Below are 55982 nucleotides of genomic sequence, written 5' to 3'. Positions count from 1 at the left end.
TCGCGCTTCCGTCGATCAGGGACGACCTGGGCACGTCACAGGCGGGCCTCGCCTGGGTGGTCAACGGCTATCTGCTGGCTGCCGGCGGTCTGCTCCTGCTGGGCGGACGCGTGGCCGACATGGTCGGCCGCAAACGGCTCTTCGTGATCGGCACGACGATTTTCGCCCTCGCTTCGCTGACCAGCGGACTGGCGTGGAACTCCGGCACCCTCATCGTCAGCCGTTTCGCCCAGGGGCTCGGCGAGGCACTGGCCTCTCCTGCCGCCCTGTCGCTGATCGTCCTGATGTTCACCGACAGCAAGGAACGCGCGAAGGCCCTGGGCATCTGGGGAGGCCTGGCCGGCATGGGAGCGACCGTGGGCGTCCTGCTGTCCGGGGTGCTGGTCGACCTGGCCGGCTGGCGCTGGGTGTTCCTGATCAATCTCCCCATCGCCGCCGTGGCACTGCTCCTCGCGGCACGCGACGTGCGCGACGCACCGGTGACGACGTCCCGGCAGCGGCTCGACGTCTGGGGCGGCCTGTTCATCACCGCCGGCCTCGTCGCCGTCGTCAACGGATTCCTCCAGGCGGCGGAGCACCCGTGGGGCAGCCCCCGCGTATGGGTGTCCCTGGCCGGGGGCCTCGTGCTGGTCCTGCTGTTCGCGGCCGTGGAATCCCGGGTGCAGGACCCGATGATGCCCCTGAGGTTCTTCACCGAACGCACCCGGATCACGGCCAACGTGGCCACGGTGTTCCTGACCAGCGCCATGGCGGCGATGTTCTTCATCGTCACCCTGTACGTGCAGCAGGTCCTCGGCTACTCGCCGCTCCAGTCGGGTCTCGCCTACCTGCCGTTCTGCGCCGCGTTCGTGCCCGGCATGATCCTCTCCACCCAACTGGTCACGAAGGCCGGCGCCAAGAACGCGATCATCGTCGGCTTCCTGGTCAGCGCGGCCGGCATGCTGCTGCTGGCCCGCATCGACGCCGACGGTTCGTTCTGGGGCCAACTGGTACCGGCGACGGTGGTGCTGTCGTTCGGCCTGGCGATCGGGCTTCCGGCCTTGCAGAACGCGGCACTGCACCGGCTGTCCGGCGCGGACGCCGGACTGGGCTCCGGTGTTCAGACAGCGGTCCAGCAACTGGGCAGCTCGCTGGGGCTCGCCGTGCTGACGACCCTCGCGGTCATGCACTCCCGCGACGTCGCCGGCTCCGGTCAGGTCACCGGACAGGCCATGGTCGACGGCTATCGGTTCGCCTTCGTCACAGCGGCCGTCGTTCTCGCGGCCGGTGCGGTCCTGGTGGCCGTGGTCATGCGGTCCGTCCGTCAGCCGCAGCGGACGGCGGACGAGCCGGTCTCCCCGGGCAGTCCGGCCCCGGCCGACAGCCGGTCCTGACCATCCCCTCGGCCGAGCGGCCATCCGGGCCCGCGCATCCCTCGTAGCGGCCACGGACGGCCGCTCCTGCCGACGCCGGCCGTCGGGTGAGTGCGCCTCCAGGGCCAGTGCCCCGGCCGGCCTGTCGGCCCGCTGTACGACGCCGCGGTGGGCCTCTTGGACGGGGCTGCCGGGGGCCAGGGGCGCCGGGGGAAGGCCGGTCAGCTCCCTCGACCAGTACCGGGCCTGGCCGAGCACCAGGCATCCACGCCGTCTTCGACGAGGCACCCGTCCCCGCCAGGCTCGGGACGTCTGCGCAGTACTCGGCCACGCTCCCCGAGGGGGTGGCGGAATGCCGCCCAGAGGCATGGGGAGCCGCTCAGCGGCCCCGCGCCAAGCGGATGTTCTGCGTCCAGGCGTTCGTCCCACCCCTCGGCGCGGTCTTGCAGGCGGTGGCATAGCAGCGCCAGACCCAGGTGCCATTCCGCCTGCGGCGGATCTCGATCTCCGCTCCGTTGCAGCGCCCGCAGCGGGGCGGAGCCGCGAAGGCTGCCGCGTGTTCGTGTTCCAGCAGCTTCCGGGCGAAGTAAGCGCCTCGCATCGTCAGCATGACCTCACGGGTCCAGCTCTGGGAGAGCACGTTGAGGCTGCCGAGCATGACCGTCCGTTCGTCGATGACCGCGATCTTCTGATGCATGACGTTCATCGGTACGACCACATGCGCAACGGTTCGCAGGTCGGTGATGAGTTTCTGGTTGGCCGGCTTCTTCTGGAGCTGGTCGGTGTCGTCTCGGATGAAGACACTGATCCGCACCCCGCGGTCGGCCGCCGTGCGTAGCTCAGGCAGCAGGGAACTGACCCGCTTCGCCACCCAGGGTGCCCAGAGCCACAGAGAATGTCGTGCGTGGCGGATCTCCTCAGTGAACGTGCGGTAGAAGTCGCGTTCATCGTCGATCTCCGTTACCTCAACGTGCCGACTCAGCACCTCGGCAAGCGCGGTGCCGAACTCGCCACGGAACGCGGGCGGCGCGGTCGGTGGGGTGATCAAGGTCTTGGCCTGGAGGACCCGTACGCCACGCCGGGTGCCAATGAGCGCCGCGAGATGCGCCAGGGCCGTTCCCGGTTTCGCGTTCTTGACGCGCTCGCCGCCGGCGATGACGTACAGAAGAGTCTTGACGCGGGTGACCGCCACATCGAAGAGGCGGACGCCGTCCCGGGGCCAGTTGCCGGCCGCCGGCTGAAGGTGGGCACAGGCCATCCACAGCTCGCGACTGCCCACTCCGCCCTCCACCGTGTCGAAGACGACGATGTCGAACTCCCGGCCCTGGAACTTGTGCGCGGTGCCGACCTCTGCCAGCACGCCCCCTCCCGTGCCCTCGACGTCTCGCAGGGCCTCCAGGGTGGCATCGGACTGGACGCGGTACGGCGTGACGATGCCCGTCTCCTCACCCAGCTCGCGGTGCAGTTCCACCAGTGCCGCGCGATCAGTGAACCCGCCGGCCACCAGCCACTGCGGCTTCCGGTCAAGTGCGCCCTGGCCAGCTCGTGCAGCCCGTCCGTATCGATCAGCACGATCTCGGGGTCATCGTCCGGGCGTGCCGCTTGTGTCTGGCTGCCTCCGCCAAGTACCCCGCCGTACGCGAGTTCGTTGGCCAACCGCATCACGGCGGGGCCGAACCGGTGCTGTTGGGTGAGGGTGACGCAGGCCGGGTGAGCCTGGGCATCGGACGGTTCCGCAATCCCGCAGTGCTGGAAGACATCCGGGAGCAGCCAGCGTCTGATATCCGTGCGACCGTTCCCCTTGAGCTCGGGCGGGATGACCGCGCCCAACTGCGTAAAGTCCCCGAGAAGAACCGCGGTCCGACCGGCCTTGCCCGTTGCAAGCAGAACTTCGGGCAAGGTGGCTGCGCCTGCCTCGTCCACAAGGACGACGTCGTACGGACCCTCGAAGACCGCCCGGTTCGTGCGGAACCGGGCCAGAGTCGTGGCGACCAGCTTGGCACCCTTGATGATCTCGCTCTGGGCGTCACGGGCAAGACGCTCGTACTCCTCCTGGGCTTTCTGATATTGCGCCTCCAGGTCAGGCTGCCGGGTCGCGTCAGCGGCTACGGCCGGGCGTAGTCGGCGGGCCAGGTCGAACCGGGCCGGCCAGCCCTGCTGCTCGGCCTGCTCCGCCAGGTCTTCGGCCTGCCGGGCCCGCTCCGCAGCCTCCTCCGCCCGGACCTTGTCCTCCTTACAGCTGTCGTAGTGGCGTCCAGCCTGCTGTTCTGCCGCCAACCGAGCTTCGACGTCGGCCGCCAGGCCGGCGGACTGTTCCCGAGTGAGCGCGATCGTGTCGACCAAGGCTGTGATCTGAGCGCTGAGGGCCGCGATATGGGTGGTCGCCGTGGCGCGGGCCTCAGTCGCCGACTGCTTGGCGGACGCGGCAGCATGCTCGGCGTCCGCCAGCTGCCGCTGGAGCTCGCCGGCCTTTTCGCGCAGGCGCCACTTCTTCACAGCGCTCTTGCCCTCTATTTCCTTCCCTCTCGACTCGGGCGAGAATGAGCCACAGAGCCCCCTCAGCAGCGAATCCGGAACGCCGCTGCCGCCTCACATCAGCTGGCCGGATGAGCTCAGCGCCCACCATCAACTTCACAGTCCGGCCCCACATCAAAATCCGGACCATTCACGGTCCAACATCCGCCTCTGCCTCTGAGGCATTGCCGGGCACCCAGGCCAGCACTCGTATCGCGGCTGTACTACCAGTAGGCGAAGAACTTGCTGGTGAGCTACTCGCCGAAAAAGCTCGGATTCTTCTGGAGGTCAAAAGACGACTCATGCAGATAAGCCGTCAAGTCGTGGGGTGTTCGCCGCCACACCGCGCCCGCAGAACCTTGGCCCAGCCGCCGGCTTCCGGGACCGGATCCTCCAGGTGCGGCACCGGGCAGGGAGCCGTCTCGATCAAGTGCACGAGCGTCCAGGCGATGAACATCGTTACAGCAGGCACTGACAACGGAGGTCAGGCAAGCCACCGCCGTACCCTTGCGGCGGTCCTCGGGACGCCCAACACAGCTACGGGGTGTCGGGAGCGCTGAGTTCGGCCTCTCGCTCATGGTCCGGCGCTCGACCGACCGCCCCCCGCACCTCCCTCTCCCCCGAGAGCGGCCAGGACCTGCGTCTGACGTCCGAGCGTGGCCAGGGACGAGGCCGGCCGTTCACCCTGGATCAGCCCTCAGGCCCCGCACGAGCGACCACCGGGTTCGCTCAACGGCGTGGGCGATCGTTGAGGCCACGAGATGCGCGGACTCGGCAAGCGACGCATGTTCGGCGAGGCACCCTCGCCTGCGTCCACCAAGACCGGACCACGGGCCCGACCGGCGTCGAGCTGAGCCAATCTCTGTCGCGACCCCGCCAGTTGTTGCTCCCGGCTCCACCCGTCGAGAGCCGGCCAGTAACCTGTACGACATGTCGCAGCAGGGTGAATATCCGTACGGTCCTTGAGAAGCACGATCAGTCTCCGGTGATCAGGTATCCCCCTACGGAAAGGGCTCACCGGTCAAACCGTCGACGGATATGGGAGCTCGTTCCCTACCTGTACCTGGTGGGCGCCTCTCCCGCTCAGCGAACAGGCGACACCCGCGCGAGGATAGAACACGCCTCTCCTGAATTGGCGTCAACTACCCCTGCTCCACTAGAATTTAAGCACGTACCAGCACAAGGAGGGGCGCCATCCATGGGCACCAAATTCATTGAGGTAGACGAATCCCACAAGGGTCAGCCCGATGTGGAAGAAGGAGTAAAGACGATCGAGGTCGGCGGGCAGACGATCACGACGCCGATTTACGTCCAGCGGATCGACTTCGACGACCTCGCCCCCGAGGTGACCGACAATCTGACCACGGTCAAGTTCGCCGTGACGGTGGCCGAGGAGATGGAGGACCTGACGGGGGAGGTGGACGAGGACGGTTCCCCGGTGACGGAGATCAAGGAAATCCAGGTGCCCAAGTGGCTTGAGGTCGACCTGGGGCCGGAATCCCTGAAGCAGTACGAGGAGGTCATGGCGCCCTTCTTCTCCGCTGCCCGCGAAACGGAGGCGCCGACCGTGCCCGCGCCGCGCAAGCGCCGGAAGAAGTGATGTGGTGCCCCTCTCCTGCTGACAGGAGAGGGGCTTCCGTGTGTCAGGCCTCGTTCGTGGTGAGCTCGGTCCGACGGGTCGTGGCGGGGGTCTCGTTCGCCTTGCGCTCAGGTGCGGTGAGGAGGGCGATGCCCACCACGACGGCGGCGAGAACGGCGGCGGCCGGGGCGATCCAGGGGGCGCCCCCGACGGACAGCACGGCACCGCCGACGCCCGCTCCGACGGCCGTACCGACGTAGTTCATGGACCCGTTGAGGCTCAGGGCGATGGGGGCCACGTCTCCGCCCGCGACGAACACCCGGGTCTGCTGGGGGATGAACAATGAGGACCCCATGAGGCCCAGGACGAACAGGGCCACCAGGGTGGGGACGAACCAGTGCTGGACCGCGGCCAGCAGGGCCGACCCGGCGATGACGACGACCATGCCGGCGGTGAGCACGGTCAGCGGGGAGAACCGGTCCGCGAACCTGCCGACCAGCCGGTTGCCGAGGAAGAAGCCGGCTCCGTAGACCAGCAGGGCCACCAGGATCGCGTTGTCGTCGTCCGGTGCGCTCACTCCGACGACGGCCGCGGAGTAGGAAGTGATGAGGAACAGCGGCGCGAGCACCAGGGCGCTCACCGCGAGCAGGACGAGGATGCGCGGGTTCACCAGTACCCCGAGCCTCTCCCGCATCGTCGTCGCGGGCAGTGTCATCGACGGCACTCCGACGCCCGCGAGCACGGCGGCCACCGCGGCCAGCACGACGATGGTCCACAGGGTGCCGCGCCAGCCCCAGAGCTGGCCGATCAGCAGCCCGAAGGGCACACCGAGGACCGCGGCGAGGCTCGACCCCGCGCCGATCACCGCGAAGGCCCGCGACCGTTTCCCGGGCGGCGCCAGCACCCCGGCCACGGCGAAGGCGTTGGCCTGGAACGCCGCCGCGCCCAGCGCCGCGACGACCCGGCCCACCAGCACGATCTCGTAGGTCGGCCCCGCGGCCTGCAGCACCATCCCGACGAGGAAGGCGATCATGCCCACGCCGATGACGACGCGTCGGTCCATCCGGCCCGTCACGGTGGCGATGACCGGCGACCCGACGGCGTACGCGACGGCGAAGGCGGTGGTGAGCTGACCCGCGGTGGTCGTGCTCACCGACAGGTCCGAGGAGATCTCGGGCAGCAGCCCCGGCAGCACGAATCCGTCGACCCCGAGCACGAACGTGCCCATGGCCAGGATGATCAGTCTCCAGGTCAGCGCTTTATTCGATGATTGTGGAATCGTCACACGACGGAGGCTAGACTATGATTCGATGACGGTCAAAGCATCAAAGGATCAGAGAGCCACAGAACCGAGAGGAGCCCGCGGTGCCCCGCACGCTGCCCGAACCGTCCGTCGACTCGTTCGATCTCACGGTCATCCTGAGCGCGCTCGCCGACCCGGGGAGGCGCACGCTGATGAGCGCGCTCTACCGGGCCGTCGAGCCGATCGACTGCGCGGTCCTGGTGGAGCAGGTGGACCTGGGCCTGAGCAACCCGACCATCTCCCACCACTACCGGGTGCTGCGCGAGGCGGGCCTGACGAGGACCTTCGTCGACGGCCGCAAGCGGGTGGTCCGGGTTCGCCGCGACGAGATGGAGGGCCGCTTCCCCGGCCTCCTGGAAGCGATCCTCGGCGCCCCCGACCGGGCCGGGACTCCCGCCGGGTGACGCCACGGATGCCGTGACACGGCTTTTGACACTCGCCCCTGGACGGAAGGACTCTCGCGGCGCGCCGTCCGCCCCTGACGGGCCGTCAGGCCGGTCCCGGCCGCCCATGCGCCGCGCGCGGCCCGGTGAAGTAGTCCGCGTCCTTGGGGCGGGCCGCGTCGCGGCCGGCGGGGCGAGGGGCCGGCTCCAGGTGGGGGATGTACTTGGAGCAGTGGATGTACGCCTCCTCGACGGTGAGGTGGACCCACAGCTCCGGACTCCGCCCGGGCGTGACGTCGGTGGGCAGGCCGGGGTGGGCGCCGCGCAGGTCCGCGTCGTGGCGGAGGTGGGCCACGCCGTTGACATGGAGGCCCACGTGGTGGTGGGTGAAGTCGACGAAGAGCATGCCCAGGTGGGGGTTCTCGACCATGTTGCCGGCGCTTGCCATGACACCGTTCCCGCGGAACTCGGGGTAGGCGAGGGTGCGTTCGTCGATCACGTGGACGAACCCCGGCGGCCCGGCCCGGAAGCTGGAGTCGCACTCCCCGCGCGAGTCGGCGGTGGCCAGGAAGACCATGGCCTGGCGGCCGATGAAGTCCCGCATCTCGGCGGTGAGATGAGGACGCACCTGCCGGTCGTAGAACCGGGCGGCGCGGTCGGCGGTGCCCAGGCGCTGCTGCAGCCGGTGTTCGCCTGCTGATCCGAAGGGCGGTGGGGGCGAGGTCACGAGGGGTTCTCCTGGCGGGATGGAACAACCGGTGCGACGGCTTCAGCGGGTGAACAGGACGGGGGTCTCGAACGGGTCGTGGTGGATGCGGTGGGACGGGGTGCCGTGGAGGGTGAGCGTGTCCCTGGCGGAGACGACCATCCGGGCCGGGCCGCTGAGGAAGACGTCGTGCTGGTACCACGGTCCGTACTCGGCCAGCACGTCCGGCAGGGATCCCCGGGCGCCGGGGACGTATTCGTCGGAGACCGCGCCCCTGACGGTCAGCCAGTGGTGCCGCTGCGCCATCCGCAGCATGTCGTCGACCCCGTACAACTCGGCTCCCGTTCGGGCGCCGAGGAACAGTTCCACGTGATGGCGTCCGCCTCGGCGGGCGACCTCCTCGACGAGCGCGCGGATCGGGGCGAGACCGGTGCCGCCGGCCACGAAGAGCAGTTCGCCGCTGCCGGCCGCGTCCAGGACCATGTCGCCCATCGGCGGCCCCAGCCGCACCACGTCACCCACCGCCGCCCGGTGCACCAGGGCGTCGCTGACCGAGCCGCCGGCCACCGCGCGCACGTGCAGGGTGAGGGTGCCGTCCGCGCGGGGCGCGTTGGCGACGGAGTAGTAGCGCCACCGCTTCGGCCACCACGGGGTCTCGACGCTCACGTACTGGCCCGCGGCGTACGCGTAGGCGAGATGCGGGCGCACCGTGATCTCGGCGATGCCGTGGCCTCGGGAGACACGGTGCACCACCGTGGCGGGCCAGACGGCGGGCCGTACCGCCTCGTCCTCCTCGGCCGCACTGATCATGACCTGGGTGATCACGCCGTACGCCTTCGTCCAGGCGGCGGCGATGTCCGGCGTCCACGCGGGGCCGGCGTACCGGGCCAGGGCGTCGAGCAGGCACTCGCCCACGGCCGGGAAGTGGTCGGCGAGGGTGCCGAACTTGCGGTGGTCGCGGCCGAGATGCCCGCAGAAGCGGACGAGGCTTTCGGGGTCGTCGACCAGGTCCACGATGCGCAGCAGCGCGCGCAGGAGGCGGTCGCGCTGGGCGTCCATCCCGTGCGGGAACATCGGGCGGACGCCGGGGTGGCGGGCGAACAGGATGGCGTAGAAGTAGACCGTCAGCTCCCCGGCGAAGGGCTCGACCACCGCCAGGGACTTCCTGATGAGTTCCGTCTCGTGGGCCGACAGGGGCGCCTCGACGGGCGCCGGTTCTTCGGTGTCCACGGATTCTTCGGTGTCCACGGTCCGGACGGATACCGGTTCCCGCGGGAACGAGGGTGCGGGTGTGCTGCTGGGGCGGCCGATCCGGAATCTCAAGGGGACAGCGCTCCCCCGGCCGCCACGCGGGCGACTTCGGTCACGGCACCGGTCACGGAATCGGTTACGGCATCCCGTCGTCGAGGTGCGCGGAAGGCGGGGCCTTTACCGATTTCCGGTCCGAGAGGAGCGGCATGGGAGTTGAACGGAGCCAACACGGGTCCTCGTCGGAGTCGGGAGTCAATGAAACGGATGGAGCGTTTCCGGATGACACATGATCCTCAACGAGGGCCACGGAGCGAGATAGGGACGTATCCACTAGAACTCGGGGCGGATTCTTGTGGAACCGCCCTGACCGAACCCGGCCGATGTGCCGACTTGGGGCACATATCGACCGGCAGATCCCCACCCGAAGCGGAGGCAGGCTTTTTCCAAACACACGGAAAAGGCGCCTGACATGGGCTTTCACCCGTCAGACGCCCCTTTGTCCCCTCCCGGTCCGGGAAAGGTACGGATCAGCGCGAGTCAGCGCCCTGGAGTTCGGCCTCGGCCTCTGCCTCCATACGGGCACGGAGCAGCTCGTCCCCATGACTGGCGACCCACTTGCACCACATTTCCCTGGGTTCTCGCAACGAGCGCCCGAGCTCGGTCAGTTCGTATTCGACGCGCGGCGGCATTCCGGCGTACGCGTACCGCTTGACCAGCCCGTCCCGCTCCATGGCCCGCAGCGATTCCGCGAGCACCTTGGGAGTGATCCCCTTCAAAGGGACCTGGAGCTCCGAGAATCGCCGTCGGCCGCCCTCCAGGCAGAGGAAGATTCTGCCCGCCCACTTGTTGTGGAACCTCATGGGCAGAGGAATGTCCCTGCACCCGGCGAACATATCGGGATCAAGCGGTTCGGTCACCCGGTCACCGTACCTCGGTATCGTTGCGGTAACCAGGGACCCCACCTCTAACGTCCGTGCCATGACCGGCGGCTGAGCCGGTCACGACCGTTCGAACGGAGGGATCGACGATGAGCAGGATTGTGGTCTTCGGCGCCGGGGGCAGGGCGGGGCGACGAGCAGTCACCGAGGCACTGTCCAGGGGGCACGAGGTCACGGCGGTGGTACGCGACCCCGCCAAGTACCGGGACCTGGCGGACAAGGGAGTGACGGTCGTCGAGGGCGATGTGCTGGACCCCGCCGCCACAGCCGAGCTGGCCGCCGGGCACGACGCCGTCGTACAGGCCTCCTACCAGCAGGACCTGCCCGTCGACGAGTTCTTCCCCCGGGCCGCCCGGGCGCTGCTCCAGGGACTGGGGCAGGCCGGAGTCCGCCGCCTGGTCGCGGTCGGCGTCGGCACCACCCTGGAGGCCGCGCCCGGTCTCCTGGTCCACGACACACCCGGCTTCCCCGAGGCCCACAGGACGTTCTCCCTCGGTCACCTGGCGGAGCTCGACGCTCTGCGCGCCGCGGACACCGAGGTGGACTGGGTCGTCGTCGCCCCGCCGCCGGTCTTCCTGGACGTCGAGGCCGAGCGCACCGGCCGGTACCGGACCGGCGGCGCCCGACTGCTGCCCCGGAGCGAGGAGCCCGCCGCCTTCTCCTACGCCGACCTCGCCGTCGCCCTGATCGACGAGATCGAATCTCCTCGGCACCACAGGGAGCTCGTGGCCGTCGGCTGACAGTGCCCGTCGGCTGACGCCTGGCCATCGGCTGCCGACGCCGGATCGCGGATGACCCTCGAAGCCGGGGGACGGCCGCCGGGAGGAGGGGGAACGAACCCACTCCTTCGGCGACTTGACGGGGCGGAACCGACCGCTCCCCCGGCTCCCGGGCTCGCCCGACCGGCGGGCGGCCGGACGCCGGGACACGCCGCGACACGCCGGGGCCCCGCCCCACCCCCCTCCGGAACCCTCCGAGGCCCCATATTCAGCCCCGATCCGGCGTGTCCCTCCCCCGCTCGGAGCAGCTCCGTCACCGAATGGAGCAATACGGCTACCCTCCGGATGCCGCCACCAGGGTGCCGGGTGAACCTCGGATCAAGGAGGTACACCCAATGAAGTCAATTCGTACCGCTCTCTGCGGCACTCTGACCGCTGTCGCCGTCTGTGCGGCACCCGCCGCCGCCTATGCCCTCGAAGCCCCCTCGGCTTCGACCGGTCAGGTCGTCAAGCACGGCGACCACGATCACGACCGCGGTCATGGTGACCGCGACCGTGACAACGGCCGGGACCACGACGGTCGGGACGACGACCACGGCCGTGACAACCACGACGGCCGGGACGACGACCACGGTCGCGACAACCACGACGGCCGCGACGACGACCACGGTCGCGACAACGACCACGGCCGTGACAACGACCACGGTCGCGACGACGACCACGGCCGTGACAACCACGACGGCCGCGACGACGACCACGGCCGTGACAACGACCACGGGCGGGACGACGACCACGGTCGCGACCACGACCACGGCCGTGACAACGACCACGGTCGTAAGCACCACGAGGGCCGTCACGACCACGACCGGAACGACCACCACGGCCGTCCGCACGGTCCGTCGCACGCCGGTGGCGGTGCCACCGCGACCGCGCCGGTGGCCGCCGCGGAGTCGTCGTCCGTGGACACCCCCGTGCTCATCCTCGCGGGTGCCACGGCGGGTATCGCCGGTGGGCTGATCTGGTCCCGTCGCCGTGCCAACACGGTCAAGCGGTGACAGGAAGCGGATCGGAATCATGTCAGAAAAGCGCACAGGTGGTTTCGGCCGCCTGCTGACAGGGGCGGCCTGGGTAGCACTTCTGCTGGCCCTGTGGCTATGGGGCCATGACATCGCCGAGGAGCCGATATCCACGGCTCCGGTGACCGGTGACGTCAAACCCTCCAGCCGCCCTCCCGCGCATGGCCTGCCCCCGGCGCACTCACCGCTGCCGGGGGCCGGCCCCCAGACCCTGACCATCAGGTCCATGGGTCTGCGGGCCCCCGTCGAGGGGCACGGCCTCGACCCCCAGGGCGGGGTCGAGGCCCCCCCGTACGACCGGCCCAACACCGTGGCCTGGTACAAGGACGGACCGGAACCCGGCACCGCCGGAGCCGCCGTGCTCGTCGGCCACGTGGACACCAAGACCTCGCGGGGCGTGTTCTACGAACTCAGCACCGCCAGGCCCGGCCTGAAGGTCAACGTCGTCCGGAAGGACGGCACCACGGCCGAGTTCACCGTCGAGGACGTCGCGGTGGTCCCCAGGGACAACTTCGACGCGAACAAGGCGTACGGCCCCCGGGACCCCAAGCGCGCCGAACTGCGCCTGGTCACCTGCGGCGGCGAGTACGACCGCGAGCGCCACGAGTACACCGCCAACGTGGTGGTGTCCGCGTACCTGACGGGCACGGGCCGCGCGCCCGCCGATCCGGTGAAGCCGTCGAAGCCCGCGCCCCCGAAGCAGCCGGCCGAGAAGGCCGAGACGGCCGAGACGTCGGGGAGCGGCGAGGAGTCGGACGAGTCCGACGACTCATGAGCCGCCGTGCCCGGGGCCGCGGAGCCTCGCCCGCAGCGCGAACATGTGCGGCACCCGGGGTTCCGCGTCCGGCAGCCGCCACCAGCCGCTCGGGTCCCGGACCATGGTGTCCAGCCGCGGCCAGGGCAACAGGTCGGTCTCGCGCAGCACTTCGACGTCCAGCCCGGCGCCGATGACGGCACCGACCGTCGCCCCGAGCCCGTGCCGCCACTCGTAACTGGTCACGGCCTCCCGGAGCGGCGGGCCGTCCGTGTACGTCCGGGGGTTGTCGCGGCGGACCGGACCCCGGCCCTCCAGGTAGTCGTGGCGGAGCAGCAGCTCCTCGGCCCCGGGGGCCGGAACCGGTCCCAGGGCGTTGAGCAGCGGATGGAACTCCACCAGGTAGAGGATCCCGCCCGGGCGCAGCAGCCGTCGGACCACGTCGGCCCAGGCCGTCAGGTCGGGGAGGTAGCACAGCGCCCCCTTCCCGGTGTAGACGACGTCGAACCGCCGCCCGCCGAGCGCCTCCACGGCCCGGTGGACGTCGGCCCGGACGAACTCGACGGCGCGTCCGCGCTCCGCCGCCAGCGTCCGGGCCCGTTCGACGGCGGCCGCGGAGAAGTCCAGGCCGACGGTGTGCGCGGCGCCCCGGTCGGCGAACGCGTGGGTCTCGGTGCCGAGGTGGCACTGGAGGTGCAGGACGTCGCGGCCTCCCAGCTCGCCGAGATCGTCCCATTCGAAGGGGGCGAACCAGTCCTCGGCGGTCCGGGAGCCGTCCAGTCCGTAGAACGCGCTCGCGGCGTGGACGGGCGTACGGGCGTCCCAGTTCCGCTCGTTGGCCCGCAGCATCTCCTCGGTACTGATGTCGTCTGACGTCATGGGGACTTCCTACCACCGTCGGGCGCCCCGATCAGCCCCCGCGCGGCGGTCGGGAAGGCCAGGGCGGCGGCCCGTCTCCAGCGGTTGCCGGGCAGTGCGGGGCGCAGGGCCGCGAGGGCGCCGCAGTACTTGGTGAAGACGGCGGGCCGCACCCCGTGGGCGTGCAGCACGCGGTCGGCGTCGGTGAGGTGGCCGGCGCTCTTGGTCTCGACGAGGACGAGGCCGTCGGAGCACCGGACCGTCGCGCCCGTGCGCAGGTCCGCGCAGACGAGGCCCGCGTCGCAGGTGATGCGTTCGCCGTCGGCGACCAGGGTGGCGCGCAGGTAGTCGGTGCTCAGCGAGGGCGTGAGGTCGTCCGGGGCGTCGATGCCGTAGGACGCGCGCAGGGTGGCGGCGAGGTGGGCGCGGTACGGCGGGTCGAGCGGGGTGTCGTGGCCGGTCAGGGGACGGCGGTGCTTGACGGTGTCGCCGCGCGCTCCCTTGAGCTTGATCTCGAACTGCCGCTCCCCGCTGTCCTGGTAGACCCGCTCGCGGATCTTGAAGCGCAGCCGCCTGCCCTGCCGGTGCTCGTGGAAGGAGCGCAGGCCGGGGGTGTCGTAGTAGACGGAGTGGTAGCGGAAGGCCCGCAGGCCGTCGATGGTGAGGACGCGGTACGGGCCGCCGGGGCGGTGCGGGGCGGTGAGCAGGGTGACGAGCTCGGCGAAGACGCGGGTGGGGACCAGGTAGCTGCGGTCGAAGCGGGTGAGCAGCCCGGAGCGTTCGTTGACCTCGGCCAGGGAGACGGGACGGGCGGTGCCTACGGTGCGTTCCAGGGGGTGCGGCGCCGGCGGGCCCGGGGGGACGGCGGCCGGGACGACGGTGCTCACACGGTCTCCCAGGCGTGCGCGCCGCGCACCGACTGCCGTGCGGCCGGGGCCGGTTCCGCGGCACCGGGCCGGAACTCGCGGTAGCGGACGTCGACGACCATGAGGTCCCGGACGAAGTCGATCTCGGTGACCGTCCAGTGCAGCGGTTCGCCGAGGCGCCGGGCGAGGTCGGCGCGGAGGGCGGCGGGGTCGGTGTGCACGGCGTCGAGCGTGACGACGCTGCGGCGGGAGCGGGCGAAGAGCCGCGGGTGGTCGGCGACGTAGACCACCAGCAGCAGGACGGCGCTCAGCACGGCGGCGTAGCCCAGGCCGAGGTGCGGCAGACCGCAGAGCAGGCCGAGAACGAGGGTGCTGAAGTAGTAGGCGACCTCTTCGTGCTGCACCGCGTCGGACCGGAGTCTGATGATGGACAGCACGCCGAAGAGGCCGAAGCCGAGCGCGGTCCCGCCCTTGGCACCCACCTCGGCGAGCGCCGCCACGACCGAGAACAGGGCGACGTTCAGGGCGAGATAGGCGGGGACCAGATCGCGCCGCCGGTGTCGCGGATGGTAGATCGCGAAGGTCAGCAGGCACACCGCGAACAGGTCGAGCCCCAGGTGGGCGGCGAGGTCACGCACGGATTCCACGGCTTCTTCCTCCCTCTGTGGCTGTGGCGGTCACAGAACACCAGGGAAACGATGGGTGAACGGACGGCTTCCTTCGCGTCCATTCGAGCGAACCGTGCGGATCCTTGACGGGAACACGGCGGACCTGTCCGGATCCGGCGGAATCCCGTCGTGTTCGGCGTACTTGCGGCGTCCTGAAGCGGTGTGCCGGAACCGGTGCGCCGGAGCCGACGTGCCGCAACCGGTGCGCCGGAACCCGTGTGCCGGACGGGACGCCCGTCCCCGGCGGCCCGTGGCCGTTCCGCGTCTGGCGCTCAGGGCCGCCGCGGGGGCAGGCTGGGCCATCCGGTACGACAGCCACCCGGAACGACATCGAGGAGGGCACCCGTGCGACGGACCCGCTCACACCGGCACGACCCCGGACGGCCCCGATGAGGAACGGCCCGCCCCGCGGGGCCACCACCGACGGCGTATCGCGCGCCGGTCCGTCCCGTGTCGCCCTCACCCCGGCGGCGGCCGACCTGGTCCGGCTGCTCGGGCGGAGGCACGGACCGCTGATGTTCCACCAGTCCGGCGGCTGCTGCGACGGCAGTTCGCCCATGTGCTACCCGCGCGGCGAGTTCCGCACCGGCGGCAGTGACGTGCTGCTCGCCGACCTGGCCGTCGAGGGGGTGGACGAGCCGGTCGGGTTCTGGATGTCGGCGGACCAGTTCGAGCGCTGGCGCCACACCCACCTCACGGTGGACGTGGTGCCGGGGCGCGGCAGCGGCTTCTCGCTGGAGGCGCCGGAGGGGGTGCGCTTCCTCATCCGGTCCCGGCTGCTGACGGACGCGGAGGCGCGGCTCCTGGGCCCGGACGCGGGGTGAGTCCCGCGCCGGGGCCCGGTGCGCCCGGCGTCAGGACGCCGCGTCCGCCAGCGAGAGGGTGTGCAGCCGCTCCGGCGGGCCGGGCCGGGCGTAGTACCAGCCCTGGGCCGTCTCACAGCCCAGTATCCGCAGGTGGTCCGCCTGCGTTCCGGTCTCGACGCCCTCGACCGTCACCGAGAGGTCCAGGGTGTGGGCGAGGGAGACGATGCCCTCGACGATCTTCAGATCGACCGGGTCGGCGGGTGTGCACTGCATACCGCGGGTGAAGGAGCGGTCGAGCTTGAGCGTGCTGACGGGCAGCCGGCGCAGGTAGGAGAGGTTGGAGTAGCCGGTGCCGAAGTCGTCGAGGGCGATGTCCACGCCCAGGTCGGCGAGTTGGCGCAGCGGGCGCAGCTGCTCCTCGTCGGCGCCGATGAGGGCGTTCTCGGTGACCTCCAGGCAGAGCGCGGAGGGGTCGAGGCCGGCGTTGTCGAGGACGGCGATGGTCTCGGCGACCAGCGCCGGGTAGCGCAGCTGGGACGGCGAGAGGTTGACGTTGACGCGCAGGGGCACCCGGCAGCGGCCGTCGTTGCGCCAGGCGCGGGCCTGGCGGGCCGCCTCCTCCAGCACCCAGCGGCCCAGCGGGACGATCAGCCCGGTGCTCTCGGCGAGCGGGATGAACTGGTCCGGGCCGAGCACCCCGTGGACCGGGTGCAGCCAGCGGACGAGCGCCTCGGCGCCGCGCACGGTGCCGTCGGCGAGGCGGACCAGCGGCTGGTACTCGATGAAGAACTCGCCGTTCTCCAGGGCGCCGGGCAGGCAGTTGGTGAGGTCGTGCCGGGCGATGGCGCGGGCGTCGGAGTCGGCGTCGGCCAGCTCGTAGCGGTTGCCGCCGGCGGCCTTGGCCCGGTACATGGTGATGTCGGCGCTGCGCAGCACCTCGGCGGCGTCCGCCTCGCCGGCGCGGCCGTCGACGATGCCGATGCTGGCGCGGACGGACAGGTCGCGGCCGTCGAGGTGGACGGGGTCGGCGAGGGCCGTGAGCATCCGGCGGGCGAGCGCGGTGACGTCGCTCTGGGCCGTGGGTCCGGTGGTGAGGGCGACGAACTCGTCGCCCCCCAGGCGGGCCACGAGCTCGTCGGGGCCCGTGGCGCAGCCGCGCAGCCGGTCGGCGACGGCGACGAGGAGCTGGTCGCCGACGGCGTGGCCGAGGCTGTCGTTGACGGCCTTGAAGCCGTCGATGTCGAGGTAGCAGAGGCCGAAGTGGCTGTCGGACGCCAGGGCGCCGCCGGGTTCCAGGGTGCGGTCGAGGCGTTCGAAGAAGAGGGTGCGGTTGGGCAGGCCGGTGAGGTCGTCGTGGGTGGCCTGGTGGCGCAACCGCTCGTGCAGCTCGCGGCGTTCGGTGATGTCCTCCATCAGCGCCAGCTGGTACTGGGGGCGGCCGGCGGCGTCGCGCAGCAGGGAGACCGTCAGATCGGTCCAGAGCACGCTGCCGTCGCCGCGGTAGTAGGGCTTCTGGACGCGGTAGTGGTCGCGGTCGCCGCGGACGAGCTCGGCGTACAGGCCCCAGACCTCGGGCGCGTCGTCGGGGTGGACGAGCTCCCCGACGTTGCGGCCGGCCACGGGGCGGTCGAGGCTGCCGAACATCCGGCTGAGGGCGTCGTTGACGTCGGTGATGTGCCCGTCGACATCGGCGATGCCGACGCCGATGGCGGCTCCCTCGAAGACGGCGCGGAACCGCTCCTCGCTGGTGTGCAGGGCCTGTTCGGTCTCGGCGCGGGCGGCGAGGGCGGCGCGGGAGATGGCTTCCTGCTCGGCGAGGGTGCGTTCGCGCAGCGCGTCGGCGAAGCCGGCGGCGAGGGCGTGCTGGAGGCGGGTGGAGCGGGCCCGGCACTCGTCGGTGGGGACGGCGCCGTCCGGTGGGCAGTAGAGCACGAGGTAGGCGTCGACGGCGCCGAGGATCAGGGGCAGCGTGCCGGGATCGGTGCAGTGGCCGCGGACCAGGGCCGCGCCGACCTCGGTGCCGGGGGCCGGGTCGAAGGGCTGGGCGTGCAGCGCGTCGCGGAGCCGGGCGGCCAGTGGCACCAGGTAGCGCTCGAACTCGGACCGGGTCAGCGGGGTGGACGCGGCCGGGTGGACCGCCCGGCTCCAGAGCGCGGCGAACCGCCGCAGCCGCTCGTCCTGCACCGCGCTGTCGTCGGTGGCGTACGGGAGGGGGTACGGGAACGGCTCGGCGGTGCCGTGCAGGGTGCGGCCGTTCGACGTGCCGGTCACGGCTTGCGCCCCACGCCGGCCACTCCGGCGAACCCCGCTGTGAAGACGGGATCGGCGTCGCGGTCCGTACCCTCCGGGCCCAGGTCCCCCGGGCCGTCGGCCGCCGGCTCCTGGGGCTCCGGGCGCCAGGTCGGCATCGGCACCAGCCCGGGCTCGACCAGGGCGAAGCCGTCGAAGAACCGCGCCACGTCGTGGCGGGAACGGCTGTACAGCGGTGAGCCGATGGTGCGGTAGACGCTCTCCACCTTCTCCCCCTCCTCGGGTTTCATCGGCCCGCCCTCGGTCGTGGCATGACTGAGGATCAGGAGGCTGCCGGGCGCGAGCGCGTCCCGCAGCCGGGCCACCGCGGCCCAGGGGTCGTCCCCGTCCGGGACGAAGTGCAGGACGGCGACGAGGAGGAGGGCGACGGGCCGCTCCAGGTCGAGCAGGCGGCTGACCTCGGGGCTGCCCAGAATGGCGTCCGGGGAGCGCAGGTCGGCCGGGAGCACCCCCGCCCGGTCGTTGCGCGCGAGGACGTTGCGGCTGTGCGCGACGGCGACCGGGTCATGGTCCACGTAGACGACCCGCGCCTCGGGGTCGGCGGCCTGCGCCACCTCGTGGACGCTGCCGAAGGTGGGGATGCCCGAGCCGATGTCGAGGAACTGGCGCACACCCCGGCCGGCCGCGTGGCGCACGGCGCGCCGCAGGAACGCGCGGTTGGCCTGCATGATCTTCGGCATGCCCGGGAACGCCTCGATGGCGCGCCGCCCGGCCTCCCGGTCGACCTCGAAGTTGTGCGAGCCGCCCAGGTAGTAGTCGTAGATGCGGGACACGCTCGGCACGGACAGGTCGATGCCCGAAGGGGCCCGGCAAGGACGCTCCATCACTCTGTCTCTCCAGCTCATCGCAGGGGTGTTGAGGGGTCTGAGCAGAGGCTACTGATCGTTCGTTCGAATGGTAGAAGCAAGCGGAAATGGACGGTCCGCATGCGTCCGCCGCTTCCCCTTCGACTCCAGCAGGTCTGCGGTTCATTGCGGTTCAAAACCACTCGTTCGCGTGAGATGCGTCTCTGTCTGCCGTATGAGTGCTCTCGCCTGCGCGCGGTGCGCCTTCCGGCGGCGCGCGTCCCTCCGTCCCCCGGCCCGTACGGATCGGGACCAGCTCTCGCATTATTGATCACATCATTGCCGACTACAGCAAATGATCATGGACCGCCGCTCCCTGCGCAAGGGGCGCGTCCCGGTTCGCGAGGGCGCGCGGACGTGCGGCAGGGACCGCCCCGGGCGTTGACCGCCGGGGGTGCGGCCCCTGTCGTACGTCTGGTGCGGACGGGAGGTTTGCCCCCGCCGCGGGCCGGGTGGCCGGGGCGCGGGCTACGGCCGCACGACGCCCGGCCGCGCCAGGGGCTCGGTGTGCGCGACGGCGTTCTTGGGGTGGTCCGGGTTGAGGAACCACCGGCGGGCCGAGACCAGCCACCACACGCCGGCGAAGCCGAGCACCGCGGCGACCGCGATCGGCGCGTAGTTGAAGGTCTCCAGGGTGACCGGGCTGACCTGCGGCAGCATAAACAGCACCGTGATCACCGCCACCCAGCCGACCGCCACCACGCCGATCGGCCGTGACCAGCGGCCCAGGTGCCACGGTCCCCGCTCGAAGCGCTCGCCGAGCCGCAGCCGCAGGAAGGTCGGGATGACGTAGGCGATGTACAGGCCGATGGTGGCGATGCTGGTGACGGCCGCGTAGGCGGTCTGGTTGATCAGGTACGGCAGACCGAGGACGAACGCTCCCCCGGCCGCGAGCCACACGGCGTTGGTCGGGGTGCGGGTCGACGGGTTGATGCGGTGCCAGACGCGGGAGAACGGCAGGGCGCCGTCGCGCGAGAAGGCGTAGATCATCCGGGAGTTGGCGGTGACGGACGCCATCCCGCAGAACAGCTGGGCGGCGATGATGACGAGCAGCAGGGCCTTGCCGCCGCTCGCGCCGAGCGCGTCCATGAGGATCTGTGCCGGGGGGACGCCGGTGGTGGAGTCGAGGGCGCCGCTGTAGCTCTGGATGGCGAAGGTCATGCCGACCAGCAGCACGAACCCGGCGATCCACGAGAGCCAGATGGAGCGGACGATGCCCCGGGGCCCGGCCGTCGAGGCGTCGTTGGTCTCCTCGGTCATATGGGCGGAGGCGTCGTAGCCGGTGAAGGTGTACTGCGCCATGAGCAGGGACAGCAGCCCCACGTAGAAGCCGGAGTTCCAGCCGGTGCCGTTGACGAACTCGCCGAAGACGGCCGAGGCCGACTGGTGGTGGTCGGGGACGAACGCCAGCGCGCCGACGATGACGAGCACGCCGACGACGTGCCACCAGACGCTGACGCTGTTGAGCACGGCGACGATCCGCACGCCGAAGGTGTTCAGCGCGGCGTGCAGCAGCAGGATGATCCCGAACAGGGTGATGGTGTGGCCCGGGGTGGCCGCGAAGTCGAACTGGAGGTCGAGGTAGGCGTTGAGGAACGAGGCGGCACCGAAGTCGACGCCCGCCGTCACCGCGATCTGGCCGAGGACGTTGAACCAGCCGGTGAACCACGCCCACGCCGCCCGGCTGCGCTCCGGGGCCATCCGGTGGGCCCAGAAGTAGAGTCCCGCGCTGGTCGGGTACGAGGAGCACACCTCGGCCATGGCCAGACCCACGATCAGGGTCATCAGGCCGACCCCGACCCACCCCCAAGTGATCATGGCAGGGCCGCCGGTCGTCATCCCGTAGCCGTACATGGTCATACAGCCGGACAGCACGGAGATGATGGTGAACGAGACGGCGAAATTGGCGAACCCACTCATGCTGCGGGCCAGGGTCTGGCGGTAGCCGAGCTGGGCGAGACGTTCTTCGTCGGAAACGCCGGAGGCGCCGGGGACGCCGGAGACGCCGGGAACTTCGAGTGGCACGGAAACCTCTTCCTCGGTTCGAAGGGCCGGAGGGGAGCGGTGGGGGAAACCGTGGTGCTGGGTCGGGGACGGGACGGATCTGGACGCCGGGAGGGTGGGGGAACCCGGGAATCGGCGGGGGACGGGCCGGAGTTCAGCCCGGGCGGGGCGGCCGGCCGGCGGCGGCCCGGGCCGCCCAGGTGCGGTACCGCAGGAACAGCTCACGCGGATCCCCGCAGTACGACCAGGGCGCATCGCAGGCGTACGGGCCGATCGCGGTGAACACCTCGTGCGCCTCGGCGTGCCGGCCGGCGAAGCCGAGGGCGTGCGCGAGGTAGTTGGCGTCGTCCGCGAACTGGGCGTGCGGGCGCGGGGAGCGGTGTCGCCACCACCCCTCCAGGACCCGGTCGATATGGGGACAGTCGTTCCAGGGGTGGATCGTCAGGCCGTACGCCCCGTCGGTGTCCTCCCTGCGCTGCCGGTAGGACTCGGCGAGGGCCACCAGCGGGAGCACCGCCAGGGGCAGGCCGGCGGGGGCGGTCTGGGCCCGTTCCAGAGCCCAGTGGAACATCTCGCCGCCGGAGCCGTGGTTCCGGTCGAAGAGGAAGGTGAGGACCTCGTGGTGGGCCTCGCGGTTGTACGGGTCGCGGGCGGTCGCCTCGGTCCACACCTGCCGCAGCAGATCGCGGTCGGGGGCGTGGACGCGCACCAGGGCGAGCAGGACCACCCAAGGCGAGGGGTCCGCGGGAGCAGCCTCAGCGGTGGCCAGGCAGGTCTCCCACGCCTCTTCCATCAGCCCCCGGCCCGCCTCCCGGCCGGCGATCACCGACCGCAGCGCCCGGATGTGCGCCAGGGTGGCCAGGGCGTCGGCGGCGCCGGGTTCGGCCCGGGCCCAGGTCTCGGCGAAGCGGAGGTTCACCCCGGCGCGGGCGAGCACCTGGAGCCGGAAGATCCGCCGGTCCCAGTCGTGGCCGGTGGCGGCGAGCAGGTCGCGGGGGCCTTCCCAGCGGCCCATCGCCGCGTCGTCCATGGCGGCGCGCAGGGGACGGTCGTCGCGTGCGGGATGCCCGTCGAGCTCCGCCGCCGCGGGGTCGGCCGGCCCCGCCCGCTTCGCGGACCGGCCGAATATCCGACGCTGCATCCCGTGCGCCCCCTGCCGTGCGATCGTCTGCCGAACGGTTCACGTGCGGTGTCACAACGCCCGCGAGCAACCATTGGCATTGCCATGACAATCGCGCACGGGCAGGTGGAGGTGCACACCGGAACCGGATCGAGGGGCCGCCGGGCACGGCACAGGGAAGGAACCCCTGCCCGCGGCGCACCTGTGGGCGCACACACGACGGAACCACCGCGACCGGAGGCGATCGGCCCTGGCCTCGGTGCGGCCACAGCTTATACACACAACCGTGCGACTGTGTCACTGTTGTGGATAACAACTGGACCAACCTCTGTCACATCACCCCCACTTGCCGCAGCGCCTTGCGTTGCTGCGCCGACGGCTTCAGCGGGAAGTAGAGGTAACACACGCCGCCGGAGCCGCTCTTGACCCGCCCTTGTGCGTCGTGCCGCTTGGTCCGCAGCCAGATGTTCTCGAACTGGCGGCGCTTGTACACCCGTTGCACGGCGGCGTTCGACGGAGCCGCCGGATCGTGGGCGACCACGTCCCCGCTCCGGGTGAAGCCGGCCACGCACATCAGGTGCCCCGCGGTGCCGTAGCCCGCCCCGTCCAGCTCGGAGGAGAGGAAGGACTGGGAGGTGATGACGGGGATGCCCGCCCGGATCAGCCGCTCGGCGTCGTTCAGCGTCCGCAGGCGGGTGACCACGGACTCCAGGTCGCGGTAGGTCGCCGCGTAGGCCGCGTTGAACGGCCAGTTGCCGCAGCCCTTGTACGCGTGGTCGTAGGTGAAGCGGGCGGCGTGGCAGACCTGCGGATCGGCGTAGGAGGGGTCCACCCAGGCGAGGTCGGCGGCGCTCGGCTTACGGCCCCAGTACTCCACAGCCATCTGCGAGGAGGTCGGACTGCACCACGCCTCGCCGCCGTTGTCGTACTCCGGGTACTGCCCCTTGTGGATCTCCTGCGAGTAGCGGGGCACCGCCAGCCGGTGGCCCGCGCCCTCCCCCGGCTTCGAGGCGGGCACCGTGAAGCGGTCGGGGATGTCGGACCCCATCGCCCCGAGCCGCCAGACGGTGGGGGTGCGTCCGCCGCCCGGCCGCCGGAAGAGGGTCAGGCGCAGGGTGTACGAGACGAACCGCGCCCCGCTCGCCGGTTCGACGGCGAGGGTGTCGGTGGAGACGGCGCTCCGGCCGTCCTTCTGTCCGTCGACGGAGGTGCGCCGGATGTCGCCGGCCGCGTCGCCGGAGGTCCAGCGGCCCATGACGTACCAGGGGGTGTGCGTGCGGTCGGTGTAGGCGGCGCGCACCTCGGCCTGGATCCAGGTGCCGGGCGGGGTGTGCGCGTTCCAGGAGACGATGATCTCGGTGGCCGGGGCGGACAGGGTGTGGACCGGGGAGACCCAGGTGGCGTACTCCCAGCGGGCCGTGGTCCCGGTGTGCGGGTCGGTGTACTCGCGGGTGCCCGCCGGCCGGTCGACGACCAGCCCCGGCCGGTGTCCGCCGAGGGCGGCGGTGCCGTCGGCGGTGCCGCCGCGCCAGTCGGCGAGCGAGGTCCAGGAGTGGTGGTCGACCGTCCCGGAGGAGCGGCGGGCACCGCCCTCCGGCACGGCCGCCAGGGCGGTGCCCGCCCGCGCGAGCGAGGCGGCGGCCGTGACGGCGAGGGCCGCGGTGAGCACGGTGCGGCGGGCTGGGGGGAGGGGACGGGGAGCGGGTCTGCTGGACATGGGCTTCTCCCGTTCGGCAGCGCGGTCCGGACCGACCACTATCCCCGCGCGCGGGGCCGGGGGCCAGTGACGCGACGTACGGCGCGTCAGGGCCGCCGGGCCGGTGCGGCGGCGGGCGGGACAGGTGCGCGCCGTGCCGCGGAGGTGCCGGGCCGCCTAGGCTGGCCGCGTGCACGACCTCTTCCGCCCCGGCGCGGACGCCCTCCCCGCCCTCGCCCGCCGGCTTCCCGCGCTGCCGCCGTCCCTCGGGCCCGTCCGGCTGGTCGCCGTCGACGGCCACGCGGGTTCGGGGAAGACCACGTTCACCGAGCGGCTGGCCGCGACCCTGGGCGGCGGCACACCGGTGCTGCACCTGGACGACCTCGCGACGCACGAAGAGTTGTTCGCCTGGACGGAGCGCCTCCGCGAGGGGATCCTCGCTCCGCTCGCCCGCGGGGAGTCCGCCCGCTACCGGGCCTACGACTGGACGGCCCGCCGCTTCGCCGGCGCCGAGCGCGTCCTGCCTCCCGCGCCGGTGGTCCTCCTGGAGGGGGTGGGCGCGGGGCGCCGCGCCCTGCGCCCCCATCTCGCGTGCCTCCTGTGGATGGAGTTGAACCGCAGTGACTCCTGGGACAGGGGTCAACTCCGCGACGGTACGGACCAGGCCGAATTCTGGGCCGGCTGGATGCGGGCCGAGCGCGCGCATTTCACTGCGGACCCCACGCGCCCCTATGCCGAACTCCTGGTACGCCAGAGCACTGTGGGGTACGAGTTGCTGCCGGGACCTCACGAAACCGGCTGAACCCCGCCCTTCCCTACGCTGTGTAGTCATAACGCCCCGGGGGTGGGGGGCTACGTGTGTCCGATACCCGCGGACCGCCTCAACTCGGCTTGACCCCGGGGCCTTACAGGACTTACGTTCTCAAGAAGCGGCCCTTCGTGGTCGCCCGAAGAACGCGAAGCCCCCGGTTGTTCCCCCGTGACCGGGGGCTTCGTACTGCCCGCAACCAACGGTTATGCACCTTTCGTCCCACTGCACCGGCCAGCACCTATCACCCACGGTAACCGGCTCACGGAGTGCGCCGACGGCACCCGGCGCCGCCCCCGGCGGGCGCGACGGTCGGTACGGCACCCTACGGCCGACGCCGACCGCGCGGGTACGATGCGAAGCGGCGCGCCGCCGTCGGCGGGCGCCGGCAACACTGGTCAACTCCCGCCCACAGAACAATGGTTCGAACGATGCGACCGGGCATCCGCCCGGCGGCACAGCACGGGGGCAGGGTTTGTGGGGGATGCGATGGACTTCGGCACACAGGGCCCGCCCGCCCCGGCAGATCTCGCCTGGCTGCGCGGTGTGGACGCCTGCACGATGGGCGCCTACGCCCAGGCGGAGGAGGAGTTCCGGACGGCGGTGCGCATCGATCCGGGGATGGCCGACGCCTGGCTGGGGCTGCACGCCCTGCGCGCCGACACCTCCACCGCGCTGCTGCGCATGTACCGGCACCGCGAGCGGTTCGGCCAGCAGCGCGCCCGTCACCGACGCCCCCTCAACTCCTGGTACTGGCTGGGCTGGTGGGTACAGCCGGTGCTGGAGACCGGCCGTGACCTGCTGCTCGCCCACGCCTCCCACTGGCTCGACGGCCGCCATGTGCCCGAACTGGACCGGGCGCTCGCCGAGTGTCCGCCGATCGACACCGACCCACAGGTGCGCTTCCTGCACGCCTGCCGCGCCTACCTGGTCAAGGACTGGGAACAACTCGTCCGGCACACCGAACCCTTACTCGGCGACCCCCTGCTGGGCATCGAGGCCGGGCTGTTCGGCGGCATGGCACGGGTGCGCCTGGAGATGTACGGGCAGGCGGAGCCGCTGCTCGCCACCGCGCTGATGCGCTGCCGCAGCGAGCAGCCGCAGCGCAAGGAGCTCCGCTACTGGCTGGCCCGCGCCCACGAGGGCACCGGCCGCAGCGCCGCCGCGCTGCCCCTCTACCGCGCCGTGCACCGGGTGGACCCCACCTTCATGGACACCTCCGCCCGGCTGACCGCCATCTCCGCCGGCGACGGGCTCGACGAGCACCCGGACCTGACCCCGCCCCTCCCCCTGGGCGGTCCCGGCCAGGAGCCGCCGGACGCCACCGCCGGGGACCCGGAGGCACTGGCCGGCGACGTCCTCACCGGCACGGTCCCGGCCCCCGCGGGCCCGCCTCCCTCGCCCGCCGGCGGAGCCCGCGCGAAGGCCCGCGTCCCCGCCCAGCCCTCCGCACCGCCCGTACCCGGCCCCTCCGACCCCGCCCTGCTCGCCGAGGCGCTCGCCGAACTGGAGCGCATGGTGGGCCTGGACCCGGTCAAACGGCAGGTCCGGGCGCTCTCCGCACAACTGCACATGGCCCGGCTCCGCGCCGGCCAGGGCCTCCCCGTCCAGCCCCCCAAACGCCACTTCGTCTTCTCCGGCCCCTCCGGCACCGGCAAGACCACCGTGGCCCGTATCCTCGGCCGCGTCTTCTACGCCCTCGGCCTGCTCGGCGGCGACCACCTGGTCGAGGCCCAGCGGGCCGATCTGGTCGGCGAGTTCCTCGGCCAGACCGCCGTCAAGGCCAACGAACTGATCGACTCCGCCCTCGGCGGGGTCCTCTTCGTCGACGAGGCCTACAGCCTCTCCAACTCCGGCTACAGCAAGGGCGACGCCTACGGCGACGAGGCCCTCCAAGTGCTCCTCAAGCGCGCCGAGGACAACCGCGACCGCCTCGTCGTCATCCTCGCCGGCTACCCCGAGGGCATGGACCGCCTCCTCGCCGCCAACCCCGGCCTCGGCTCCCGCTTCACCACCCGCGTCGACTTCCCCAGCTACCGGCCCCCCGAGCTCACCGCCATCGGCGAGGTCCTCGCCGGCGAGAACGGCGACTCCTGGGACGACGAGGCCCTCGACGAACTCCGCTCCATCAGCACCCACGTCGTCTCCCAGGGCTGGATCGACGAACTGGGGAACGGGCGCTTCCTCCGCACCCTGTACGAGAAGAGCTGCGCGTACCGGGATCTTCGGCTGTCCGGGTACGCGGGGGTGCCCTCGCGGGATGATCTGGCGACGTTGCGGTTGCCGGATCTGATGCAGGCGTATGGGGAAGTGTTGTCCGGCCGAGGGCCGGAGAGGTAGGCAGCCGAGCGCGCCTGCGGCGCGCGTCCTCAAACGCCGGACGGGCTGTTCAGCCCGTCCGGCGTTTGAGGACAACCGCGCGCAGCGCGGTTTCAAGGGGGTCGCGGGGCCCTCCCCGCAGAAACGGTGAAATGGGGGTGCCCCCTCTGGGGGAGGGACCGGGGCACCCCTACCCCGAAACAACCTCCCGCTCCAGCGGGACCCGCGCCGCAGCCACCGTCACCGGCCCACTGACCCGATGCGCAGGATCCCGCACCTCCCCCACCAACATCTCCAGCACATCCTCCAACGCCACCAACCCCAACACCTTCCCCGACGCATCAGCAACAGCCGCCACATGCGAAGCAGCCCGCCGCATCACCGTCAGCGCATCGTCGAGCGGCAGCTCGGCCCGCAGCGTCTCCACCCGCCGCCAGACATGCTGCGGCACGGGCCGCTCCCGGTCCTCCAGATCCAGCACATCCTTGACGTGGACGTACCCCATGAAGGCCCCACCGGGCGCACACACCGGAAAGCGGGAATACCCGGTCCGCACGGTGAGCTCCTCGACCTCCCGCGGAGTGACGGAGGGCGCCACGGTGACCAGCGCGGCCGGGTCGAGGAGGACATCCGTGACGGGACGGCTGCCCAGCTCCAGGGCGTCCTCAAGACGCTCCTGCTCGGCCGGCGCGAGCAGCCCCGCCTGCCGGGAGTCCTCGACGAGATGGGTCAGCTGCTCACTGGTGAACACCGCCTCGACCTCGTCCTTGGGCTCGACCCGGAACAGCCGCAGCACCCCGTGCGCGCAGGCGCCGAGCATCCGGGTCACCGGCCGGCACAGCCGGGCGAAGGCGACCAGGCCGGGGCCCAGCCAGAGGGCCGCCCGGTCGGGGGCGGACATCGCGAGGTTCTTGGGCACCATCTCGCCGATGACGAGATGGAGGAAGACCACCAGGGCCAGCGCGATGACGTACCCCAGCGGATGGATCAGCCCCTCGGGCAGCCCCACCGCGTGGAACACCGGCTCCAGCAACTGCGCCACGGTCGGCTCGGCGACCGCGCCGAGCGTCAGGGAGCAGACGGTGATGCCGAACTGGGCCGCCGCCATCATCTGCGGCAGGTTCTCCAGTCCGGTCAGGACGGTACGGGCCTGCTTGGACCCCTCGGCGGCGCGCGGTTCGATCTGGCTGCGGCGCACCGAGACCAGGGCGAACTCGGCCCCCACGAAGAAGCCGTTGGCCAGGACCAGCACGAGGGCGAAGACGAGTTGCAGCACGCTCATCGCACATCCCCCTTCACCGTCGCGGCGCGGACGAAACGGACCCGCTCGGCGCGGTGGTGCGCGACACGGCGCACGGAGAGCCGCCACCCGCCGGGGAGTTCGGCGGTGTCGCCGGGTACGGGGATGCGTCCGAGCAGGTCGGCGACGAGCCCGGCGACGGTCTCGTAAGGACCCTCGGGCGCGTCGAGCCCGACGCGGTGCAGGGCGTCGACGCGGCAGCTGCCGTCCGCGTCCCACGCCGGACGTCCGTCCTCGCAGGCGACGGCGGCCAGGTCGGGGCGGCCGGCGTCCACGTGGTCGTGCTCGTCGCGGACCTCGCCGACGAGTTCCTCGACGATGTCCTCCAGGGTGACCACCCCGGCCGTGCCGCCGTACTCGTCGACGACGACGGCTATCGGCTGCTCATTGCGCAGCTGCTCCAGCAGCGGCTGCACCGGCAGGCTCTGCGGGACGAGCAGGGGGGCGACGGCGATCCGGGTGACCGGGGTGCGCAGACGCTCCTCGCCGGGGACGGCCAGGGCGTCCTTGAGGTGGACCATGCCGACGACCTCGTCCAGCCGCTCGCGGTAGACGGGGAAGCGCGACAGGCCGGTGGCCCGGGTGAGGTTGAGGACGTCCTCGGCAGTGGCGCCCGCCTGGAGTGCGCTGACCTTGACCCGGGGTGTCATCACATGCTGGGCGGTCAGCTCCCCCAGGGAGAGGGTCCGTACGAAGAGGTCGGCGGTGTCCTGTTCCAGGGCGCCGGCCCGGGCCGAGTGCCGGGCGAGCGAGACGAGCTCGCCCGGGGTGCGGGCGGAGGCCAGCTCCTCGGCGGGCTCCACTCCCAGGGCCCGGACCAGCCGGTTGGCGACCGTGTTCAGCAGGGTGATGACGGGCCGGAAGAAGTGGGAGAAGGCGCTCTGCGGACGGGCCACGAAGCGCGCGACCTGGAGCGGCCGGGAGACCGCCCAGTTCTTGGGGACCAGTTCGCCGATGACCATCTGCACGGCGGAGGCCACGAGCATGCCGGTCACCACGGCCACGCCGGGCGCGGCGCCCGCGGGCAGCCCGGCCGCGCCGAAGACCCCGGTGAGCAGCCGTCCGAGGGCGGGCTCGGCGAGCATGCCGACCACCAAGGAGGTGATGGTGATGCCCAGTTGGGTGCCGGAGAGCTGGAAGGAGAGTTCGCGCAGGGCCTCGACGACGGTCCGGGCGCGGTGGTCGCCGCTCGCCGCGGCCCGCTCGGCCTCGGGCCTCCCGACGGTCACCAGGCCGAATTCGGCGGCGACGAAGAAGCCGTTCGCGAGGATCAGGAGCAGGGCCGCCGCCAGGAGCAGCAGCGAAACGGTGATACTCATGGCGCCGCCTCACGATGGGGGGCGGCGCAGGTACTACAGGACGGTCCGTCCATCCCGGAGGGGATCACTCCTCGGTTCGCAGGTGTCCCGCGGGCCCGTGCTGAGCGGCCGTGTGTGCGGGACGGGGCAGGTGGGTGCCCGTGGCACCAGAGTAATCAAGGAATCCCGGACGGGGGCGGCCCACCGCCCTCAGGTCGTGGAGCGTCCGGTGCCGCGTTCGGCGACAAGCGCGCTGAGGGCGCGGGCCTGGGCGATGGCCTGCTCCCGGGCCATGCCGGTCTGGATTCCCATGGCGGGCAGGGAGGTTCCGTCCGCGAGGTCGAGGTGGACCCAGGAGTCGCCGGGGCGGAGGTTGACCCGGACGATCTCGGCCCAGGCCAGCCGGCGGACAGTCGTGAGGTTCACCACGGTGACGCCCTCGGGCGCGGCGACCACCTTGGGGCGGCTGAGCAGGGCGAGGACGCCCAGGCCCAGCAGCCCGGTGCCGATGAAGGTGGCCCGGTCGCCCCCGGAGAACGAGTCCAGCAGGAACGACATCATGGTGAGCGCGGCGAGCAGGGCGAACCCGATGCCCAGCAGCACCACCCTGGTCAGGGTGGGGCGGTAGACGGCCGGAAGGGTGATCCCGGAGGTTTCGGGCGCTGCTGAGCTGGTCACGTCGGTGCGTTCCTTCGGGGGCGGTGCGCGGGTTCGCCGGGGTCAGAGCCGGCAGGCGTGGATGCCGGTGGTGAGGATGGCGCGCGCGCCGAGGTCGTACAGCTCGTCCATGATCCGCTGGGCGTCCTTGGCGGGGACCATCGAGCGGACGGCGACCCAGCCCTCGTGGTGCAGGGGCGAGACGGTCGGCGACTCCAGGCCGGGGGTGAGCGCGACGGCGCGCTCGACGTGCTCGACCCGGATGTCGTAGTCCATCATCACGTAGCGCCGGGCGACGAGGACGCCCTGCATCCGGCGGAGGAACTGCTGGACCTTGGGGTCGTCGGCCGGTGCGCCGGCGCGGCGGATGACGACGGCCTCGGACTCCAGGATCGGCTCGCCGATGATCTCCAGGCCGGCGTTCCGCAGTGTGGTGCCGGTCTCGACGACGTCGGCGATGACCTGGGCCACGCCGAGCTGGATGGCGGTCTCGACGGCGCCGTCCAGGTGGACGACGTCGGCGTCCACCCCGTGGTCGGCGAGGTGCTTGGTGACCAGGCCGGCGAAGGAGGTGGCGATGGTCATGCCGCCGAACTCGGAGACGTCCTCGGCGGTGCCCGGCCGGGTGGCGTAGCGGAACGTCGAGCCGGCGAAGCCGAGCTGCATGATCTCCTCGGCCCGGGAGCCGGAGTCCAGCAGCAGGTCGCGGCCGGTGATGCCGATGTCGAGCTTGCCGGAGCCGACGTAGACGGCGATGTCCCGGGGGCGGAGGAAGAAGAACTCGACCTCGTTGGCGGCGTCGACGAGGACGAGTTCCCTGCGGTCCTTGCGCTGCCGGTAACCGGCCTCATGGAGCATCTCCGACGCAGGCTCGGAGAGAGAACCCTTGTTGGGGACGGCGATGCGCAGCATGAGGGCGGTTCCTTCGTGCAAGAGGGGTGGGGGTATCGGATACAGGGGGGATCAGAGGTGGGCGTAGACGTCGTCGAGCGAGATGCCGCGGGCGACCATCATCACCTGGAGGTGGTAGAGGAGCTGGGAGATCTCCTCGGCGGTCGCGTCGGCGCCCTCGTACTCGGCGGCCATCCACACCTCGGCCGCCTCTTCGACGACCTTCTTGCCGATGGCATGGACACCCTTGCCCACCAGTTCCGCGGTGCGGGAGGTGGCGGGGTCGCCTGCGGCCTTCTGCTGGAGCTCGGCGAAGAGCTCCTCGAACGTCTTCCTGTCCATGGTGGTCCTACCCTACGGGGTCCGCTCCCCCGCTCAGTGCCAGGGCTCGGACACCGAGCGCAGGATCACCGCCGTGGCGACGGCCGCGGTGACCGCCTCGTGGCCCTTGTCCTCGGCCGAGCCCTCCAGTCCGGCCCGGTCCAGGGCCTGTTCCTCGTCGTCACAGGTGAGGACGCCGAAACCGACGGGGACGCCGGTGTCGGTGGACACCTGGGTGAGGCCCTGGGTGACGCCCTGGCACACGTAGTCGAAGTGCGGCGTGCCGCCGCGGATGACGACGCCGAGGGCGACGATCGCGTCGTAGCCGCGGCCGGCGAGCACCTTGGCGGCGACCGGCAGTTCCCAGCTGCCGGGGACGCGCAGCAGCGTCGGCTCGTCGATGCCGAGGTCGTGCAGGGCGCGCAGGGCGCCGTCGACCAGGCCGTCCATGACCTTCTCGTGCCACTGGGCGGCGATGACGGCCACGCGCAGGTCACGACAGTTCTTCACACTCAGCTGGGGGGCGCCCTTGCCGCTCACGTCACTCCTCGATGGATCGCTGTTCCGGTGGTGCTACTGGTTGTCGCAGGGGGAGACCTGGTTGTCGTCCAGCCAGGGCAGGTCGTGCCCCATCCGGTCCCGCTTGGTGCGCAGGTACCGCAGATTGTGCTCGCCCGCCGCCACGGGCATCGGCTCCCGGCCGGTGATCTTCAGGCCGTGCCGCTCCAGGGCGATGGTCTTGTCGGGGTTGTTGGTCATCAGCCGGACCGAGCGCACGCCGAGGTCGGTGAGCATCTGCGCGCCGGCGGCGTAGTCGCGGGCGTCGGCGGGGAGGCCGAGTTCGAGGTTGGCGTCCAGCGTGTCGTGGCCGGCCTCCTGGAGCTCGTAGGCCCGCAGTTTGGACAGCAGTCCGATGCCGCGGCCCTCGTGGCCGCGGAGGTAGACGACGACGCCGCGGCCCTCGGTGGCCACCCGTTCCAGGGACGCCTCCAGCTGGGGGCCGCAGTCGCAGCGCAGGGAGCCGAAGACATCGCCGGTCAGGCACTCGGAGTGCACCCGGACCAGGACCTCCTCGCCGTCGCCGAGGTCGCCGGCGACGAGGGCGACATGCTCGACGCCGTCGCGGACGGAGCGGTAGCCGTACGCCCGGAACTCGCCGAAGGCGGTGGGCAGCCGGGTGGTGGCCTCCCGCTTGACGGTGGGTTCGGCGGAGCGCAGGTAGCTGATCAGGTCCTCGATGGAGATGATCGACAGGCCGTGCTTCCGGGCGAACGGGATCAGTTCGGGCAGCCGCAGCATCCGGCCGTCCTCCCCCGCGATCTCCACGATCGCGGCGGCCGGGCGGAGTCCGGCCAGCCGGGCGAGGTCGCAGCCGGCCTCGGTGTGGCCCGGGCGGGCGAGGACGCCGCCGGGCCGGGCGCGCAGCGGGAAGACGTGTCCTGGCCGGACGAAGTCGCCGGGCACGCTGTCGGCGGAGGCCAGCAGCCGGATGGTGGTGGCCCGGTCGGCGGCCGAGATGCCGGTGCCGACGCCGTGCTCGGCGGACGCGTCGACGCTGACGGTGAAGGCGGTGCGCATGGTCTCGGTGTTCTTCTCGACCATCTGCGGCAGGTCGAGGCGGTCGATGTCCTCGGCCTCCATCGGCATGCAGATCAGGCCGCGGCACTCGCTCATCATGAAGGCGACGGTCTCGGTGGTGGCCAGTTCGGCGGCGACGACGAGGTCGCCCTCGTTCTCCCGGCTCTCGTCGTCCACCACCACGACGGGCCGGCCGGCCGCGATGTCGGCGATGGCGCGCTCGACCGGGTCGAGGGCGGGGGCCCCGGTCGCGGGCCGGCTGTGCGGGGCGGTCATGTGGTCACTCCGTTATGTGTCGGTGGGTGGGGACGGCGGTGGGTCACGCGGCCCGGGAGAGGGCGGGTTCCCGCGCCGGTGCCGGGCGGGCGGCGGCACGGGAGCTCAGCCACCAGTCCCGCATGCCCCACAGCGCGAGGCCGAGGTAGAGGACGTAGACGGCGCCGGCGAAGGCCAGTCCGCTGGAGAAGGCGAGCGGGACGCCGACGACGTCCACCAGCAGCCAGGCGAACCAGAATTCGACGAGCCCGCGGGCCTGGGCGACCATCGCCGCGAGGGTGCCGACGAAGATGTAGGCGTCCGGCCAGGGGTTCCAGGACAGCTCCGGCACAGCGGTGAAGAGCCCGCCGACCGCGAGGGTGCCCACGGCCGTGCCGCCGAGCAGGACGGCCCGTTCGCGCCAGGTGGCGAAGCGGACGGTCAGGGTGCCGCTCTCGTCCCGCCGGCCCCGGTGCCACTGCCGCCAGCCCCACAGGGCGACGCCGATGACGAGGAGCTGCTTGCCTACGCCGCCGCCGAGGTGCGCGGAGGCGTAGGCGGTGACGAGGATGAGGCCGGCGACGAACTGGGCGGGCCAGGTCCATATGGAGCGCCGCCAGCCGAGCGCGAGGGCGATGATCCCCGAGATGTTGCCGACCATGTCGGACCAGATGACGTGCTGGCCGAAGGCGGTGAACGCCTCGTCGCCCAGCCAGGAGACGGCGCTCATGCCCGCTCCCCCGACCCCGCACGGTCCCCGAGGAGCCGTTCCGTGACCGCGACATGACCGAGCAGCCGCTCGGTGTATTTGGCGAGCACATCGACCTCCAGGTTGACCGGGTCGCCCACCTTCTTGATGCCGAGGGTGGTCAGTTGGAGCGTGGTGGGGATGAGGCTGACGGTGAACCAGTCGTCACCGGCCTCCACCACGGTCAGGCTGACGCCGTCCACGGTGATGGAGCCCTTGTCCACGACGTACCGGGCGAGGCCCGCGGGGAGGGAGACGCGTACGGTCTCCCAGTGTTCGCCGGGGATCCGCTCGGTGATGGTGCCGGTGCCGTCCACATGGCCCTGGACCAGGTGGCCGCCGAGCCGCCCGCCGAGCTGCATCGGCCGTTCGAGGTTGACGCGGGAGCCGGCGTCGAGGGCGCCCAGGCTGGAGCGGTCGAGGGTCTCGGCCATGACGTCGGCGGTGAACTCGCCGTCGGCGGTGGTGACGACGGTCAGGCAGACGCCGTTGACCGCGATCGAGTCGCCGTGCCCGGCGTCCTCGGTGACGAGGGGGCCGCGCAGCCGGAACCGGGCCGAGTCGCCGCGGCGTTCCACGGCGACGACCTCGCCCAGTTCTTCGACGATTCCGGTGAACACTTGTCAGTTCTCCTCTGGAGCGGTGGCGAGGGGAGCGGCGGTGACGCGCAGATCGGGGCCGAGGCGGGCGACGTCGGTCACGTCCAGGCGCAGGGCCCGGTCGATGGTGCCGATGCCGGCGTCCCCGAGGGCGGCGGGCCCGGCGCCGAGCAGCGCCGGGGCGAGGTAGGCGACGACGCGGTCCACGGCGCCGGCGGCCAGGAAGGCACCGGCGAGCCGGGGGCCGCCCTCCAGCAGGACGGAGCGCACGCCCCGGCCGTACAGCTCGGCGAGCAGCGCGTCGACGTCGAGGCCGGTGCCGGCGGACGGCAGCCGGGCGACGTCCACCCCGGGCAGGTGCCCGGTGTCGGCGTCCTTGCCGACGGCGATCAGGGTCGGTGCCGCGTCGTCCAGGACCCGGGCGTCCGGGCGGACGGTGGCGTGGGTGTCGACGACGACGCGCAGCGGCTGGGTGACGGCGCGGTCCTCCGGGAGGCCGCGGACGGCGAGGTGCGGGTCGTCGGCGCGCAGGGTGCCGGAGCCGACGACGACGGCGTCGGCCTCGGCGCGCAGCCGGTGCACGTCGGCGCGGGACTCGGGCGAGGTGATCCAGCGGCTGGTGCCGTCGGCGGCGGCGCTGCGGCCGTCGAGGGTCGCGGCGTACTTCCACCGCACGAAGGGGCGGCCGCGCAGGACCGCGGTGAGCCAGGCGGTGTTGCCGGCCGCGGCCTCGTCGGCCAGGAGGCCGCCCTCGGTGTCCACGCCGGCCGCCGAGAGGGTGGCCGCGCCGCCGGTCGCCACCGGGGTGGGGTCGGCGACGGCGTAGACGACCCGGGCGACGCCGGCCGCGACGAGCGCCTGGGCGCAGGGGCCCGTGCGCCCGGTGTGGTTGCAGGGTTCGAGGGTGACGACGGCGGTACCGCCCCGGACGTCATGACCGGCCGCCGCGGCGGCGCGCAGCGCCTCCACCTCGGCGTGCGGGGCTCCGGCGCGCCGGTGCCACCCCTCGCCGGCGACCCGGCCGGCGGCGTCGAGGAGGACGCAGCCGACGACGGGGTTGGGGCTCGTGGAACCGAGGGCGCGAGCGGCGAGCGCGATGGCGCGTCGCATCGCGTCTGCTTCGGTCGCGGTGGCCACCGGGGTCCTCCTGCCTCTTCGGGCGTGGACTCCGGGGCTGTCGTGAGAACGACAAAAAGCGGGGACGACGGCGCCGGGACCGCCGTGTGCCCGATGCGGAACCCTTTGGGGAAAGAGCGGCCGCACGGCCACGGCGAGAATGCCGGTGCCTGCCCGCCGCGCACTGCCTCCCATCCGGACTTTAACCGTCGGTCCAGGAATTTCACCTGGTCAACCGGCCGCTGGCTGCGGCCGGGTCGCGGACTGTAACCGCCGGTTCGGAATTTCACCGACCCCGGAGTGCGCTGCGTAATGATCTTTTCTGGTACGGGTGTCCGAGCTGTTGATCCATGGGACCCCTGGCTCCGACGCTCCGAGCGTACGCCGAGCCGCGGCGCGGTGTCCACGGGACTTGACAGAGCGTGTGGCAGGTCACGCACGGGCCCGCGTACCGTGCCCGGAGGGGCCGTGGCGGGCGAGGGAACAAAGGGAACAGGGGGCCACCGGATGGACGGCACGAGCGGGGCCGGGGCGTCACGGGTGCGCGGGGCACGGGTGGCGATCGCCGCCGTGTTCGCCGTGCACGGCGCGGTCACCGGCAACTTCGCCACCCGCATCCCCTGGATCCGGGACCAGTTGTCCCTGGGGCCGGGCGAGTTGGGCCTCGCGCTGGCCTTCCCGGCGATCGGCGCCGCGCTGGCGATGCCGCTCGCGGGCCGGGTCGGCCACCGTTTCGGCTCCCGGGCCGCGCTGCGCGGACTGCTCGCGCTGTGGTGCGCGTCCCTCGCCCTGCCCGCCCTCTCCCCCGGCCTGCCGGCGCTCTGTGCGGCGCTGGCGATGTACGGCGCGGCGTCGGGGATGGCGGACGTCGCCATGAACGCCCTGGGGGTCGAGACCGAGGAGCGGCTCGGCCGTTCGATCATGTCCGGGCTGCACGGGATGTGGAGCGTGGGGGCCCTGGCCGGTTCGGCGGCGGGCACCGTGGCGGCGCACGCCGGGACGGACGCGCGGTGGCACCTGGGCATCGCGGCCGCCGTCCTGACCCTGCTGGGCGCGGTGGCCTGCGGCCGGGTGCTGGACCTCCGGCCCCGGGCGGAGGAGCGTCCGCCGCCGCGGTTCGCCCTGCCCCCGCGGTCGGCCCTCGTCATCGGCGCGGTCGGGTTCTGCGCCGTGTTCGCCGAGGGGGCGAGCCTGGAGTGGTCGGCGGTCTATCTGCGTGATGTCACCGGCTCCGGGGCCGGCCTCGCGGCCGCCTGCACCACGGTCTTCTCCTGCGCGATGGCGGCGGCCCGGTTCGCCGGGGACGTGGTGGTCCGCCGGTTCGGCCCGGTGCGCGCCGTGCGGGCGGGCGGGGTACTGGCCTGCGCCGGCGGGGTGTTGGTGGTCACGGCGCCGGGAGCGGCCCTCGCCATCACCGGGTTCGGGCTGGTCGGGCTGGGCATCGCGGTCGTCGTGCCGCTCGCCTTCGCGGCGGCGGCGCGCAGCGGCCCGGAGCCGAGCCAAGCCATCGCGGGGGTGGCGACGATCACCTACACGTCCAGTCTGATCGCCCCGTCGGCCATCGGGCAGATCGCCGGCGCCACCTCGCTGACCGCCTCCTTCGGGCTGGTGACCGCGCTGGCGGCGATGCTGGCGGTCACGGCGGGGGCGCTGCGGACCGGGTCTGCGGGGACGGACGGGAGGGACGGGCCGGCCGCGGCGTCGGGGGACGCGCGGACCGTCCCCGCGGCGGAGGGCTGAGCGGACCGGCGGGAACGCCACCGCGGGCCGCGCGGCCGGAGTTCCGGTCACGCGGCCCGCGGTGGAAGGGGACCGTCAGAGGGTGAACGTGGGCTCAGAGGCTGATGCCCAGGATGTTGACGGTGTTGCGGACGTGCTTGCCGCCGCCGTGACCCCAGCCGTCGTTCCACCCGCCGCAGTCACGGCCGCCGCGGTGCTTCCAGCCGTTGTCGCAGTCGTCGTGGCCCCAGCCACCCTTGTGGCCCCAGCCACCGTCGTGGCCCCAGCCACCACCGTGACCCCAGCCGCCCTTGTGGCCCCAGCCACCGTTGTGGCCCCAACCACCGCGGTCGCAGTCACGGTCCCAGCCACCCTTGTGGCCCCAACCGCCCTTGTGACCCCAACCGCCGTTGTGGCCCCAGCCACCGCGGTCGCAGTCACGGTCCCAGCCACCCCAGCCCTTGTGGTGGCCCCCGCCCCAGCTGCCCCAGCCGGACCAGATGTTGATGTTGCCCCAGCCGCCGCCGTGGCCCCAGCCACCCTTGTGGCCCCGGCCGTGGTCGCAGTCGTCGTCGTGGTGACGACCCCAGCGGCCCCGGTCGCAGTCGTCGTCGTGGTGACGGCCCCAGCGACCGCGGTCGCAGTCGCGGTCACGGTCGTGGTGGTAGCGGCCGCGGTCGCAGTCGCGGTCACGGTCGCGGCCGTGGTCACGTCCGTGGTCGCGGCCCTTGTCACGGCCCTTGTCATGGTCGCGGTCGCGGTCACGGTCGCGGTGCTTGTTCTTGCCCTTGTCACGGTCGCGGTCACGGTCGCGGTCGCGGTCCCGGCCGTGGTCCCGGTCCCGGCCGTGGTCGTCGTCCCAGCTGGCTGCCTTGGGGACGGACGGGGACTGCGGCGCGGCGACGGCCACCCCGGCGGCCGGAACGATGACGCCCGCGGCGAGGACCGCGGCGGCCGCTGAGCGGCCGACGAGCTTACGCATGTATGTCTCCTGGTTTGCAGGAAATCGGACAACCCACGCATACCTCGCCCGGACCGGGGAGCTGCCGGGCGTCCCGGGCATACAGCCTTACGAGGTGTTAATTGCGCCGATCGCAGCAGCCGTCGACACCGTCCGCCCCGCTCGCACCGCCCGCCTTCCGGGGCCGTTCTGCGCACGGACCACTCCTGACACGCGCTTAACATGGTGCGGATCACCCTCGAACGACCACAGTGGGAGCAGTCATGGGCCTCGGCGTGCGCTGGACTCTGCACGGCGACGGGCGCACCCCCGCCCCCGGAGCCGTGGTCGCGCCGGACGAACGGCTCTCCTGGCCGCGCACCGCCGGACTCGGCGCACAGCACGTGGTCGCGATGTTCGGGGCATCGTTCGTCAGTCCGGTACTGATGGGTCTCGACCCCAACCTGGCGATCATGATGTCGGGCGTCGCCACCATCCTGTTCCTGCTCGCCACCCGCGGCCGGATCCCGAGCTACCTGGGGTGCAGCCTCTCCTTCGTCGGAGTGGCGGCCGTCATCCGCGCCCAGGGCGGCGACAGCGCGGCCGTCACCGGCGCGATCTTCGTGGTCGGCGGGGTGCTCTTCCTCAGCGGCCTGGCGGTCCGGAAGTTCGGCGCACGGATCATCCATGCGGCGATGCCGCCCGTGGTGACCGGCGCGGTGGTCATGCTGATCGGCTTCAACCTGGCCCCGGTGACGGCGAGCACCTACTGGCCGCAGGACCAGTGGACGGCCCTGCTCACCATGCTCTTCACCGGCCTGGCCGTGGTCTGCCTGCGGGGGTTCTGGTCCCGGGTGGCGATCTTCCTGGGCCTGGTCTTCGGCTATGCGCTCTCCTGGGGCCTCGACCGGGTCTTCGGGAAGATCCATTCCGTCAACGGCGGCACCGAGGCCGTCGACCACTGGCGGCTCGACCTCTCGGGCGTCGGCAAGGCCGACTGGATCGGCCTGCCCTCCCTGCACACCCCGTCCTTCGGCTGGTCTGCGGCGCTCGTGGCGCTGCCCGTCGTCATCGCGCTCATCGCGGAGAACGCGGGGCACGTCAAGGCGGTGGGCGAGATGACCGGCGATCCGGTCGACGACCAGCTGGGCACCGCGATCTCGGCCGACGGCGCGGCGACAATGCTCTCCACGGCGGTCGGCGGACCGGCCAACACCACCTACTCCGAGAACATCGGCGTCATGGCGGCGACCCGCGTCTACTCGACCGCCGCCTACTGGGCGGCGGCCGTGTTCGCGCTGCTGTTCGGCATCTGCCCGAAGTTCGGCGCGGTCGTCGCGGCCGTCCCCGGTGGCGTGCTGGGCGGCATCACCGTCATCCTCTACGGCATGATCGGCCTGCTCGGCGCGCAGATCTGGGTGCACAACAAGGTGGACCTGCGCAATCCGCTGAACCTCGTACCGATCGCGGCGGGCGTCATCATCGGCGTCGGCGGCGTCAGCCTCAAGGTCAGCGAGAACTTCGAGCTGAACGGCATCGCCCTGGGCACGATCGTGGTCCTCACCGGCTACCACGCCCTGCGCTTCCTGGCCCCCGCCCACCTCAAGCGGCAGGAGCCGCTGCTGGACGAGGGGACGAGCGGGTACGACAGCCTTGCGGCCGAGAACGGGAACCGCGGGAACGGCGAGGAGCCCCGGCGGGCCTGAGAGGGACGAACGGCCGTCCGACGAGGGCGGTGTCGTCACGCTTCGTCACCCGTTCCGGTTAACCGAGCCGCCGATTCGCCTACTCTCCGTATTCATATGTCACTCTGTGTGCATGACGACGGCGCGGGCACAGACAGCGGCACCCCTCATCGATATCGACGGCGTCCTCGCGCGCATGCGGGCGCTGGCGGCGGCTCTGCCGCCGGGGGACGGGGTGGGGGTCTTCAACGGGGTGTACCTGGCGGTCACCGAGGAGGTCGGGCGCCGGGTCTCCACGGGCGGTTTCCACGACCGCGCGGCGACCGCGCGGCTGGACGTCCTGTTCGCCGGGCGCTACCTGCGAGCCGTCGACGAGGCGGAGGCCGGCCGAAGACCGCCCGCCTGCTGGCGCCCGCTGTTCCAGCTCCGCGGCCATCCCGCCGTCCGCCCCGTGCAGTTCGCGCTGGCGGGCATCAACGCGCACATCGGGCACGACCTCCCGCTCGCCCTGGCCGACACCTGCCTCGACCTGGGGGCCGAACCGCGGGATCTGGAGGGGGACTTCCACCGGATCGGGGAACTGCTCGTCTCCGTGGAGGAGCGGATCCGCGAGACCCTGATGCCGGGGCCCGATCTGCTGGACGTGGCCGATCCGCTCACCCACCTGCTGGGCTCATGGACCCTGGAGGCCGCGCGGGGCGCCGCGTGGGCGGCCTTCCGGACCCTCTGGGCCCTGCGCGACCGGCCCGCCCTCACCACGGAGTTCGCCGAGCGGGTCGACGCGAGCGTGGGGCTGGTGGGCCGCTGCCTGCTCACTCCGTTGGGATGAGCGGGCGGCGGCGACGAGCGGACAGCGGGCCGGGGGGTCCCGGTCAGTCCTCCGGCAGCTCGACCGGCGCGATCTCGTCGAAGACGTCACCAGGGCCGGGGTTCGTCGCGTCCGTCGCCCCGCCGAACTGGTGCATCACGCCCCAGACGGCGTTCAGCGCGGTCTGCACGGCACCCTCGGCCCAGCCGGCCGTCCAGGAGATGTCGTCACCGGCGAGGAAGATGCCGCGCTTGTCCTCGGGCAGACGGTCCTGCATGAAGTGGGTGAACAGGCGGCGCTGGTAGCGGTAGTGGCCGGGCAGGTTGGCCTTGAACGCGCCCATGAAGTAGGGCTCGTTCTCCCACGAGACCGTCACCGGGTTGCCGATGATGTGCTTGCGGATGTCGACACCGGGATAGATCTCGCCGAGGGACTTGAGCATGACCTCCAGCCGCTCGTTGGCGGAGAGCGGCAGCCACTTGAGGCTGTCGTCGCACCACGTGTACGAGAGGCAGATGACGGCGGGCTTGTCCGGCCCGTCGTCCAGGAGGTAGGTGCCGCGCGTCATCCGGTCGGTGAGCGTCATCGACATGACGTCCCGGCCCGACGCGTCCTTGTCCAGCCAGAAGGGCCGGTCGACCGGCACGAACAGCTTGGAGGACTCCATGTAGTGGGTGCGCTCGACCGCCGTCCAGTGGTCGATCGGGAGCAGCTCGTCGTCGCACTCGATCTTCGACAGCAGCATCCAGGACTGCGCGGTGAAGACGGCCGCCCGGAAGGTACGGATGTCGCCGCTCGCGTCGGTGACCGTGATCCGGTTGCCGGCCGTGCGGTGCAGCCGGGTCACGGCCGGGCGGGGCTCCCCGCCGTGCAGCGAGGACAGCGACGTGCCCTGCGCCCAGTGGACGATCTTCTCCGGCTCGCGCTCCCAGAGCCGCAGCGGAAGCTGCTGGCTGCCGCCGACGATGCCGCGGTGGTGGTCGTCCGCCTCGGTGTAGACGACGCGCAGGATCTCCAGGATGGAGTTGGGGAAGTCGGTGTCCCAGCCACCGGTGCCGAAGCCGACCTGGCCGAAGATCTCCCGGTGCCGGAAGGACTTGAACGCCTCCGACTCGCAGAGGAACCCGTAGAAGGTCTGGTTGTCGAGCTTCTCGACCAGCTTGGCCCAGATCTCGCGGATGCGGGGCACGTCGCGCTCGCGCATGGCGCGGTTCATGTCGGAGAAGTCCGCGCCCTCCTCCAGACAGGCGTTCCACGCGTTCGCGACGTCGCGGTAGACCTGCGGCAGGTCGTCGACGGTCTCCGCGTAGTGGCTCTCGCCCTTGAGGTCCACGACGGTGGAGGGGGTGCACGGCGCCAGCGGGTTGGGGAACGGCCTGGTCTCCAGGTCCACCAGGTCGATGTAGTGCTGGAAGGCGGTCGAGGACGGGGGGAAGCGCATGGCGCCCATCTCCGCCGTCAGCGAGTCGTCGCAGCCCTCGAAGCCGACCGTCCGCAGCCGCCCGCCGATGCGGTCCGCCTCGTAGACGACCGGCTTGAGGCCCATCTTCATCAGTTCGTACGCGGCCACGATGCCGGAGAGCCCGCCACCGATGATCGCGACCTCGGCACCGTGCTCGGTCGCCGGTATCTGGCCGAGACCCGCCGGGTGGGCCAGGTAGTCGTCGTAGCCGAAGGGAAAGTCCGGGCCGAACATGGTGATCGGCGGCTCGTTCTGCTGGACCTGCTCGTCGTGGACGGCGGTGGGCACCGTGGACGTCATCGGCGGAACTCTCCTGCGTGCGAGGGGGGGTGACGGTGAAGTGAGAGGGGCGGGCTCAGACGAGCCGCGTGTAGAGCTCGGGCCTGCGGTCGGCCAGGTAGGTGTTCTCCGCGCGCGACCGCCGGAGCAGCCCCGGGTCGGCCTCGGCGACGAGCAGGTCCTCGTCGACGCCGGCCCGGGCGCGTACGGTCCCGTCCGGGGCGGCGAGGCAGGACAGTCCCGCGAAGGCGAACTCCCCTTCGGTGCCGCACCGGTTGACATAGGCGATGTAGAGCTGGCTCTCCCAGGCGCGGGCCGGGACGATCGTCTGCGGCACGATCTCGTAGGGCCGCATCAGCGCGGTGGGCGCGAGCAGCAGCTCAGTGCCGGCGAGCGCGTGCGCCCGGACGGGCTCGGGGAACTCGACGTCGTAGCAGATCAGCAGCCCGAGCCGGACACCGTCGAGCTCGGCCTGGACCACGGCCTCCGCGCCGGGCGTGAAGTACGTCGTCTCGTACGCGCCGAAGAGGTGGGTCTTGCGGTAGTGCGCGAGCGGGGCGCCCTGCGGGCCCATGAGCTGGAGCGCGTTGTACACGGCGGCGCCGTCCCGCTCCGGGTAGCCGTAGCCGATGGCCAGCCCGTGGGCGGCGGCGATCCGGGCCACGGCCTCCGCGCCGGGGCCGTCGGCGGGCTCGGCCCGGTCCACGACGGACTCCCCGAGGGCGTACCCGGTCAGGTACAGCTCGTTGGTCAGCAGCAGCCGGGCGCCGGACTCCGCCGCGCGGCGGGCCGCGTCGTCGAGCGCGCCGAGGGCGGCGGCCGTCGAGGACGGGACACCGCCGGGCCCTTGGAACAGCGCGATACGCAGCGGCTTCATCGGTCCTCATTCGGGGTGGTGACGTGAACGTGCTCTGAACTCTCGGCGGGGATTCCTGTCAGGATTCCGTCAAACGCCTTGACGGTACGGCCCGGCCTCTTGGCGCGACAAGCCACGGATGTTGCGTCCTGCCGAGCGATTCGTTGCGCCTTTTCCTCTCCATGCGGCGATTCGTTGCGCACCTCGGGTGAAGGAGAGGTTCCCCGCCTTTCACCCCCGATTCCCACCGGCCTACCGACCCGACGCCGCCGCCGCGTTGCCGGCCATCCGCCCGAGCACCTTCGCCATCACGGCCTGCTCCTCGGGGGACAGTCCGGCCGTCAGCGGCCCCTCCAGCCCGGCCAGCACCTGCCGCATGTCGTCCAGCATCCGCCGGCCCTGCTCGGTGACCTGGAGCACCGCCTTCCGCCCTCGCCCGGCGGGCGTCGTCCGGGCGACGGCACCGGCCTGCTCCAGCCGGAGGACGGTGGCCTGCATGCTCTGGGCCGTCACTCCGGCCCGGCGGCCCAGCTCGCTGTAGGACAGTCCGGGCTCCCGGGCGAGGTGGCCGAGCGCGCCCATCATGCGCAGCGAATAGCCGTCCCGGGCGGAGAGCACGCGGTTGGCCGCGTCCTGGACGAACCGCCCGAGGCCGATGAGCATCAGCGGCAGCGGCATGCCCGACGGGGACGGGCCTCCGGCGGACGCGGACCCCGGCCCGGGGGGCCGCGGCGGGGACTCCGATTCGGGCTGCGGCGGGGACTCGGCGGAAGAGCCGGATTCCGAGCGGAATCCTCCCGTCCGACGGAAGGCATCAGTCCGCTCCTCCTCTCCCATCGCCACCACCCCTTGCCGTGCCACCGTCCGCCATCACACGGGGGGCCACTTCCGGCCACGCCCTTCGGGGATGCTAGCGTCTCACGATGTTTAAGCCAGACTGAAACCGTCGGCCGGCCCGGCCCTGCCCGCCCGACCGCGATGGGAGCGGAACGCCATGACCAAACTCCTGCTCAGCCTGCATGTGCTGGCAGCGATCCTGCTCATAGGGCCGGCGACCGTGGCCGCCAGTCTCTTCCCCCGCTTCGCGCGGCAGGCCCTGGCCCCGGACGGCGACCGCACCAAGGCCGGGACCTCCGGGCTCCGGGTGCTCCACCGCATCACCCGGGTCTACTCCGCGATCTCCGTGGCCGTCCCGGCCTTCGGCGTGGCGACGGCCCAGCGGATGGGCGTCCTGGGCGACACCTGGCTGGTCATCTCCATGGCGCTGACCGCGGTGGCGGCGGTGCTCCTGGGGATCGCGGTGTTCAGTCAGGACGCGATCATCGACGCGCTCGACACCCCGGACACCGACCCGGCCGTACTCCCGAAGCTCCACTCGGGCCTCCCCCGGCTGGCCATGATCACCGGCCTGTTCGCACTGACCTGGGCGATCGTGACGGTCCTCATGATCGTGCGCCCGGGATCGACGACCGGAGCCTGAACCAGGCAAGATCGATTCCTCGCGATCGCACGCCCGACCGAGAGGAATCCCATGAGCCAGTGGCAGCTGACGCGGACCTTCGCCGGCCCTTCCGGCGAGGTCCGCTGGGACCGTCTGGGCGAGCCCGGCCGGCCACCGGTCGTCCTGCTCCACGGCACCCCGTTCTCGTCCTTCGTCTGGCGCGCCGTCGCCCGGTCGCTCGCCCGTGACCACCAGGTGTACGTCTGGGACATGCCCGGCTACGGACAGTCCGAGAAGACGGCGGGACAGGACGTCTCCCTGGCCGCCCAGGGCCGGGTCTTCACCGAGCTCCTGGCCCACTGGGAGCTGGACGGGCCGCTGGTCGTGGCACACGACTTCGGCGGCGCCGTCGCCCTGCGGGCCCACCTGCTGCACGGCGCCCGCTACCGGGCCCTCGCCCTCGTCGACCCGGTGGCCCTGGCCCCGTGGGGCTCACCGTTCTTCCGGCTCGTCGGCGAGCACTCCCCCGTCTTCGAGCAGTTGCCGCCCACCCTGCACGCCGCACTCGTCCGCGAGTACATCGGCACGACCGGCGGCCCGGGACTGCCCCCCGCCACCCTGGACCGGCTCGTCGAACCCTGGCTCGGCGAAGCCGGCCGGCCCGCCTTCTACCGCCAGATCGCCCAGGCCGACCAGCGCTGGACCGACGAGATCCAGGGACGCTACGGGGAGATCACCCTCCCGGTCACGGTGTGCTGGGGCACCGACGACGCGTGGATCCCCCTCGAAAAGGGCCGCGAGCTCGCCTCCCTGATCCCCGGCGCCACCTTCGAACCCATCCCCGGAGCCGGCCACCTCGTCCAGGAGGACGCCCCCGCCGAACTCACCGCCGTCCTCATCGACTTCCTGCGCACGGCCGGCCCGGCGAGCCCTCCCAATGGCTGAAAAGCGACCCTGAGCCCGCAACGCGTGGTGCCGGCGAGCCAGGAGCGTTCACCGGGACCGAGCCCGGCCGGGCCCAGGGGCGACCGTCAGGACGGCGCCCCCGAGCTGAACCTTCGCAGCAGCGGCGACAGCACCAGCACCGACTTGGTGCGCTCGACGAACGGCTCGCCGGCGATGCGTTCCAGCACTCGTTCGAAGTGCCGCATGTCGGAGGCGAAGATCTGGACGATGGCATCCGCCTCTCCGGTGACGGTGGAGGCGGATGCCACTTCCGGGTAGCGGGAGAGGCCGCGGTGGATGGCCTCGGGCGAGGTGTTCCGGCGGCAGTAGAGCTCGATGAAGCCCTCGGTCTCCCAGCCGAGCGCTCCCGGGTCCACCCGGACGGTGAACCCGGTGATGGCCCCCTCGGCACGCAGCCTGTCCACGCGCCGCTTCACCGCGGGCGCGGACAGGCCGACCTCGGCACCGATGTCGGCGTAGGAGCGCCGGGCGTCCTCGGCCAGGGCGTGCACGATACGTTCGTCGAGCTCGTTGAGTCGCACTGCGGGTGAATCACTTCTCTACGGGATCCTGCTGTTCCTACCAGCAGTAGATCACGTATTCGGCGGTCACCCCGACTCACGGCGGCCGGACTCAGCCCTTCGCGGGCGCCTCCACCGCGTCCGCCCCGGCCGGGCCGTCGCCCGGTCCGTCGTTCAGGCGGGAGTGCCGCATGCCGTAGGCGAAGTAGACGATGAACCCGACGGCCATCCAGGCCCCGAAGACCTCCCAGGTGATCACGGAGAGCCGGGTCATCATAAAGAGGCAGAGCCCGAAGCCGATCACCGGGAAGATCATGCCGAGCCGCAGCCGCAGGCCGCCCCAGAGCGGGACGCGGACCCCGGACAGCGGGACGGTGAAGGAGCGCTTCATGTCCGGCCGCTTCACGGCGAGGACGATGACAGCCACGTTGACCAGGGCGAACGCGAAGAGGGTGCCGATGCTGGTGGCGTCGGCGAGCTCGGCCAGCGGGACGGCGGCGGCGAGGACGCCGCAGAAGGCGCAGGTGATGATGGTGTTGGCGACCGGGACGCCCTTCTTGCTGACCTTCGCGAAGGCCTTGGGCACGAGCCCGTCCCGGGCCATCGCGAAGAGGATGCGGGTCTGGCCGTAGAGGACGGTCAGCACGACGCTGGCGATGGCGATGACGGCACCGGCGGCCAGCAGCACGGCCCAGAAGCTCTGGCCGGTGACGTCCTCCATGATGCCCGCGAGCGCGGCCTCGGAGCCCTCGAAGTCCTTCCACGGCAGGGCGCCGACGGCGATCGCGGCGACGAGGACGTAGAGCGCGGTGACGATCAGCAGCGAGAGCATGATCGCCTTCGGCAGGTCCTTCTTCGGGTTCTTGGCCTCCTCACCGGCGGTGGAGGCGGCGTCGAAACCGATGTAGGAGAAGAACAGGCTGGCACCGGCGTTGCTGACGCCGGCCAGGCCCAGCGGCAGGAACGGCGAGTAGTTGCCGGCGCGGATGCCGGTGAAGGCCACGGCGCAGAACAGCAGCAGCGCGGCGATCTTCACACCGACCATGATCGCGTTGGCCCGGGCGCTCTCCTTGGCGCCGCCGAGCAGGAAGGCCATGCAGAGCAGGACGACGAGCAGGGCCGGCACGTTGAAGATGCCGCCGTCACCCGGCGGGTTGGCCAGCGACGCCGGGATGGTCACGCCGATGGTGCCGTCCAGCAGCTCGTTGAGGTACTGGCCCCAGCCGACGGCCACGGCCGCGACGGAGACGCCGTACTCCAGGATCAGGCACCAGCCGCAGATCCAGGCGATGATCTCGCCGAGCGTGGCGTAGGAGTACGAGTACGAGGAGCCGGAGACCGGGATGGTGCCGGCCAGCTCCGCGTAGGAGAGCGCCGAGAAGAGCGCGGTGAGACCCGCGAGGACGAACGAGATCACGACGGCCGGGCCGGCGTCCGGCACCGCGGTGCCGAGCACCACGAAGATGCCGGTGCCCAGCGTGGCGCCGATGCTGATCATGGTCAGCTGCCACATGCCGAGCGAGCGGCGCAGCGTGCCGCCCTCGCCCTGGCCGCCCTCGGCGACCAGCCGCTCGACGGGCTTACGCCGCATCAGACGGGATCCGGTTCCGGCGGGCGGCCGTTCACCGCTCTTGCCGTTGCCGGCGGCGGGGGGCGCTGTGTCTTGGTCCAGCACGGGGGGTCGCTCCGTTCATCGCTGCCGGTGGAGCCACCGATACCGCAGCGGCCACCCGCCGGATGCGTCGGCAGGAAGACGACCCGGGAAGGAGGGGGACCGCGAGCCAGCGGTACCCGCCACTCCACGTACTGCGCGGAACCCTACGAGGTGAGGGCCCGCGCTCGTAATGCACCATTCTTGCGCATGCCCGTACGATCGTTGCGTCTGCATGCCAAGAATGGACGTTCGTTGCATGTCACCTTACGAATCGGTACATGTAGGCGTCAACCACAGTGGGTGCCGGAGTGACAAAAAGGGCGCGGCCATGACGGCCGCGCCCTTTTTCGGGATCCTGTGTGACTACTGCCAGCTGGCGTGCAGCGGCTTGCCCTCCGCGTAACCGGCGGCGCTCTGGACGCCGACGACGGCCCGCTCGTGGAACTCCGCGAGGGAACCCGCGCCCGCGTAGGTGCAGGACGAACGGACACCCGCGATGATCGAGTCGATCAGGTCCTCGACGCCCGGGCGGGTCGGGTCGAGGAACATCCGGGAGGTGGAGATGCCCTCCTCGAACAGGCCCTTGCGGGCGCGGTCGTAGGCGGACTCCTCCGAGGTGCGGTTGCGCACGGCACGGGCCGAGGCCATGCCGAAGCTCTCCTTGTACAGGCGCCCGTCGGCGGACTGCTGGAGGTCGCCCGGGGACTCGTAGGTGCCCGCGAACCAGGAGCCGATCATGACGTTGGAGGCACCGGCGGCGAGCGCCATGGCGACATCGCGCGGGTGGCGGACGCCACCGTCGGCCCAGACGTGCTTGCCGTACTTCTTCGCCTCGGCTGCGCACTCCAGCACCGCGGAGAACTGCGGGCGGCCCACGCCGGTCATCATGCGGGTGGTGCACATGGCACCGGGGCCCACGCCGACCTTGATGATGTCCGCGCCGGCCTCGACGAGGTCGCGCACGCCCTCGGCGGCGACGATGTTGCCGGCGACGATCGGGACCCGCGGGTCGAGGGCCCGGACGGCCTTGACCGCGCTGATCATGCCCTCCTGGTGACCGTGCGCGGTGTCCACGACGATGGTGTCCGCACCGGCGTCCAGCAGCGCCTTGGCCTTGCCCGCCACGTCGCCGTTGATGCCGACGGCGGCGGCGACGCGCAGCTTGCCGTCCGCGTCGGTGGCCGGGGTGTAGAGGGTGGCCCGCAGGGCGCCCTTGCGGGTGAGGATGCCGACGAGGCGGCCGTCCTCGTCCACGGCGGGGGCGAGCTTGCGGTGGGCGGCGTCGAGCTGGTTGAACGCCTCGCGGGGGTCGATGCCGGCGTCGAGGAGCAGCAGCTCCTTGGACATGACCTCGGACAGCTGGGTGAAGCGGTCCACGCCGGTCAGGTCGTGCTCGGTGACCACGCCGACGGGCCGGTGGTCCCCGTCCACGACGACGCCGGCGCCGTGCGCCCGCTTGGGCAGCAGGGACAGCGCGTCGGCGACGGTCTGGGTGGGGGCGAGGACGATGGGGGTGTCCAGCACGTGGTGCCGGCCCTTGACCCAGGAGATGACGTCGGTGACGACCTCGATCGGGATGTCCTGGGGGATGACCACGAGGCCACCGCGGCGGGCGACGGTCTCCGCCATACGGCGGCCCGCGATGGCGGTCATGTTGGCGACCACGAGCGGGATGGTGGTGCCCGTGCCGTCGGGGGAGGAAAGGTCCACGCCCTGGCGGGACCCGACCGCGGACCGGCTCGGCACCATGAAGACGTCGTCGTACGTCAGGTCGTACGGCGGCTTCTGATCGTTGAGGAAACGCATACTGGCTCTCTCACCTGCGAAATTGAACTACGGAGCGGGTGGGGAGTCAGCTCGAACCAGCGCCGGATCGGGCTGAGGTTCCTGGACCCATCATCCATGATGTCGCGGGGTCCTGGCCAATGCCGTCCGTATTCTGTGGGTTCGGCCAGCCGGCCGGGGGGACGGCTGTGGCATCGGCCAAGGGGGTGCCGGACGGCCCGTGGGCCCGCCCTCGTACGGTGGCGCCATGACGACGCAGGAGATCATCTGCCGCCCCGCGCGGGCGGAGGACGTCGAGGCCGCGGACGCCATCGACAGCTCGTTCACCACGGACACCGTGTACGAGGTGACCGTCTCGCCCGGCGGCTTCGCGCTCCGGCCCGTGCCCGTCGACCCGCCGGTCCGCAAGGTCTTTCCCGACGACGAGCCGGATGACGAGCCCGGCGTCGAGGGCGGCCCCCAGGGCGACACGGGCACCGACCGCCGTTTCGTCGCCGTCGACGACGACGTGGTCTGCGGATACGTCGACACCGCCTACGAACCGTGGAACCGCCGCCTGACCGTCGCCGACATCGCGGTGGCCCCCGCCCACCGGGGCCGCGGCATCGGCCGGATCCTCATGGAGCGGGCCTTCGAGCAGGCCCGGGAGCACGGCGCGGTCCAGGTGTGGCTGGAGGTCACCAACCTCAACGCCCCCGCCATCCGGGCCTACCTGCGGATGGGCTTCACGTTCTGCGGGCTGGACACCAGCCTCTACGCGGGGACGGCGTCGGAGGGGGAGACGGCGATGTTCATGAGCCGCGCCTGCGGCTGACCGGCGTCCCCGGTGCGGCGGCGGGGAAGGGCCCGCCGCCCGCCGCACGCCGGGGAAAGCCTCAGGCGGAGCCGTCCGGGTCCGCCCGCTCCAGCGCCGGGCGGGCGCCCGGCTCGGAGTCCCGCAGCAGGTGGTCCGCCGCGGCGGTGTCCGTGACCAGGCTGGTCACCAGCCCCGACCGCAGCACCGCGCCGATCGCCGCGGCCTTGCGCAGCCCGCCCGCGATCGCCACCACCTCCGGTATGCGCCGCAGCCGGTCCGCCTCGACGGTGATGCAGCGCTCGCCGAGGTCCCGGCCGATCCGGCGGCCCTCCGCGTCGAAGAGGTGCGCCGACATCTCGGCGGCGGCGCCCAGCGACGCGTAGTGGGTGCGCTCCTCGTCGGAGAGCATGTCGTAGACGGTGGAGATGCCCGGCTCCCAGGAGCCGATGGAGACCGCGGCGACGGTCACCTTGTCGAAGTAGTCGAAGGCCCGCGCGATGCCCGTCTGGCCGCGCAGCGCGGCGGCGGTGGCCGGGTCGGGCAGCAGCATCGGGGCGTAGATCGGGTGCGCCTCGCCGCCGGAGACCTGGGCCGCCCGGCGCACGGCCTCGACCGAGCCGCGCTCGGCGGTGCCCGCGTCGTAGACGCCGGTGAGCTGGACGACGGTGCAGGGCGGCAGCCGGTGCAGGGCCGCCGCCATATGGATGGTGGAGCGGCCCCAGGCCAGGCCGAGGACGTCGCCCTCGTGCACCAGCTCGCCGAGCAGCCCTGCCGCCACCTCGCCGAGGTTCTCCGGGTCGGGCGCGTCCTCGGCCGCGTCGGCCGGGGACTCGACGACGACGGCGTGCCGCAGGCCGTAGCGGGCCCGCAGCGCGTCGGAGCGCTCCGCGTCCAGCTCGGCGGGCACCCGGATCTCGATCCGCACCAGATCGCGTTCGAGTGCCGTCTCCAGCACCCGGGCCACTTTGAAGCGGCTCACGCCGAACTCCTCGGCGATCTGGATCTTGGACTTGCCCTCCAGATAGAAGCGGCGGGCCATGGCCGCCGCCTGCACGAGTTCGGCGGGCCCCATCGGCGTGACTGAACGGCCCGTCGACACCGCGTTCTCCTCACTGCTGTGTTCAAGCTGTGGACTCGTCCGTCACATCCTGTCAGAAACGGCGGTCCTCGATCTCGGCCCCGGTCCCGTCACGGGCGGCGGCAGGCCGGTGTTTCAGTGCCCGCAGGCCCAGGGTGCGGCCGCGGTGGCCGTCTCCGCGAGCTCACGCAGTGAGCGTACGGCGGCTGCCGGGTCATCGGTACCGTAAACGGCTGATCCGGCCACGAACACATCGGCGCCCGCCTCGGCGCACCGCTCGATGGTCTCGGCCGAGACGCCGCCGTCCACCTGGAGCCAGAGCTCCAGGCCGTGCCGGGAGATCAGCTCCCGGGTCCGGCGGATCTTGGGCAGCATGATGTCGAGGAACTTCTGCCCGCCGAAGCCCGGCTCGACGGTCATGATCAGCAGCATGTCCAGCTCGGGCAGCAGGTCCTCGTACGGCTCGATGGGCGTGGCGGGCTTGAGCGCCATCGACGCGCGTGCCCCCTTGGCCCGGATCTCCCGCGCCAGCCGGACCGGGGCGGCGGCGGCCTCCACATGGAAGGTGACCGACCCGGCGCCCGCCTCGACGTACTGCGGGGCCCAGCGGTCCGGGTCCTCGATCATCAGGTGGCAGTCCAGCGGCGTGGCGGTGGCCCTGCTCAGCGACTCGACGACCGGGACCCCGAGCGTGAGGTTGGGGACGAAGTGGTTGTCCATCACGTCGACGTGGAGCCAGTCGGCGCCCTTCACCGCCTGCGCCTCGTCGGCCAGGCGGGCGAAGTCCGCGCTCAGGATGCTGGGGTTGATCTGGACGGTCATGCCCCAAGCCTGCCATGCGGAGGGCGCCGCCCGGACAGCGAGGGTCGCCCCCCGTCCGGGTCCGGCCCGTTCCCCGGAGCGGAGCCCCGCCGGAGGGGGCGTCCTCGCGGACGGAACGGCCGGGCCCTGCCTGCGGACCGCGGGCGGGAAGACGGGAGTTCCGGCCTCCGGGGTACCGACCGTTCGCCGCACGGCGCCGGGCCGGGGACCGCCGTCGGCAGCCGGGCGCGGCCCTTCGGGTACGTCACGCGGCCGGTCCGAGCCGCGTCGGGCCCCCGGGCGCCCGGCCGTCGGAGGGGCCCGGCGTCGCGCGGGAACCCCTGAACCGGCCCTCAGCCCGTGCGCCGCAGCAGCGCCAGGTACATCGCGTCCGTGCCGTGCAGGTGCGGCCAGAGCTGGACGTCCGGTCCCTCGCCGACCGCCGGGACGCCGGGCAGCAGCGGGCGGGCGTCGATCCACTCGGCCTCGACACCGTCGCGCTTCAGGACGTCCTGCACCACGGCCCGGGTCTCCGCCGGGTGCGGGGAGCAGGTCGCGTAGCCGACGACGCCGCCGGTCCGGACGGCGCGCAGCGCCTCGTGCAGCAGGTTGCGCTGGAGCGGCCCGAAGCCGGCCACGTCCTCCTGGCGCCGGCGCCAGCGGGCCTCGGGGCGGCGGCGCAGGGCGCCCAGGCCGGTGCAGGGCACGTCGACGAGGACGCGGTCGAAGGTGCCCTCGCGCCACGGCGGGCGGGTGCCGTCGGCGGTCACCACCTGGTACGGGCCGGGGTTGCCGGCGAGGGCCCGGCCGACCAGCCGGGCGCGGTGCGGCTGGCGTTCGGCGGCCAGCAGGGCGGCCCCGCGCTCCGCCGCCAGGGCGCCGAGCAGCGCGGCCTTGCCGCCGGGACCGGCGCAACCGTCCAGCCAGCGGCGGTCCGGGCCGTCCAGCGGGGCGGCCGCGAGGGCGAGGGCGACGAGCTGGCTGCCCTCGTCCTGGACGCCGGCCCGGCCCTCGCGCACGGCGTCGAGCGCGCCGGGCTCGCCGCCCTCGACGAGCCGGACGGCCTGCGGCGACCAGCGGCCGGGCAGCGCGCGGTCCTCGCCCACGGCATCCAGCAGTTCACCGACGGAGGACCGGCCGGGGCGGGCGACGAGGGTGACGTCGGGCCGTTCGTTGTCGGCCTCCAGCAGGTCCTCGATGCCGGCGCGGCCGCCGCCGAGCGCGTCCCACAGGGCGGAGACGATCCAGCGCGGGTGCGAGTGGACGACGGCCAGGTGCTCCTCCGGGTCGTCCTCGTAGGGCGGGGCGACCCGCTCCAGCCAGCCGTCCAGGTCGTGCGCGGTGACCTTGCGCAGGACGGCGTTGACGAACTTCGCCCGGCCGTCGCCGCAGACGACGCGGGCCAGTTCGACGGTGGCCGAGACGGCCGCGTGCGGGGGGATGCGGGTGCCGAGCAGCTGGTGGGCGCCGAGGCTCAGCACGTCGAGCACCGGCGGGTCCACCTCGCGGAGCGGGCGGTCCACGCAGGAGGCGAGGATCGCGTCGTAGGTGCCCTGGCGCCGGAGCGTGCCGTAGACCAGCTCGGTGGCGAGGGCGGCGTCGCGGGCGTCGAAGTCCTCGTGCTTCTCCCGGGCCTTGCGCAGCAGCGGGGGGAGCACCAGGTTCGCGTACGCGTCGCGCTCGTCGACGGCCCGCAGTGCCTCGAAGGCGAGGATCCGGACCGGGTCCTTCTTGGGCCGGCGGTGCGGCTTCGCAGGGCGGCCGTTCTTCCGACGAGGCGGCTGATCGTTCACGAAAGGTGCTCCGGAGCTGGGACGACGAAGGGGTCCAGCCTACGCCGCCGGCCCGTCCCCGAGCTTCTCGCCTGCGGCGATGCGGACGCCGCGGGCCCAGTCGGCGGCCTGCATGGGCTTCTTGCCCTGCGGGCGCACCCACTCCAGCTCGACGGCGTGCGACCCGGTGCCGACGTGGACGCTCTTCTTCCCGGCGGCGATCTCCCCGGGCGCGAGGTCCGTGCGGTCCGGGGCGGGCTTCAGGGACATGACCTTCAGCCGCTCGCCGCGGAACAGCGTCCAGGCGCCGGGCGCGGGGGCGCAGCCGCGAACGACGCGGTCGCAGCGCAGGGCGGGGGCGGACCAGTCGATCCGGGCGTCCTCGACGCTGATCTTGGGAGCGAGCGTGATGCCCTCGGCGGGCTGCGGGACGGCCTCCAGGGTGCCGTCCTCGATGCCGTCCATGGTCGCGGCGAGCAGCCCGGAGCCCGCGAACGCGAGCCGGGTGAGCAGGTCGCCGCTGGTGTCGGTGGGACGGACCTGCTCGGTGAGGACGCCGTAGACCGGGCCGGAGTCCAGGCCCTCCTCGATACGGAAGGTGGAGGCGCCCGTGACCTCGTCGCCGGCCATGACCGCGTGCTGCACGGGGGCGGCCCCGCGCCAGGCGGGCAGCAGGGAGAAGTGCAGGTTGACCCAGCCGTGCCGGGGGATGTCCAGGGCGGCCTTGGGCAGCAGCGCGCCGTAGGCGACGACCGGGCAGCAGTCGGGGGCGATCTCGCGGAGCCGGGCGAGGAAGTCCTCGTCGCGGGGCCGGTGGGGCTTGAGCACCTCGATGCCCGCCTCCTCCGCGCGCTCGGCGACCGGGCTGGCGACCATCCGCCGGCCGCGGCCGGCGGGGGCGTCGGGCCGGGTGACCACGGCGACGACCTCGTGGCGGTCCGAGGCGAGCAGGGCGTCGAGGGCGGGGACCGCGACCTCGGGGGTACCGGCGAAGACGAGCCTCATGGGTGGCGAACTACCTCTCACGCGCCGAGCGGAACGGCGCACCAGTCTAGGGCGTGCGCGGTGGGACCGCCCCGGCGCGGTGGTCCGGCGACATGCCTCCCCGCAGGACCGGGAAGGGGCGTGCGGCCAACCGCACGCCCCATTCCGGCGGATGTGCGCCCCCATAGCGTGACCCGTCCGGCCTTGGCGCGTTGGGTCAAGAGAGATTGACCGACGGGCGGGCCGCCAGCGCGGCCCGCTTGGGTTGTCCGTCAACTCTCATAGGTATTCGTCCCGTTCACCGCCGGTCCGAGAGGCTTGTTGATGCCCGACCACGCAACTCATGACGCCCAGGCACGAGCCAGCCTGCATCTCCTGGTCCGGGACATCGAGCGGGTCCGCCGACAGGTGGACGCGCTGCGTACCCTGACCGCTCAGCTGGGCAATGTCTACCGTCCACGCCGCACGGGCCCCTCGGCGGGCTTCGTGGTCTACGGCCGGGCCCCCGCGCCGACCGTCCGGCTGGCACAGGAGCTGCGGGACAGCGTCGAGACGCTGGTGACGGCGGCGGTGGACTTCGACCGGTCGCTCGGCTTCTCGTGGGACGCGGTGGGGTCGGCGCTGGGCGTCACCAAGCAGGCCGTGCACCGCCGTTACGGTGCGCGCCGGGCCAACGGCCAGAACGCGACGGAGGCCGCGCCGGCGCCGGAGCAGCAGGCCGCGACGGTCGGCGCACCGGCCGCGGTGCCGGTCGTCCCGGCGGCCCGCTCGGTCCCGGGGCAGCCCGCGGCGTCGCTCCGCGAGGAGCCGCGGCCGCC

51 protein-coding genes, 1 pseudogene and 1 riboswitch (1 of these 53 running past the window's edge) are annotated in these 55982 nt (G+C 72.2%); of the genes and pseudogenes, 17 read left to right on the top strand and 35 right to left on the bottom strand.

Translation table 11 applies throughout. The features are described from left to right. Positions 1 to 1373, top strand: the 3' portion of a protein-coding gene (locus HN013_RS17915) for an MFS transporter (protein WP_171167351.1). 148 nt of this gene lie to the left of the window's left edge; 1373 of the gene's 1521 nt are visible here — the last part of the coding sequence; its start codon lies off the left edge, out of view; its stop codon occupies positions 1371 to 1373. A gap of 358 nt (positions 1374 to 1731) precedes the next feature. Here HN013_RS17915 and HN013_RS33080 read toward each other — a convergent pair whose 3' ends face one another. Together HN013_RS33080 and HN013_RS33075 are read right to left on the bottom strand one after the other, a co-directional pair. Next, positions 1732 to 2823: a phospholipase D-like domain-containing protein gene (locus HN013_RS33080; protein ID WP_312018634.1), complete on the bottom strand. Its 1092-nt coding sequence runs from the start codon at positions 2821 to 2823 to the stop codon at positions 1732 to 1734. Between the two features lie 404 nt (positions 2824 to 3227). Next, positions 3228 to 3629, bottom strand: a pseudogene (locus HN013_RS33075) (AAA domain-containing protein); the annotation flags it as partial. On the opposite strand from HN013_RS33075, the gene HN013_RS33070 reads away from it, so the two are divergent. Together HN013_RS33070 and HN013_RS17905 are read left to right on the top strand one after the other, a co-directional pair. After that, positions 3600 to 3896: a hypothetical protein gene (locus HN013_RS33070; protein ID WP_249375109.1), complete on the top strand. Its 297-nt coding sequence runs from the start codon at positions 3600 to 3602 to the stop codon at positions 3894 to 3896. The pseudogene HN013_RS33075 and the gene HN013_RS33070 sit on opposite strands and share 30 nt — an antisense overlap. Positions 3897 to 5064: 1168 nt before the next feature. Then, positions 5065 to 5466 carry a hypothetical protein gene (locus HN013_RS17905; protein WP_171167350.1) on the top strand — a complete coding sequence of 134 codons (402 nt, stop codon included), beginning with the start codon at positions 5065 to 5067 and terminating at the stop codon, positions 5464 to 5466. A gap of 43 nt (positions 5467 to 5509) precedes the next feature. On the opposite strand, the gene HN013_RS17900 is transcribed toward HN013_RS17905, so the two are convergent. Further along, the gene (locus HN013_RS17900; protein ID WP_312018633.1) at positions 5510 to 6730 is read right to left on the bottom strand and encodes an MFS transporter; all 1221 of its coding nucleotides are present in this window, start codon (positions 6728 to 6730) and stop codon (positions 5510 to 5512) included. 80 nt (positions 6731 to 6810) lie between these two features. On the opposite strand from HN013_RS17900, the gene HN013_RS17895 reads away from it, so the two are divergent. Continuing rightward, entirely contained in the window at positions 6811 to 7152 is a 342-nt protein-coding gene (locus HN013_RS17895) for an ArsR family transcriptional regulator (protein ID WP_171167349.1), read from the top strand. A gap of 85 nt (positions 7153 to 7237) precedes the next feature. Here the strand turns inward: HN013_RS17895 and HN013_RS17890 are convergent, their stop codons facing one another. From HN013_RS17890 to HN013_RS17880, 3 genes are all read right to left on the bottom strand, one after another. Continuing rightward, positions 7238 to 7858: a pyridoxamine 5'-phosphate oxidase family protein gene (locus tag HN013_RS17890; RefSeq protein WP_171167347.1), complete on the bottom strand. Its 621-nt coding sequence runs from the start codon at positions 7856 to 7858 to the stop codon at positions 7238 to 7240. Positions 7859 to 7900: 42 nt separating this feature from the next. Further along, complete coding sequence (locus HN013_RS17885; RefSeq protein WP_312018632.1) at positions 7901 to 9085, bottom strand: globin domain-containing protein; 1185 nt, start codon at positions 9083 to 9085, stop codon at positions 7901 to 7903. A 530-nt stretch (positions 9086 to 9615) separates the two neighbouring features. Then, a complete protein-coding gene (locus tag HN013_RS17880) occupies positions 9616 to 10005 on the bottom strand; it encodes a helix-turn-helix domain-containing protein (RefSeq protein ID WP_171167344.1) in 390 nt (129 codons plus the stop codon). 110 nt (positions 10006 to 10115) lie between these two features. Here HN013_RS17880 and HN013_RS17875 point away from each other — a divergent pair, with 110 nt between their 5' ends. From HN013_RS17875 to HN013_RS17865, 3 genes are all read left to right on the top strand, one after another. Beyond that, positions 10116 to 10766, top strand: coding sequence for an NAD(P)-dependent oxidoreductase (locus HN013_RS17875; protein ID WP_171167343.1), 651 nt, complete (start codon positions 10116 to 10118; stop codon positions 10764 to 10766). Positions 10767 to 11140: 374 nt separating this feature from the next. Beyond that, on the top strand, positions 11141 to 11800 hold the full coding sequence (locus tag HN013_RS17870; RefSeq protein ID WP_171167341.1) for a hypothetical protein: 660 nt from the start codon (positions 11141 to 11143) through the stop codon (positions 11798 to 11800). A gap of 19 nt (positions 11801 to 11819) precedes the next feature. Next, positions 11820 to 12596, top strand: a complete 777-nt coding sequence (locus tag HN013_RS17865) for a class F sortase (RefSeq protein WP_171167339.1) — start codon at positions 11820 to 11822, stop codon at positions 12594 to 12596. Here the strand turns inward: HN013_RS17865 and HN013_RS17860 are convergent. From HN013_RS17860 to HN013_RS17850, 3 genes are read right to left on the bottom strand one after another with little or no spacing between them, the layout of a single operon-like run. Next, positions 12591 to 13454 (bottom strand): class I SAM-dependent methyltransferase, encoded by an 864-nt coding sequence (locus HN013_RS17860; RefSeq protein WP_171167337.1) that lies wholly within the window; start codon positions 13452 to 13454, stop codon positions 12591 to 12593. The genes HN013_RS17865 and HN013_RS17860 overlap by 6 nt on opposite strands. Then, the gene (locus tag HN013_RS17855; RefSeq protein ID WP_171167335.1) at positions 13451 to 14320 is read right to left on the bottom strand and encodes a polyphosphate polymerase domain-containing protein; all 870 of its coding nucleotides are present in this window, start codon (positions 14318 to 14320) and stop codon (positions 13451 to 13453) included. Before HN013_RS17855 ends, HN013_RS17860 begins: the two co-directional genes overlap by 4 nt. Then, positions 14317 to 14946 (bottom strand): DUF4956 domain-containing protein, encoded by a 630-nt coding sequence (locus HN013_RS17850; protein ID WP_171167333.1) that lies wholly within the window; start codon positions 14944 to 14946, stop codon positions 14317 to 14319. The genes HN013_RS17855 and HN013_RS17850 overlap by 4 nt, the downstream gene beginning before the upstream one ends. Positions 14947 to 15356: 410 nt before the next feature. Between HN013_RS17850 and HN013_RS17845 the strand changes: the two genes are divergently transcribed. Further along, on the top strand, positions 15357 to 15791 hold the full coding sequence (locus HN013_RS17845) for a DUF779 domain-containing protein (RefSeq protein ID WP_171167331.1): 435 nt from the start codon (positions 15357 to 15359) through the stop codon (positions 15789 to 15791). A 30-nt stretch (positions 15792 to 15821) separates the two neighbouring features. On the opposite strand, the gene HN013_RS17840 is transcribed toward HN013_RS17845, so the two are convergent. The 5 genes from HN013_RS17840 to HN013_RS17820 all read right to left on the bottom strand — a co-directional run bounded on the left by HN013_RS17840 (position 15822) and on the right by HN013_RS17820 (position 23769). Continuing rightward, entirely contained in the window at positions 15822 to 18044 is a 2223-nt protein-coding gene (locus HN013_RS17840; RefSeq protein ID WP_398980090.1) for a putative bifunctional diguanylate cyclase/phosphodiesterase, read from the bottom strand. Then, positions 18041 to 18907, bottom strand: coding sequence for an SAM-dependent methyltransferase (locus HN013_RS17835; protein ID WP_171167448.1), 867 nt, complete (start codon positions 18905 to 18907; stop codon positions 18041 to 18043). The genes HN013_RS17840 and HN013_RS17835 overlap by 4 nt, the downstream gene beginning before the upstream one ends. Before the next feature lie 489 nt (positions 18908 to 19396). Beyond that, on the bottom strand, positions 19397 to 20953 hold the full coding sequence (locus HN013_RS17830) for an amino acid permease (RefSeq protein WP_171167329.1): 1557 nt from the start codon (positions 20951 to 20953) through the stop codon (positions 19397 to 19399). A gap of 133 nt (positions 20954 to 21086) precedes the next feature. Continuing rightward, positions 21087 to 22073 carry a hypothetical protein gene (locus HN013_RS17825; protein ID WP_171167327.1) on the bottom strand — a complete coding sequence of 329 codons (987 nt, stop codon included), beginning with the start codon at positions 22071 to 22073 and terminating at the stop codon, positions 21087 to 21089. Between the two features lie 310 nt (positions 22074 to 22383). Continuing rightward, positions 22384 to 23769 (bottom strand): peptidase C39 family protein, encoded by a 1386-nt coding sequence (locus tag HN013_RS17820; RefSeq protein WP_171167326.1) that lies wholly within the window; start codon positions 23767 to 23769, stop codon positions 22384 to 22386. 169 nt (positions 23770 to 23938) lie between these two features. Here HN013_RS17820 and HN013_RS17815 point away from each other — a divergent pair, with 169 nt between their 5' ends. Further along, positions 23939 to 24550 carry a uridine kinase gene (locus HN013_RS17815; RefSeq protein WP_171167324.1) on the top strand — a complete coding sequence of 204 codons (612 nt, stop codon included), beginning with the start codon at positions 23939 to 23941 and terminating at the stop codon, positions 24548 to 24550. Between the two features lie 495 nt (positions 24551 to 25045). Continuing rightward, the gene (locus HN013_RS17810; RefSeq protein ID WP_171167322.1) at positions 25046 to 26896 is read left to right on the top strand and encodes an AAA family ATPase; all 1851 of its coding nucleotides are present in this window, start codon (positions 25046 to 25048) and stop codon (positions 26894 to 26896) included. Positions 26897 to 27065: 169 nt separating this feature from the next. Here HN013_RS17810 and HN013_RS17805 read toward each other — a convergent pair whose 3' ends face one another. The 10 genes from HN013_RS17805 to ribD all read right to left on the bottom strand — a co-directional run bounded on the left by HN013_RS17805 (position 27066) and on the right by ribD (position 35659). Then, on the bottom strand, positions 27066 to 28157 hold the full coding sequence (locus HN013_RS17805) for a hemolysin family protein (RefSeq protein WP_171167320.1): 1092 nt from the start codon (positions 28155 to 28157) through the stop codon (positions 27066 to 27068). Next, positions 28154 to 29488 carry a hemolysin family protein gene (locus HN013_RS17800; RefSeq protein ID WP_171167446.1) on the bottom strand — a complete coding sequence of 445 codons (1335 nt, stop codon included), beginning with the start codon at positions 29486 to 29488 and terminating at the stop codon, positions 28154 to 28156. The genes HN013_RS17805 and HN013_RS17800 overlap by 4 nt, the downstream gene beginning before the upstream one ends. Before the next feature lie 195 nt (positions 29489 to 29683). Continuing rightward, positions 29684 to 30151: a PH domain-containing protein gene (locus HN013_RS17795; RefSeq protein ID WP_171167318.1), complete on the bottom strand. Its 468-nt coding sequence runs from the start codon at positions 30149 to 30151 to the stop codon at positions 29684 to 29686. Positions 30152 to 30193: 42 nt separating this feature from the next. Further along, the gene (gene hisG, locus HN013_RS17790) at positions 30194 to 31042 is read right to left on the bottom strand and encodes an ATP phosphoribosyltransferase (RefSeq protein ID WP_171167316.1); all 849 of its coding nucleotides are present in this window, start codon (positions 31040 to 31042) and stop codon (positions 30194 to 30196) included. 51 nt (positions 31043 to 31093) lie between these two features. After that, positions 31094 to 31363, bottom strand: a complete 270-nt coding sequence (locus tag HN013_RS17785; protein WP_171167314.1) for a phosphoribosyl-ATP diphosphatase — start codon at positions 31361 to 31363, stop codon at positions 31094 to 31096. A 33-nt stretch (positions 31364 to 31396) separates the two neighbouring features. Further along, positions 31397 to 31882, bottom strand: coding sequence for a 6,7-dimethyl-8-ribityllumazine synthase (ribH, locus tag HN013_RS17780; RefSeq protein ID WP_171167299.1), 486 nt, complete (start codon positions 31880 to 31882; stop codon positions 31397 to 31399). 33 nt (positions 31883 to 31915) lie between these two features. Next, positions 31916 to 33196 carry a bifunctional 3,4-dihydroxy-2-butanone-4-phosphate synthase/GTP cyclohydrolase II gene (locus HN013_RS17775; RefSeq protein ID WP_171167298.1) on the bottom strand — a complete coding sequence of 427 codons (1281 nt, stop codon included), beginning with the start codon at positions 33194 to 33196 and terminating at the stop codon, positions 31916 to 31918. A gap of 43 nt (positions 33197 to 33239) precedes the next feature. After that, entirely contained in the window at positions 33240 to 33905 is a 666-nt protein-coding gene (gene pnuC, locus HN013_RS17770; RefSeq protein ID WP_171167296.1) for a nicotinamide riboside transporter PnuC, read from the bottom strand. Next, positions 33902 to 34543 (bottom strand): riboflavin synthase, encoded by a 642-nt coding sequence (locus tag HN013_RS17765; RefSeq protein ID WP_171167294.1) that lies wholly within the window; start codon positions 34541 to 34543, stop codon positions 33902 to 33904. Before HN013_RS17765 ends, pnuC begins: the two co-directional genes overlap by 4 nt. Before the next feature lie 3 nt (positions 34544 to 34546). Then, positions 34547 to 35659, bottom strand: coding sequence for a bifunctional diaminohydroxyphosphoribosylaminopyrimidine deaminase/5-amino-6-(5-phosphoribosylamino)uracil reductase RibD (gene ribD / locus HN013_RS17760; RefSeq protein ID WP_171167292.1), 1113 nt, complete (start codon positions 35657 to 35659; stop codon positions 34547 to 34549). 156 nt (positions 35660 to 35815) lie between these two features. Then, positions 35816 to 35946: riboswitch (FMN riboswitch) on the bottom strand. Between the two features lie 199 nt (positions 35947 to 36145). Between ribD and HN013_RS17755 the strand changes: the two genes are divergently transcribed. Then, positions 36146 to 37378, top strand: coding sequence for an MFS transporter (locus tag HN013_RS17755; RefSeq protein WP_171167290.1), 1233 nt, complete (start codon positions 36146 to 36148; stop codon positions 37376 to 37378). 94 nt (positions 37379 to 37472) lie between these two features. On the opposite strand, the gene HN013_RS17750 is transcribed toward HN013_RS17755, so the two are convergent. Continuing rightward, positions 37473 to 38339, bottom strand: coding sequence for a hypothetical protein (locus HN013_RS17750; protein ID WP_171167288.1), 867 nt, complete (start codon positions 38337 to 38339; stop codon positions 37473 to 37475). 242 nt (positions 38340 to 38581) lie between these two features. On the opposite strand from HN013_RS17750, the gene HN013_RS17745 reads away from it, so the two are divergent. Both HN013_RS17745 and HN013_RS17740 read left to right on the top strand, forming a co-directional pair. Continuing rightward, complete coding sequence (locus HN013_RS17745) at positions 38582 to 40003, top strand: uracil-xanthine permease family protein (protein WP_171167286.1); 1422 nt, start codon at positions 38582 to 38584, stop codon at positions 40001 to 40003. Between the two features lie 112 nt (positions 40004 to 40115). Continuing rightward, the gene (locus HN013_RS17740) at positions 40116 to 40811 is read left to right on the top strand and encodes a DUF5995 family protein (protein WP_171167284.1); all 696 of its coding nucleotides are present in this window, start codon (positions 40116 to 40118) and stop codon (positions 40809 to 40811) included. Positions 40812 to 40854: 43 nt separating this feature from the next. Here the strand turns inward: HN013_RS17740 and HN013_RS17735 are convergent, their stop codons facing one another. The 3 genes from HN013_RS17735 to HN013_RS17725 all read right to left on the bottom strand — a co-directional run bounded on the left by HN013_RS17735 (position 40855) and on the right by HN013_RS17725 (position 44065). Continuing rightward, positions 40855 to 42552: an NAD(P)/FAD-dependent oxidoreductase gene (locus tag HN013_RS17735; protein WP_171167282.1), complete on the bottom strand. Its 1698-nt coding sequence runs from the start codon at positions 42550 to 42552 to the stop codon at positions 40855 to 40857. 55 nt (positions 42553 to 42607) lie between these two features. Beyond that, entirely contained in the window at positions 42608 to 43408 is an 801-nt protein-coding gene (locus HN013_RS17730) for a carbon-nitrogen hydrolase family protein (RefSeq protein ID WP_171167280.1), read from the bottom strand. Between the two features lie 231 nt (positions 43409 to 43639). Beyond that, positions 43640 to 44065, bottom strand: coding sequence for a MarR family winged helix-turn-helix transcriptional regulator (locus HN013_RS17725; RefSeq protein ID WP_171167278.1), 426 nt, complete (start codon positions 44063 to 44065; stop codon positions 43640 to 43642). Positions 44066 to 44381: 316 nt separating this feature from the next. Here HN013_RS17725 and HN013_RS17720 point away from each other — a divergent pair, with 316 nt between their 5' ends. Together HN013_RS17720 and HN013_RS17715 are read left to right on the top strand one after the other, a co-directional pair. Further along, on the top strand, positions 44382 to 44867 hold the full coding sequence (locus tag HN013_RS17720) for a DUF2269 family protein (RefSeq protein ID WP_171167276.1): 486 nt from the start codon (positions 44382 to 44384) through the stop codon (positions 44865 to 44867). A 51-nt stretch (positions 44868 to 44918) separates the two neighbouring features. Next, on the top strand, positions 44919 to 45773 hold the full coding sequence (locus HN013_RS17715; RefSeq protein WP_171167274.1) for an alpha/beta fold hydrolase: 855 nt from the start codon (positions 44919 to 44921) through the stop codon (positions 45771 to 45773). A gap of 86 nt (positions 45774 to 45859) precedes the next feature. Here the strand turns inward: HN013_RS17715 and HN013_RS17710 are convergent, their stop codons facing one another. The 3 genes from HN013_RS17710 to HN013_RS17700 all read right to left on the bottom strand — a co-directional run bounded on the left by HN013_RS17710 (position 45860) and on the right by HN013_RS17700 (position 49754). Continuing rightward, the gene (locus HN013_RS17710; RefSeq protein ID WP_004948618.1) at positions 45860 to 46315 is read right to left on the bottom strand and encodes an Lrp/AsnC family transcriptional regulator; all 456 of its coding nucleotides are present in this window, start codon (positions 46313 to 46315) and stop codon (positions 45860 to 45862) included. Between the two features lie 91 nt (positions 46316 to 46406). Further along, positions 46407 to 47969, bottom strand: coding sequence for an amino acid permease (locus HN013_RS17705; RefSeq protein WP_171167272.1), 1563 nt, complete (start codon positions 47967 to 47969; stop codon positions 46407 to 46409). A 342-nt stretch (positions 47970 to 48311) separates the two neighbouring features. Continuing rightward, complete coding sequence (locus HN013_RS17700; RefSeq protein ID WP_171167269.1) at positions 48312 to 49754, bottom strand: GuaB1 family IMP dehydrogenase-related protein; 1443 nt, start codon at positions 49752 to 49754, stop codon at positions 48312 to 48314. 226 nt (positions 49755 to 49980) lie between these two features. Here HN013_RS17700 and HN013_RS17695 point away from each other — a divergent pair, with 226 nt between their 5' ends. Further along, on the top strand, positions 49981 to 50547 hold the full coding sequence (locus HN013_RS17695; protein WP_171167267.1) for a GNAT family N-acetyltransferase: 567 nt from the start codon (positions 49981 to 49983) through the stop codon (positions 50545 to 50547). Between the two features lie 61 nt (positions 50548 to 50608). Here the strand turns inward: HN013_RS17695 and HN013_RS17690 are convergent, their stop codons facing one another. The 4 genes from HN013_RS17690 to fmt all read right to left on the bottom strand — a co-directional run bounded on the left by HN013_RS17690 (position 50609) and on the right by fmt (position 55185). Next, positions 50609 to 51601, bottom strand: coding sequence for a sugar-binding transcriptional regulator (locus tag HN013_RS17690; RefSeq protein WP_171167265.1), 993 nt, complete (start codon positions 51599 to 51601; stop codon positions 50609 to 50611). Positions 51602 to 51742: 141 nt separating this feature from the next. Continuing rightward, positions 51743 to 52429: a ribulose-phosphate 3-epimerase gene (rpe, locus tag HN013_RS17685; protein WP_171167263.1), complete on the bottom strand. Its 687-nt coding sequence runs from the start codon at positions 52427 to 52429 to the stop codon at positions 51743 to 51745. 332 nt (positions 52430 to 52761) lie between these two features. Continuing rightward, positions 52762 to 54201 carry a transcription antitermination factor NusB gene (locus tag HN013_RS17680; protein ID WP_171167261.1) on the bottom strand — a complete coding sequence of 480 codons (1440 nt, stop codon included), beginning with the start codon at positions 54199 to 54201 and terminating at the stop codon, positions 52762 to 52764. 39 nt (positions 54202 to 54240) lie between these two features. Further along, complete coding sequence (gene fmt / locus HN013_RS17675; protein ID WP_171167259.1) at positions 54241 to 55185, bottom strand: methionyl-tRNA formyltransferase; 945 nt, start codon at positions 55183 to 55185, stop codon at positions 54241 to 54243. A gap of 303 nt (positions 55186 to 55488) precedes the next feature. Here fmt and HN013_RS17670 point away from each other — a divergent pair. Beyond that, positions 55489 to 55982, top strand: a 494-nt coding sequence (locus HN013_RS17670; RefSeq protein ID WP_171167257.1) for a hypothetical protein, incomplete at its 3' end; no start/stop codon positions are given.

Origin of the sequence: Streptomyces sp. I05A-00742, assembly GCF_013055795.1 — a bacterium.
In the GTDB taxonomy this organism is placed as follows: domain Bacteria; phylum Actinomycetota; class Actinomycetes; order Streptomycetales; family Streptomycetaceae; genus Streptomyces.
This window is presented reverse-complemented; position numbering and strand designations above follow the sequence as displayed.

Excerpts from the sequence above, each read along its gene's own strand:
- hisG (WP_171167316.1), bottom strand. The coding sequence starts at position 31,042 with ATGCTGCGCATCGCCGTCCCCAACAAGGGTTCTCTCTCCGAGCCTGCG.
- HN013_RS17730 (WP_171167280.1), bottom strand. The coding sequence starts at position 43,408 with ATGAAGCCGCTGCGTATCGCGCTGTTCCAAGGGCCCGGCGGTGTCCCG.
- HN013_RS17775 (WP_171167298.1), bottom strand. The coding sequence starts at position 33,196 with ATGACCGCCCCGCACAGCCGGCCCGCGACCGGGGCCCCCGCCCTCGAC.
- HN013_RS17715 (WP_171167274.1), top strand. The coding sequence starts at position 44,919 with ATGAGCCAGTGGCAGCTGACGCGGACCTTCGCCGGCCCTTCCGGCGAG.
- HN013_RS17805 (WP_171167320.1), bottom strand. The coding sequence starts at position 28,157 with ATGAGCGTGCTGCAACTCGTCTTCGCCCTCGTGCTGGTCCTGGCCAAC.
- HN013_RS17750 (WP_171167288.1), bottom strand. The coding sequence starts at position 38,339 with ATGCGTAAGCTCGTCGGCCGCTCAGCGGCCGCCGCGGTCCTCGCCGCG.
- HN013_RS17820 (WP_171167326.1), bottom strand. The coding sequence starts at position 23,769 with ATGTCCAGCAGACCCGCTCCCCGTCCCCTCCCCCCAGCCCGCCGCACC.
- pnuC (WP_171167296.1), bottom strand. The coding sequence starts at position 33,905 with ATGAGCGCCGTCTCCTGGCTGGGCGACGAGGCGTTCACCGCCTTCGGC.
- fmt (WP_171167259.1), bottom strand. The coding sequence starts at position 55,185 with ATGAGGCTCGTCTTCGCCGGTACCCCCGAGGTCGCGGTCCCCGCCCTC.
- HN013_RS17875 (WP_171167343.1), top strand. The coding sequence starts at position 10,116 with ATGAGCAGGATTGTGGTCTTCGGCGCCGGGGGCAGGGCGGGGCGACGA.
- HN013_RS17845 (WP_171167331.1), top strand. The coding sequence starts at position 15,357 with ATGAGGAACGGCCCGCCCCGCGGGGCCACCACCGACGGCGTATCGCGC.
- HN013_RS17870 (WP_171167341.1), top strand. The coding sequence starts at position 11,141 with ATGAAGTCAATTCGTACCGCTCTCTGCGGCACTCTGACCGCTGTCGCC.
- HN013_RS17720 (WP_171167276.1), top strand. The coding sequence starts at position 44,382 with ATGACCAAACTCCTGCTCAGCCTGCATGTGCTGGCAGCGATCCTGCTC.
- HN013_RS17835 (WP_171167448.1), bottom strand. The coding sequence starts at position 18,907 with ATGGAGCGTCCTTGCCGGGCCCCTTCGGGCATCGACCTGTCCGTGCCG.
- HN013_RS17755 (WP_171167290.1), top strand. The coding sequence starts at position 36,146 with ATGGACGGCACGAGCGGGGCCGGGGCGTCACGGGTGCGCGGGGCACGG.
- HN013_RS17735 (WP_171167282.1), bottom strand. The coding sequence starts at position 42,552 with ATGACGTCCACGGTGCCCACCGCCGTCCACGACGAGCAGGTCCAGCAG.
- HN013_RS17810 (WP_171167322.1), top strand. The coding sequence starts at position 25,046 with ATGGACTTCGGCACACAGGGCCCGCCCGCCCCGGCAGATCTCGCCTGG.
- HN013_RS17865 (WP_171167339.1), top strand. The coding sequence starts at position 11,820 with ATGTCAGAAAAGCGCACAGGTGGTTTCGGCCGCCTGCTGACAGGGGCG.
- HN013_RS17905 (WP_171167350.1), top strand. The coding sequence starts at position 5,065 with ATGGGCACCAAATTCATTGAGGTAGACGAATCCCACAAGGGTCAGCCC.
- HN013_RS17695 (WP_171167267.1), top strand. The coding sequence starts at position 49,981 with ATGACGACGCAGGAGATCATCTGCCGCCCCGCGCGGGCGGAGGACGTC.
- HN013_RS17700 (WP_171167269.1), bottom strand. The coding sequence starts at position 49,754 with ATGCGTTTCCTCAACGATCAGAAGCCGCCGTACGACCTGACGTACGAC.
- HN013_RS17825 (WP_171167327.1), bottom strand. The coding sequence starts at position 22,073 with ATGCAGCGTCGGATATTCGGCCGGTCCGCGAAGCGGGCGGGGCCGGCC.
- HN013_RS17860 (WP_171167337.1), bottom strand. The coding sequence starts at position 13,454 with ATGACGTCAGACGACATCAGTACCGAGGAGATGCTGCGGGCCAACGAG.
- HN013_RS17785 (WP_171167314.1), bottom strand. The coding sequence starts at position 31,363 with ATGGACAGGAAGACGTTCGAGGAGCTCTTCGCCGAGCTCCAGCAGAAG.
- HN013_RS17690 (WP_171167265.1), bottom strand. The coding sequence starts at position 51,601 with ATGGGGCCCGCCGAACTCGTGCAGGCGGCGGCCATGGCCCGCCGCTTC.
- HN013_RS17740 (WP_171167284.1), top strand. The coding sequence starts at position 40,116 with ATGACGACGGCGCGGGCACAGACAGCGGCACCCCTCATCGATATCGAC.
- HN013_RS17745 (WP_171167286.1), top strand. The coding sequence starts at position 38,582 with ATGGGCCTCGGCGTGCGCTGGACTCTGCACGGCGACGGGCGCACCCCC.
- rpe (WP_171167263.1), bottom strand. The coding sequence starts at position 52,429 with ATGACCGTCCAGATCAACCCCAGCATCCTGAGCGCGGACTTCGCCCGC.
- HN013_RS17725 (WP_171167278.1), bottom strand. The coding sequence starts at position 44,065 with ATGCCGCTGCCGCTGATGCTCATCGGCCTCGGGCGGTTCGTCCAGGAC.